Source organism: Neobacillus pocheonensis, assembly GCF_050477905.1.
Classification (GTDB): Bacteria; Bacillota; Bacilli; order Bacillales; family Cytobacillaceae; genus Neobacillus; species Neobacillus pocheonensis_A.
On the sequence record NZ_JBCNAD010000001.1, the window covers coordinates 1 to 57258 of the forward strand.

The following is a 57258-nucleotide window of genomic DNA, read 5'->3' on the forward strand; positions in this document are numbered from 1 at the left end:
GAGCCAGGATCAAACTCTCCAAGAAAGTTGATTAGCTCATTTTGTTACGTTGGCTTCATTTCATATAGAAACGAATATTATTGTTTGTTGACGTTTTTGTTTGTTTAGTTTTCAAAGAACAATTTTACGAGACAACTTTTATATCATATCATCTCTCGCATGTGGTTGTCAACAACTTTTTTTTACTACTTATAAGCTCTCGGTGACAACTTTTACATTTTATCAACTCTCGTCGAACGTGTCAACAACTAATTAATGTTTTTTTAAAAGATTAATATTCTTGCAGACAACTTTTATATCCTAACACCATTTGCTTCAATTGTCTAATGAAAAATTTTACATTTTTTGCGAAAGGTGCCCTGTCCAAACTTTTTGATATGAATATATTGATTTTGTATCGATTAACGAAAGGATGTGAAAAGATGGGAAGTCGCTCAAAGAAAGGCAGCAGCGGCAGTAGTGGCAGCAGCGGTAGTCACAGCAGTCACGGTAGTCACGGTAGTCACGGCAACTGCAGCTGCGATAAAGATTGTTTATGTAGTCTGCTTAGTGAATTCATTCATGAGGATGTAACAATCCTTACAAGATCTGGTGATACCATTACTGGTGAATTAGAAAAGGTCACAAAGGATTGTTGCGTTAAAATCCTTGTTCCAGGAACTACAAGTCCTCCTACATCTGCAACATTAGTTGTCATCCGTTGTAAAGACATCGAACGTTTCTCAGTCCCGTTTTTATTTGGATAACTAAGCACCCACAGGATGAAGGAAGTGACGCCAAATCACTTCCTTTATCTTTCCATGAATTTTTCTAAATCGGGAGTACTGGTGATGAATTGGCTATTTCTTCTCAAAACAAACTCTGACGCGTCAGAGTTATGATGGCTGGGTTCGCTGTATCTTTGGTACGCATAATATTCCTTTGATAAAGAATACAACTTCATCCCGCTCTCATAACACTGTCTCTGAAAACCGCTATCCTCTCCCAGGTTTAGATGAGGAAAGGCAACTTTTTTTAAAATTTCTTTTCGAAAAACTAAAGATGCTCCACTTAAAAAGTACGAGCTTTTATATGGGCTTTGACCGTTTTTTAGAATTTGCCTATTCTCATGATTTGGATTATATAATCGTAATTCCTTGTTTGGATGAAAGTAAATATAAAATGTGCTTTTTCCAACCACATCTGCCTTCGTTTGAATGAGTCCTTGAAAAGCTTCATCCAGGAAATCAGTCCCGTAATAATCATCATCATCCATTTTTGCAATATAATCATAGCTGGCTAATGCAGCGCTTTTATTTAAGCATTCTCCCAGGCTCATCCCTTCAGGATACTGCAGCAAACGATAGCGTATTTTTAACTTTTCTAATAGTTCCTTTATTTCTTCCTCCTTCATTTCAGAGGAATTAAGAATGAGAAGCAGTTCTTTTTCCTCTAGAGTTTGTTTTTGAAAATTGTGAATGATATTTTTCACAAAATTCCTTCTGTTTGTACAGGCCAGCACAGAAATCATCAATTTCCACCCCTTATTTCAAACCGCTGCTCTTCTATATAAACCTAAACCAACAGGTATTCTTTTCATATTATGTAGGAAAGTGAAAAATCGAGAGGTGAATTATGAAAAAGAAAGTGTTAATTACAGGAGTAGCAGGATTTCTGGGATCCCACCTTGCAAGGGATTTAATTGAACATGGACATGATGTGGTAGGCATTGATAATTTATCCTCCGGAAAAATAACAAACATAACAAACCTCCCCGAGGACCGCTTCATTTTTAAAGAGGTTGATATCTGTTCAAGGAATCTATTAATAGATCCCGATTTGCGGAAGGTTCAGGAAATCTATCATTTAGCGTCGGCAGCATCTCCAAAATATTATCAAGCTGCTCCATTTGAAACGATTGATGTGAATACGATAGGTACAAAAAATATGCTAGATTTAGCAAGAAGAAATCAAGCCAAATTGGTGTTTACCAGTACAAGCGAAGCCTACGGCGATCCGGAGGTCCATCCACAGCCTGAAAGCTACAGGGGAAATGTTAACACGTGGGGACCGCGGGCATGTTACGATGAAGCCAAGCGGTTGGGTGAAGTGATTTGCTACGAGTATTTCCACCGCTATCAGGCAAAAGTAAAAGTAGCACGTTTATTTAATACTTATTCGCCAGGCTTAGCGAATGACGACGGCAGAGTCATTTCCAATTTCGTTACACAGGCCCTAACAGGCAGGGACATTACGGTTTACGGGGACGGCACCCAAACGCGATCGTTTTGCTATGTGACGGATACTATTAACGGATTAAAGCTGTTGATGGAGAAGGACGAAGCGAACGGTGAAATTGTAAATATCGGAAATCCTGTGGAATTCACCATTTTAGAAGTCGCCAATCTGATTAAGTTATTGACGAACTCAAACAGCCCCATCACCTTTCATCCGCTCCCTAAAGATGACCCGAAGGTACGGAGACCTGTTATCGATAAGGCAAACCAGCTTTTAGGCTGGCATCCATCCGTTAGCTTAGAAGAAGGACTGAGGGAAACCATTCAGCAATATAGGGTAAATTTATCGATCCCATAAAAAATAACCCGTTGAGGGTTATTTTTTATTATAGTAATCCCTGCATTTATAGATAAACTCAAACCACTTTTTGGCGACGTTTTCCGGTGATTGCCGCTGGCTTGCTTTTATCGCATCGGAAACGTAGGTTTGGTAGCGAATCGGGTCAGATAACATATGTTCAAGCGCGTCGGCAAATTTTTGCAATGATTCCTTCGTCCAGTCAAACGGATACTCTGTTTCTGGAGGGTGTGAATACGTAACGTCAAGTAAAATTTGACTTGAAGCAATTTCAGGTAATACCTGCATATTGGCTGCAATGATTGGGACACCGCAAGACATCGCCTCAACCACACTTGTCGCGCCTGTTTCCCATTTACTGCCGCACACCATGACGTGCCACCTGCGAATAATTTCAGGCATCTTGTCGTGAGCGATCCCAGTTATGATTTTTAAATTCGGCAGATCCTCTTTCAGCCATTCATGGGTAAATGCCGGTTTCAGTGCATGAACCATTTCAAACTGAATATGAGGAAATTTTTTGGCCAAAAAAGGAATCACTTCTACTCCCTTTTTCTCCCTTGCTTTATCAAACCCATTGTCATAACCGATCCAACCAACAGTGATTTCCTTGTTTTTCTGGCCTGGAGAAAAAAGGTGCGTATCGACAATGGTTGGAATAAGTGAGATTAACTCTTCGTTATATCCCATATCTTCCATGGTTATTTGTTTATGAAATTCAGAGATTGCGATGATCGGAACCTGCTTTGTTAATGGCTTTCCCGTATCCACAATGGGCCCAAGACTCCATTTCCTGCCTTTTTCCTTTTGGTAAGCATTGTCATAATTATTGTGGTAATGATTCCACCACCCCGGATCATCCCGTCTGATAATCCTTATTTGCGAATCTCTGTGCCATGAAGTTTGTCCTTTATATGGTGCAAAGGCAATTTGCAAATCATCCGGACATAATTCGGACAGCCATTTTGCGACATTATTCACTTCAACAATCGGACCATATTTTTCTTCCGCTTGAAAGTGAGTGGTGATGATTTTAAACTTAAACATCTTTTCCTCCCTGTCTCAATCCATAATCTTGATACCCATCAGGATGATTGTTATGCCATTTCCATGCTGTCGAAATAATATCCTCTAACGAGTAGACTGGCTTCCAATTCAGTTCCTCTTCTATTTTTTTCGCTGATGCTACTAAATAGGGCGGGTCGCCCGGCCGCCGGTCGCAAAAGGCAATGGCTGCTTTTTTACCTGTAACCGTTTCGCACTTCCGAATAATTTCCATGACCGAATATCCTTTTTTACTGCCCAAATTGTATATATTTTTACACCCATTGCTATTCAGCAATGCTTTAAGGGAAACTATATGGGCGTTGGCAACATCAAGGACATGAATATAATCCCTTACGCAAGTCCCGTCCGGTGTTTGAAAGTCATGGCCAAACACCTTTATGCTGTCTGTTTTCCCCATCAAATGGCGAAGGATATTGGGGATGAGATGGGTTTCAGGGTCATGGTCCTCGCCAATCTCCCCTGATAAATCTGCTCCGCCTACATTAAAGTAGCGGAGGATAATATACGATAAACCGGACTTGTTGGAACAATCCTCGATCATTTTTTCAAACATTAGCTTCGATTGCCCGTACGGATTTACAGGATTTAATGGTGAATTTTCGCTTAAATAACGCGAATGGGGTATTCCGTATGTTGCACAGGTTGACGAAAATATGAGTTTATCCACTCTATGCTTCATCATCATTTTTAATAGAACAGCAGAGTTGCTGACATTGTTTTGATAGTATTCCAAGGGTTTCTCTACTGATTCAGCTACTAAACAACTTGCTGCCAAATGCATGACCGCTTTGATTGGAAAACTAGTAAACACTTTATCTAAAACTGTTTCATTTCCAATATCACCCTCAAAAAAAGGCAGATCAGGAGCGACTGACCCCTGTCGGCCGGTAAAAAGGTTATCTACGACTACGACCTCAAACCCTTGCTCAATCAGTTCCTTTACAACATGACTTCCTATATATCCTGCTCCGCCCGTGACAAGTATCATCTCGTTATTTACCACCTTTTAACTTAATTCACATTCCAAATCATGAAAAGGTCCTTATTGATTTCTAATCCTCTCAAGGATAAGCCTTGCAGCCATCTCAGCGCCCTACTGTTGTTCATGATAAGGACCGCATCAATTTCATGATGTTTTAACAGGCTTAAAATTTGTTTTTCTTTATTCTGACTACCTATTTGGATAAATTTCTTCACTTGGATGGCAGATTGGGGGATGACATGCTCGGCATAAAACCTGGCTCCTTTCATGGAAGCAATGAGCAGGAATTTTGGCTCTCTACCCACGCGCGATTGCACCAGCTCCCGGATTTTTTTGGACGCAATCGTCAGCAGTTCCTGCCGATTCAAGTTTAAGTTATTATTGGTTAAAGAATTAGCTGTCACTCGATACTCATATAAAACCTTTTCCACCTTTTCAAATGGCATGATGTCGAATAAACGCAGCCATAAATCATAATCATACGAAATCTTATAAGTCGGGTTGTAACCGCCAGCCTTTTGAAAGGCATCTTTTAAAAAAACGACCGTTCCATGACAAATGTAGCAGGTATAAAACCGTCTTTGATACATGATTTCCTTGCTAATTGGTTCATTATAGCCCGCTTCTAAATCACACATATAATTCGTTACGAGACCATCTTTGCCTGGAATGCATTTAATCATGGACGAAATGCCAATTAAATCGTTTCTGTCTTCAAGATGCCCTAACAGCTCTTCTATTTTGGCCGGCCGGCTGATATCGTCGGCATCCTGTATTGAAATCCACTTCCCGCTTGCCCTTTCTATGCCAATATTTAAGGAGGCCGCTGCACCGTTATTTTGAGGTGAATGGATGACGATAACCCGGTCATCTTGAATCGAATCTAATATTTCCTTTGTATGATCAGTCGAGCCGTCGTTGACAATGATGTATTCAAAATCTTTATAGGTTTGATTCAGAATGCTCTCTATGCAATCTTTAAGATAGTCCTGCCCGTTATAGACAGCTGTAACAATCGATATTAGCATCTTTTATGATCTCCTTTTCATAAACTGAGGAGAAAATCCATTGCGTTTGATAATTGTTGATAATTCCCGTTTTTTTGCAGTTCCTCTTTTTGAAACTGAGCTGCCTTCCATTTATGTTCATCCATATTGGATGCCTGAACAAGGCCATGAGTCCCTTTTCCGGCAATCACTTGCTCTAATACCGCTTCGAGCAGCCTTATCATCACTTCAAAGAACTCTTGATACGGTTCTGGATTATCATCGAGCACTTGGTGATATTCCTTTATTAGGTCATTGCTGAAGGACCAATCCTTTCCGAGCCAAAAAATAAAGATACTGGCAGCAATCTCAAAATCATTATATTTTTTAAAAAATGTCAAGAAGTTCGGAATGCCTTCTTGATTGTTTATGACCAGATTTCTCGGATGCTCTTGGTGATAAACAAATCCGCTTGGGCTGTTAATGAGCTTAACTCCATGTTTGTAAAGACGGTAGCCGAACTCCCAATCCTCTGTTCCATATCCTAAAAATCCTTCATAGAAGCCGCCAACCTCATCAACAATCGTCTTTTTCATTGATAAAGGGGAAAATGTACAAACCCACGGGAAATGAAAACCGGTTAAATCATTACCATAAATATGAATAAGCTCCGGAAAAATCGCTTTCTTAAAGGACACATGTTTATAGGATTGCTTTTCAAAATCATCCTTTTCGAAAAGTCCCACTTTTTCCATGGTTAAGACAGGGAGCCGTTTCCAAGCATTTTGTGCATGCGCCGATAATTTCCCTAGATTTGGCCGAACCTTAGAAACAAAATCCAGTTTTTGCTGATGATTAAACCCCTTTTCAAAAACGGTATAAGAGGCGTAGTGGGAGAAACAGGTTGCAACAGTGGGTGTTTGTTCATTCAGGTGATGCTGATACCGCATCTCGATAAAGTGAGGTTCCACTAACAATTCGGCATCCAGAAAAATAATGATCTCTCCTGAAGCATGCTGAAGGCCGATATTTTTAGCTTTTGACCGGCCATGGTTGGACCGAAGGCGAATATATTGAAAGTGATAGGGGGGTTGGTAGTTTGCTAACTGACAAGAATCATCTGTCGAGGCATCGTCTACAAAAATAACTTCCATTTTTGCCGGGTCGAAAGTTTGGAATTCAAGCGAATATAGGGTATAAAGGCATTGCGGAAATCGATTATAAGAGTTCATGATGATGGTGACTTGAATAGTCATCCTATCACCTCATTCCTTTTTATAAATTCAAGATGAAATCCATCGCCATTGTAAGATGAGGATACATGTTTTGCTCTTCTAAGCTTTTCTTTTGCACAAATGCACGCTCCAGTATTTCCTGTTCCAATCCAGATATCTGAACAAGATTTGTGACCTTTCTTCTCGAAACGGTTTCTTCGAGGATGACCTCGAAAAAGCGAAGAAATGTCTCTTTAAGTTCTTGGAATTGATCAGGGTACTGCGCGCAAAGAGCCCGATATTCGCTCTCAGTGTCATTAATAAAGTATAAATCTTTGCCAAGTCTCCAGAGAAAGTAACATCCAATATCAAAGTCCCTGTACAGTTTGAAAAAAGTTAAATAATTATGATCAGATTCCCATGTGTCGCTTCCAATATTTCTCGGATGTTCCTGGTGAAAAATGCTTCCGTGTTCATTATCGATTATTTTCACACCATGCTTGTAAAGACGGTAGCCGAATTCCCAGTCCTCAACCCCGTAGCCGTCAAACCCTTCATAAAATAGCCCGATTTGATTAATGACGCTCCTTTTTACAGATAATTGGTGGGTGATGACAAACATCCACGGCATATGAAAATTATGGAACTCTCTCCCATAAACTTCAATAACTTCAGGGATATATGGTGTAGGAAACGCTAGTGCTTGATAGGATAGGTTTTCAATATCCTTTTTTTGAAAAAAACCAATCTTTTCTTGGTCTGCCCTACCTTCTAGCGATTTTTTTACAATCCTTTGTGCATGCTCGGGAAGCCTTTTAATCCCCTTTTTTGCGATTCTTCTAAAATGGGATTTTTGGATGTTTGGATAATGTGTATCGAATACGGTGTAGACCCCGTAATGATTCAGGCAAGTGGAAACAGCTAAAAGCTGATCAGTTTGATGATAGTTGTACTGTGCTTCAATGAAATTTGGGTCTACAAGAAATTCGGAATCTAGAAAAATGATAATATCCCCTTCTGACGATTCAATGCCGATGTTTTTTGCCTTCGATCTCCCCACGTTTTTTTCGGGGCGAATATATTTAAATCGAAATGGAGGTTGATAGTTTTGCAGTTCAGGAGTTTCATCAGTCGAGAAATCATCAACGAGAATCACTTCCATTTTGGAGTGGTCAAACGTTTGACATTCCAAAGCATACAATGAATATAAACATTGCGGATATTTATTAAAGGCTATAAGGATGACGCTAACTTCAATGCTCAATTTATCACCTCCGACAGTTAATGTTTTTTCCACCTGTCTTTATTCTCATCAAAGATTTCTTCAAAAATTTCTTGAATTCGATATTGAAGATCCCACCCGGGATAGTGGCTTTTAAACTTATCAAGGTCACTTATATACCAAATGTGGTCACCAATACGGTTTTGATCGGAATAGGAATACTGAAATCTTTGCCCGGTTATTTCTTGGGATAATTCGATCGCTTCCAAAATGGAAATGTTTGATTGGCGTCCACCCCCGAGATTATACACTTCGCCGCCTCTTCTTGGATTTTGAAAGATACAGTCAAAGGCCTGGATTACATCCGTCGAGTGAATGACATCGCGGACTTGTTTTCCTTTGTAGCCTAAGATGGTATACGGGATATTTTGCACATTGCATTTTACTAAAAAATTGACAAACCCGTGCAAGGGCACGCCTGATTGTTTGGATCCGCTTAAAACGCCGCAGCGAAGACAAAAGGTTTTGAAGTTAAAATATTTCCCGTACTCTTGTACCAAGATATCAGCTGCCAATTTAGAGGACCCAAACAAGGAATGCAGGCACTGATCAATGTTAAACTCTTCGCTGATCCCCTTGTAATTCGCATGATTCTGCTCGAGTTCATATCGATTTTGCCGTTCAATGAACGGAAGCTGGTTTGGCCGGTCGCCGTAAACTTTATTTGTCGATGTAAAAATAAAAACAGCTTCCGGACAATGGTCTCTCATGGCCTCAAGCAAATTCAAAGTGCCATTGGCATTTACGCTGAAATCCAAATATGGATCCTTTGCTGCCCAGTCGTGTGAAGGCTGGGCAGCTGTATGAATAATTAGGGATATATTCTCTTTAAGCCCGGAAAAGAGATGCTGGATTTTATCTTTGTCCCGGATATCAAAATCAAAATGCTTATATTTTTTATATGTTTTAACAAGACGTTCCCTATTCCAAATGGTGGACCCCTCTTCACCAAAAAAAGTCCGCCTCATATTATTATCAATACCGATAACATTGAAGCCCTGCATCAAATAATATTCTGCTGCTTCTGACCCTATCAGCCCTGAGGAACCGGTAATTAACACAACAGACATGAACGTATCCTCCAATATTCATATTGAAAAGGTCATCTTCTAAACTTATCTTCTAAACTAATCTTCTAAACGTATCTTCTGAACTAATTTTTTCCTAATATATGCTTGTTTTACTGGCATGAGTGTTAAAAGTGCCCGATACCGCCATATTTAAAACCTAACTTCTTCATTTCATCCGGATCTAGCATGTTCCGGCCGTCAAAAATAAGCGGCGCCTTCATCAGCGGCTTTAGGCTCTTCCAATCAAGTTGCTTATATTGCTCCCAGTCGGTGCAAATAATGACCGCATCCGCTCCGGCGATTGTTTCTTCCACCGTTCGGCATTGACTTGCATCCAGTTTTACAACCGGATCATGAGCCTTAATCACAGCTTTTTCCTTTGCCAGTTTTTCAATCAATTTCAGACTAGGAGACTCACGTGTATCGTCCGTGTCAGCTTTAAAGGATAGTCCCAGCACGGCTATCGTCTTATTTTTCAACTCGCCGTCCAAGTAGCGCTTGATTTTTTCAATAAAAAATAGCGGTTGTTCATCGTTTACTTTGACTACATTTTCAAGAATGGTCAAGGGATGTCCGTTTTCCTTGGCAGTCTGAATTAAGGCATTCACGTCCTTCGGAAAACAGGAACCTCCATACCCCATGCCCGCTCGGAGGAACTGGGGACCAATCCGATGGTCGAGACCAATTCCCTTTGATACATCATTCACATTAATTTCTAATTGGTCACAAACCCTAGCTAACTCGTTAATAAAGGAAATTTTCATGGCAAGGAAGGAATTCGCGGCATACTTGATCATTTCGGAGACTTTTGCTTTTGTTTCAATGATGGGGCAGCGGAAATTTTGATACAGTTCTTTCATGACCGATTTAGCTGTTTCACTCTCGGTGCCGATGATAATTCGATCTGGATGAAGTGCATCCTGAAGAGCAGAACCTTCGCGCAGGAATTCCGGATTGGAAACCACATCGAATGGAATTTGGCCTGCCTGCTTTGACGCAATCCACCCCGTCACCAATTCCGCAGTCCCGACTGGAACCGTACTTTTTGTGACGATGACTTTATAAGTATTCATGTATTGGCCGATCGATTCGGCAACATTTCTAACAAAGGTAAGGTCTGCCTTTCCATCCGTGCCTTTTGGTGTCCCGACACAAATGAAAATAACATCATTTTCTTGAATGGCTTTTTCTGTATTCTTTGTAAAAATTATATTTTGTGCTTGGATATGCTTTGTCAGCAGCACTTCAACACCCGGTTCATAGAAATATAGTTTCCCATTTTGTAATGCTTGTATTTTGCTGTCATCCAGATCAAGGCCGGTAACCCTGTGGCCCATCTCGCAAAAAATAACTCCTGTAGTCGTCCCGACATAGCCTGTTCCGACGATTAAAATGTTCACTTCTCTTTCCCCCCTTTCGGACCACAAATGAAACTGATTAATTGAACATACTCTGAACTTTTGGCGATATTAAAGCACCTGCCGTCAATTTCCAATCCATAGCTTGTATAATCTTTCGCCATCGTTTTAATGGCATCGGTCAATTGAATCTCCCCGGCGACACCCGGTTTTACATTCAAAACCTTTGTAATCGGCAGGGTTCGGGTACCATACCCTGCTGCAGGAATTATTGCCTTTCTTATCATGACAGCCCTTCCCTCCTTAAGACTAGTATTACTTTATTCCTGAACCTATTTGAAGGAAGGTTGTCCACTTTAGAAAGGGCGATAAAATGGGTACTTGTACAAGGAAAGGCATAAGTGCTTTTCATGAGGGATCTTGAACGGCGAGTGAACGGACGGTTTGCCAAAAGAGATTTCTTGAGGTAAGATGGTTAATTCATCGATGCCACAAAATCATGGAGTAAGTAGGCTAAAAGTCTTGAATACACAACAAGCCTTATACACAGATTTTCCAGTGGTTATCAACAGTCTTTCTATTCCTATCCACACACAATATGGGTATATCCACAATTTTCGGACGATTATACACAAATAATGTGAATAACTAATATGTTCCTAAACAGTTGATCACTACTATCCACAATTACGATAGACTTATCCACTTTTTCCAGAGGTTTATCCACAAAACACGTCAGAGTATCCACATTCCTACTAGTAATTATCCACAATGCGAACAAAAAAGACCTAGAGAGATATCTAGGTCTTTAGTCTGTCAGAATTATCTGTCAGAAAGATTATCATTATTTAAATCGTATTGCTCGATAATTTCCTTGAGCTCACCAGTATCACCTTTGGCATTGATGATTTCAAAGATTTGATTCAAGCCTTCGCTTATTTTATCTTCATCCTTTTTCATCTTATCGATCCTCCTCTTTTATTTTTAGGATGACCAAAAGAATACGAAACTATGACAAATGGTGTCGAAAACATTCTAATACCCTCATGACAAAGTTCGGCTTTTTTCACGTCTAGCTTTTGCTATCTTTAAAGAAAAAATAATAGGGGGCAAGCCGATGGACTTTGAAATATTGTTAGATGCCATTTTAGGAGAACGACAAATTTTCCATATAATTGAATGCCCTATTTGCGGTTTTGAAGAAATCTATTATGAACATCACGTAACGAAAAGACTAATTGGACGAGCCTGTTCTTGCTGTAATTTTGTTCAGCGGTTTGAAAAATAGTTTTTCAAAAAAAGAAGCCTAGTTTCGACTAGGCTTCTCGCTTACTACTATAATCAAACTTGTTAACGGTTACATTCTCGCCCCTAGCTCTACAGCCTTGCTATTATGGTAGCTTGATTTCACCCGTAGCTTCATCCTTAATTCCTCATCAAGGCAATCCTGCTGCAAGATTTCGTTGTGGCGGTGCTGAAGTAAATGATAAAAATATTTGCCTCGAATAAACATTTTCAACACATGAAAACCTCCCCAATTGTGATTTACATAAATCGCAGGAGTACGTCGTGTTCGGTAACTGGCGAGCATCGTCAATAGACATTAGCCCCTTTAGTTTTGCGTCACCACTTTTCAATGGCTTTGCCGTTTCGTACGATTTATGTGTTTATCAAAACTATAGCCAACAAATTTAAAAATTTAAAGAGTCTTAGGACTCAGGTAATTGGGCATTTTTCTATTTTTCACAGGGACGATTGTCTCTAATTCATAGATAATCCCAATGGAATGTTTTAAGTCAGTTGATAGTGTCCATGATGATAACAGAAGTTAATTTTAAAAAAAGGAAGTTATTCATGTTAAAATTATGGCCCATTACTTTATGTCTTTTCTTGGTTGTTATTAGTTTAACTGGCTGCATGGAAAAATTCCATTTTGCCCAAGAAGAAGGAAAAATCTCGGCTAATAAGTCTTCATCACACCCTGGCAAGAAACATTCTGAAACGGGTGATAGTATTGTGGTTGTTATCCATCCAGAAAGTATTCCTGTCCTCGTCAACAAACAAAATAAATTACCAGAGAATTATACGCCAGTGGATTTGGTGGATGCGAATATCCCTTTTATATTTGAAAAAAAATCCGAGAAGCGGAAAATGCGTGCGGTGGCTGCCACCGCGATTGAAAAATTATTCGCAGGTGCTAAAAAGCAAGGTGTAGAGCTTTTAGGTGTATCGGCTTACAGGTCACACGCCGCCCAAACGGCTTTGTTTAATAATTATGTGAAGCAGGATGGCTATAAAAAAGCAATCACCTATAGTGCTGTACCTGGAACGAGTGAACATGAAACAGGCCTTGCCATCGACGTGACCGGCGAAAATGGGACATGTGCGGCAGAAGCGTGCTTCGAAGGAACAAGAGAGGCGAAATGGTTGGATAAGCATGCAGCTGAATACGGCTTTATCATTCGGTATCCGAAAGGAAAAGACGACATAACCGGCTACACCTATGAACCATGGCACCTCCGCTATGTCGGTAAAACTATTGCTAAAAAAATCTCGGAACGTGACATCACCCTCGAAGAATACTACAACTCCGTTCTAGTCAATAATTAAGGCTCTTTTCGTAAACTTTGTTGCTTTTGGAGCTTAATAAGGTTCATTTATTAAGTTTCAAGGCAATTTTCGCAAAGGTTCTTACGAAAAGATGCCACGAACCTTTTAGTTATACGAGTTGATAAATTTATACGAAAAACATCAATCTATGCGAAAATAGCCATAATTAATCAAGTCTTGTAATAAGGGTCTCCATTTTGGAGACCCTTTTTGGTTATTTTCCTTTAATCTCTAATAGCTTTAAACGAAGATCGTTTTCCATCGTGGCTAATTCTTGTTCGGCAGCACGGCGTTTGTGACGGCCCTCTTCTTGGATTAGCAGTGTCTCTTCCAATGTGGTGATGAGGGATTCCTGCGTTTTCTTAAGGGTTTCGATATCTACTAATCCGCGCTCGTTTTCTTTCGCCGTTTCAATTGTATTTGTTTTTAGCATTTCTGCATTTTTCAAGAGAAGCTCATTGGTTGTTTTGGAAACCTGCTTCTGTGCCTCCACCGCATGACGCTGGCGAATTAACGTTAACGCAATCGCTACTTGGTTTTTCCAAAGCGGAATCGCCGTCATAATCGATGATTGAATTTTTTCCACTAACGCTTGGTTTGTGTTTTGAATCAAGCGGATTTGCGGAGCACTTTGGATGGTAATTTCACGACTTAATTTTAAATCGTGAAGCCGTTTATCCAGACGGTCAGCAAACTGAATCATATCGTTGACCTCTTGGAATTTCATCTGATCATTGGAGGCCTGGGCTTTTTGTTTCAACTCCGGAATAATTTTTTCATTCATTTCTTCAAGCTTGATTTCCCCCGCCGCAATATAGACATTCAGGGCATGGAAATATTCTTTATTGGTTTCATATAATTGCTCTAGCAATTTGATATCCGATAATAGTACGTTTTTACTGCGATCGAGTTTCACACTAATTCGGTCAATTTGCGCGCCCGTTTTTTGATATCTGGAGAGCACCTCTTGGATGGATCCGGAGATTTTTCCAAACATACGCGCAAACAAGGATGGCTTCCCATCCTTTAATTCATCCGGATTCACTTCGTTCAGTCGCTTCATTAAATCATTGATAATGTCACCGATTTCGCCAACATCTTGTTTCTGAACATGCTCGAGCATCGTATGCGAGAAGTTGAGCAATTTTCCTTGTGCCTGGGTGCCATATTGAATCATCGCCTGATGATTGGCCGGATCAATTTGTTCAGCGATTTGATACGCCTTTGCCCGGTGTTCCTCAGGTATTACATCAATCAATTTGACTGGCCTTGGCTCGCTTGTTTGTGGGACAGGGCTTTTAGCAGGCTGCAAGCCATCTCCAAATGGATCAGCGAGGATTTCATCTAAAAAGTTGCCAGATTTATTGGGTTGGATTGGGTTGTTTTCGGTCATTTTAGCCACCTATTCTCTTCAGGAAATTTAGAATCCTTTTGTTTTTTGATTGTATGTTTTGCGACATCAATTTCAAAATTTAACGTATCGATATCATCGGATATTACATGGTATAAATCCTCTTCCAAAATCTGCGTCATCTCATTTAAAGTCCGACGTGTTTCAATCAAGGATTGGTCCAGTTCCATGTTTTTTTTCGGCTGAGTCGATAAGAAGTTATATTTTTCTGTTAGTTCCACAACAGAATCTAGGTGTGAAAAATAAAATGGCTCCGCCTGATAGAATCGCTTCGGTTCCTTGATCGTCATCTTGTGTATTTTTTTAGTGATTCGAAGGATATCAATCCTCTGTTTGACAGAAGAGATATCGCGGATGGTGAACAGGTTTTTATTCAGACGATGAATTTTCCGCTTGGCTTCCGACAGGTTCTTCCTAATGTATCGGTATTCCTTCCTTGAGAGCTGATGCTTTTTTAAGAAACTCTTGTTCATAAACAGTCCTAATATTATGTGGGTTAAAATACCGCCTGCAATGCCATAGCCTAATGAAGGCAGGAAATTTTGTTCAAATGCCAAAAAGCTGACTAGCCCTGTTAAAACGGTGACGGGGACAGCCACAAATGAACGAACGATTAAAGAAAGGATAGGGTTCATAATAATCGACTCCTGACTAATATTCCTTTATATTCATACGAACATAATCATGTAAATGTTTCACATTCATTAAAAACTCCGCTTAATAAATGGATTTCCATTTACTACTTCCACAATACACGAAAAATCTCCTGCCTTCCATGGACCTCAAACGGAAAGAAATCTAGGACTTGAGACGTATTTTTGAACAAGTTTTCCCTTGTTTGTTCCGTTAAAATATTTACTATTTATTGAAAAATAGGCCGTTACCCAAGAGGTATCGCAAAAGATACATAGGCTAATAGGATACTGAGGTGAAAGGAGAAAAAAATGTATCATCCTTATAGAATGCCCATAGAAAATTATCATGGAAGCTATCATCATGGAAATCATCATATTAATCAACATCACCACCAAGGACACCATACAAATTCACATTTTGGTCTTGGACCAGTTGGTGCGGGGCTGCTAGGTCTAGGCCTAGGATAGCTCAGGACTGCTTGGAGGAGTTGGAACAGGTGGATTGGGTGGATATGGCGGATACGCTCCAGTGCCAGGCGCCGGCTATTACGGCTATGCACCAGGAGTCGGTGGAGTCGGTGGAGTCCCTGGAATCAGCGGTGGATATCCTGGTGTTGGAAATGTTGGTCTCCCTGGATATGCTCCAAATGTTGTTGGATATGGTTCATGGTCGCCCCACGAATATGGCCTTCCGAGATACTAAGTGAAATGATTAACATATTAATGGAGACATTAATGGGCATTATGGTGACAGGCACCGCTCGTGGGCACCGCTCGTGGACACTTGAGTTATTTTGTCCACTCCACGCGGACAAAAAAGAAGAGCAAGACCGATTCTATTCGGTTTTGCTCTTTTTTGATACTTTATTTTTCATAGAGTTCAATGGGCAGGCCATCTGGGTCTTTGAAGAAAGTGAATTTCTTATTAGTAACAGGATCTATTCGGATAGCCTCTACATTTATTTGGTGTCCTTCAAAGTAGACAACCGCTTCTTCCATATCGTCCACTTCAAAGGCGATATGACGTAAACCTGCGGCTTCAGGATAACCAGGACGTGCCGGCGGGTTTGGGAATGAAAACAATTCAATTTGGTATTGGCCATTTACTTCTAAATCCAATTTAAAAGAGTCTCTTTCCTCTCGATAGATCTCGCTAATGGGCTTCAGCCCTAATATCCGAACATAAAAATCCTTTGACCTCTCATAATTCGAACAAATAACAGCAATATGATGGATTTTATTAAGCTTCATGGTTTACCACATCTCCCCATAAATTTTCAATTAATAAACAGCCCTCTTGTCTACCTGCTAAAACAAGAGGGCGCATCAAACCTAAATTATATTTTTACTTTTCCTGATGCTTGTCAGCTGGTCTTTGTTCGTTTTTTCCGAAGTGATAAAAAATAGCTTCGACGATTCGTTTGGAGGCAAAACCATCACCATAAGGATTGGATGCCTTCGCCATTTGGCCATGAGCGGACGTGTTGGATAATAGCTCATCTGCTAATCCCCCGGTCAGCTGCCAGTTCATTTCTTCAGGATATGGCGAATATTTGTTATGCGTTCTGAGGCCTGCCTCTACATGACCAATTGGAATTTGATGTAAAACGCTGCAAGACTCGCCACAAACGTTGTCGTGGTGTCACCATGAACTAAAACGATATCGGGTTCTCCAAGTTGTTATGTACATTTATTATACAATTCACGATCAATATTTAAAAATTCCCAGCTAGATATAGTCCAACTATCATGATATCAAATTTAATTAGATGGTCAAAGCGATTACAAAAATGAAACTGCATTATTTTAGTTATCCTCTAAAGCTCATTGAATTTTAATCAAAGAACAATGGGATTTTTTTACTATAGATGATAAAATAGTTGGTAACTTCCATAACTGACTAAAAAACCTTCCTTAAAGCTTCCTTCACTCGATTCCACTGGATATGTTAATGAAAAGACTTAAACAAATAATGCCTTCAAGACTCTACTTATAGCGTTCTAAACACACCACCAACACCAAGAAGCATACCGGCAATAAGCTATACATACCACCACCGACGATTGTCCACCCTGGGTGGACAGATTCATCAAAATGTCCACAAACGGTGCCTGTCACCATTACTGTCACCATTAAATTTATGGGGGTTTTAGCAAATGAATTCTACACAAAAGAGAAGTAGAAAGTGGTTAAAGGTAACAGGAATTATTCTTTTGTTGGTCTTTGTTGCTATCGGTGCTTATAGTTACACGGTTTATAAGTCTTTAAAAACTGCAGTTGTAACGATGCATCAGCCGGTTGAACGGATACAGCCGGAAAAAAGGGAACAACCAGTAGCATTAGAAAAGAAGGATCCCTTCTCCGTCTTAATGCTGGGCGTTGATGAACGAAAGGGAGATAAGGGTCGCTCCGACACCATCATTGTGCTGGCCGTGAATCCGAATAATAATTCCGTTAAAATGCTGAGCATTCCTCGAGACACCCGGACTGAAATCATCGGGAAAGGCAAAGAAGATAAAATAAATCATGCTTATGCGTTCGGTGGTGTACCGATGTCCATGGATACAATTGAAAATTTCCTCGATATCCCAATCGACTATTATATGAAGATTAATATGGAAGGGTTTAAGGACCTTGTTGATTCAGTAGGGGGCGTAAAAGTCCAAAATGACTTTGAGTTTGACCAGTTTGGTTTTCATTTCGGAACAGGGGAAATTACGCTAGACGGAGAACAAGCCCTGATTTTTTCTAGAATGAGACACGATGATCCTCGTGGAGACTTCGGGCGTCAATCCAGACAGCGTGAAATTATTAAAGCAGTGATTAAAGAGGGTGCAAGCGTATCAAGTTTAACGAATTTCCCCTCCATCTTTGATGCACTGGGGAAAAATATAAAAACAAATCTTACATTTGACCAAATGGTCGATATCCAGAAAAACTATCGTGACGCCGGAAAAGACATTGAACAAATGGAAATAAAAGAAACTGGCACAATGATCAATAAAATCTACTATGGCTTGGTATCACCAGGAGAAAAACAAAGAATCCAAACCGAGTTAAAAAAACAGTTGGAATTAGAAACACCATAAAATCATTGAAAAGGATGACGAAACTGCATTTTTCCGTCATCCCTTATTTGGTTATCCTAGGCGCCCAAAATTTTCTCAACATCTTTTTTATAAGGCATAGCAGGTGCTGTACCAATTTTGGTTACGGAAAGACCGGCAACTGCATTGGCGAAAGTCATGGCCTCCCGAACAGAATGCCCGGTGCTGAGCGCGTGAGCAAGTCCACCATTAAAGGCATCACCGGCCCCTGTCGTATCAACTGCCTCTACTTTAAATCCTGGAACCAGTTCACCCTTTTCACCCCCTGTATAAAGGAACGCCCCTTTTGAGGCAAGGGTGATGATAACCGTTTCAACGCCCATGCTATGTATCTTGATCGCAGCCTCCAAGGCCGATTCTTCATCTTTAACTTCGATCCCGCTTAAGTCAAATGCTTCCGTTTCGTTTGGAGTAATATACGATACATCTGATAGAATCTCTCTTGGAAACTCCTGATATGGAGCGGGATTTAAAATAACAGGCACACCATATTTCTTTGCTAGTTTCACTGTTGTAACAACTGCTTCAATGCTTGTTTCAAGTTGAACCAATACGATTTCTGCTGTTTTGAACTTGTCCTCTGCTTTGATTACTTCATCTTCTGTAATAGTCCCGCAGGCACCTAGGGCAACAACAATGCTGTTTTCACTTTTTGCATCCACAGCAATCAGTGCAGCACCAGTAGATTGGGTTGGATCTACCTTAATATATTGTGTATTAACATTTTCTTCTTTAAAGTGTTTCAATGCAGCTTGGCCAAAAAGATCATCACCCACTTTGGTGATAAACGTAACCGCTGAGCCACACCTCGCAGCAGCTGTTGCCTGATTTCCACCTTTTCCTCCAGGTCCCATCTGAAACGGCCCTCCAAGAACCGTTTCCCCCGGCTTTGGAAGATGCGGTGCTCGGCTCATCAAATCCACAACATAACTACCCACTACAACAACCTTAGACATATTCTCTCACCTCAAATAATGACCTACATTCCTATGCTTTAACTTTAACACTAGCAGATTTGACCATTAGAAAGAAATAATTGAATATAAAATTTCATTGATGTTAGTAAATATTCGCTTCAAAATAAAAAGTAGCTTAGAAAAAAAGACACTGTCAGAAAGGAGAATTAAAATGATTTGGCTTTATTTCTTTTTGTCTTATTTAATTGGCTGCATCATGTTCGGATTTTTACTCACAAAAGCTTTCTATCATAAGGATATTCGCCTGCAAGGGAGTGGGAACGTCGGGGCGCGGAATGCCGGGCGCCTTTACGGCAAAAAGGCTTTTGTTATCACTTTTCTTGGCGATGCTTTTAAGGGTGGGCTAGTTATTTTCGTTGGACGTTACCTCGACCTTACAGAACCATTTCAATTAATCGGCTTGGCCCTTGCGATAATTGGTCATTTAAAGCCCATTACCCTTAAGTTTAAAGGAGGCAAGGGAATTTCAACATTCATTGGTGGGATAATAGTCTTCGAACCGCTCCTAGCACCCATGATCGTCCTAGCCTTTCTCATCACCTATCCTTTTACCAAAAGCTTCACCTTTTCAGGATTAGGAGCGTTTCTTCTCATTCCAGTGTTTTTATTTATTAATCATGATAATCTGACAATTGGCGCACTGGCAGCCGTTATTCTTGCCTTAATACTTCTAGCACACTCTGAAAATATCAAAGAAAGATTGAGAAAATAATTCCCAATTACACTTCCCCATTCAACTCAACCGCTTCATAAATACTTTTATCCGTGATGCATTCGCTTGCCTGGAGGTCGGAAATCGTCCGGGCAAGGCGGATGATTTTGATTTGTGTTCGATTGCTGAATCCCCTCTTAAAAGATAACTGTTGGAGGTTTCGCTGTTGCTCCCACGTCAAGGGGCTTGTCCTTACAAGCACCTCATAAGAAACCCTGCCATTGCAAACCTGTTCCCCATAGCGGTCATATTGCCGCTTTCTAGCTTCATCCACTCTTTTTCGGACAATCGTGGAGGGCTCCCTTACCTGCTCCATCATTGCTTCACTAAAATCAACCGGTCTTAATGATAGATTAATATCAAACCGATCCCGAATCGGACCTGAAAGTTTATTTTTATAAGCAAGAACCTGCTTCGGTGTGCAGGTGCAGTAATGGATATTCGAGCCTTCATATCCACAAGGGCATGGGTTCATGGCAGCCAAAAATATAAATTCAGCGGGATAGGTAATCGTCGCATGGGTGCGGTTAATCGTAATCGACCCATTTTCCAATGGCTGCCTTAACATATCCAATGTTTTTTTCGAAAACTCGCCGATTTCGTCGAGGAATAATACACCGCGATTGGCCAATGATATTTCACCTGGTTTAGGATATTGACCGCCGCCAATAATGGAGACACCTGAAGCGGAATGATGAGGATTTCGAAAAGGAGGCACAATGGTCCGAGGATAAGCATTCCGGCTTAGTTGATATAAGCTGATCACTTCGAGTAGGGCTTCCTTACTTAATTCAGGCAAAATCGTCGGAAAACTCCCTGCCAACAGACTTTTCCCACAACCCGGCGGACCCGTCATTAAAACATGATGTTCACCTGCGGCAGCAATCTCAAACGCATGTTTCGCGCTGCCATGACCAATAATCTGTTGAAAGTCAAATAAATCCGTGCCCTTGAAACTAACCTCTTCTTTATTTTTATATAGAGGAGGAATCCATTCGCCAGACAGGTGCCCAATCACATCCTGCAGGCATGAAACATAAACGATATCTACCACTTGTAAATCTAGCGCCGGAAGAGCCTTATCATAGGGCAAATATAGTCTTTTAATTCCAAGCCTTTTAGCTGCAAGCGCGGCAGGCAGCATTCCTTCAACTGGCTGTATCGAACCATCCAATGACAATGCTCCAAGAAAACCAGTTTCAACAGGAATGACCATGTCTAATTCATGTAAGCTCATTAATAGACTAATTGCCATCGGCACATCAAACATCGGCCCAAATTTCTTTTGGTCAGCGGGCGATAGATTGATGGTTATTTTTTGACCAGACAAGGTGTAACCTAAAGAACGAAGGGCCGCAATGATGCGTTCCTTTGATTCCTTCACCGCCGCATCTGGCAGCCCGACGATTTTAAACGAATCAGTCCCAACATAGGTGCCAACCTCGACATTCATCCGGTATCCTTCCATTCCCTTAAGGCCAATGCTCGTCACGCGCGCCCACATTACAACATCACCTTTTCGCCCATATAGAGCTTTCCATTTTCCCAGAAAAATTTATCATTCCATCGTGATTTCATATATTGCTTATAATGCTGCGGCTGGGGGTGAGGAAAATAGGCAAGAAGTGGTTGCGGATCAATGAGCGGAACATCGTTAAGGTTGAGATAGGCACGATAGCTGCTCCACGGATAATCCTCCGGACGGCTAACCATTCCGGCACTCACAGGATTCATGTGAATATACTTACTGACATCGAGCTCATATTCTGGGGAATTAAGCAATTCAGCGCCAAAACGCTTTTCAAACACATGCCCTGAATACTTGTATTTTTTATTGAAAAATTTCGCGTATTTCGTATTGAGGTTTTTCATGATAGTACTAAGAGGAGATTCCAGTGTTTCAAGCTGGAGATGGATATGATTGGTCATTAAGCAAAAGGAGTGGAGAATGAATGGGTAATAAAGCCTTGTTTCTTCTAGTAAATCGAGGTATTTTTCATAATCTTCATCGTCATAAAAAAGCGAACTTTTCCTATTTCCTCTGCTAGTCACATGATATTTCGCACCTGCAAACCACATTCGAGCCCTGCGTACCACAGTCCATCACACCTTTTCTATTTTATACTACTATTCATTATACTCGGTTCCCCCCACTCGATTAGCAATATCCGGAATATTTAACAAAATGTTCAAAGCTGAAAACGCCCAAGCAGTCGAATGTATAAAAAGTCCTGCATGCTAATATTTATTTAATATAACATCTTACACCTAGGGGGTATGTCTCTGAAAACGGTAAGAATTATTCAATGGCTGATCGGGATTCTCCTTCTTGTATACGGCATTTATCTGATTTTCGGAACGCAGGAGTTTTTTGGGACCATTTTAGTTATCGGCGCTTTTTTAATTTTCCCAAGTGTTAAAAAAAGAGCGCATTCCAATGATTTCTACGAAAATAATGATAATAATGATTACTCTAATGATAATGACAATGATGGCGGGGACAGTGACGGCGGTGGAGATTCAGGCAGAGATTAATATGAAAAATGTCCCCGAATTTGGGGACATTTTTATTTGGCTTTCGTAAAAAAGTACAGAAACCACACCGCATGATTTTGCTCATCGGCCGCCGCTCTTCGAAACGTCTCTTTAACAAATGAATCAGTCGCACCATCCGCAATTTCCATATAAAAATCAACGGTATGCTGTTCATCCTGCAGGGCAAATTCCACTCCGGCTACATAAGTATCAGGACATTCCTCTGTTATTTTTGGCTGAGGCTGCCTGCCCGTTAGACGGCTATAAAGCTGAACAAATTGCTGATAATGCTTCACCTCATCCTCACGAATTTCAAGGATTTGTTTCCGTTGCTTTTCACTAGAGGCCAACTTGGCTAACTTAGCATAGCAATTGATCGCACTATACTCACCATTTATTGCTTTTTCAAGATTACTTATCAACTTATTGGGTTGCCTGTTTAAAGCATCGTAGTAATTGGTGTAAGGATACATAATACAGCCCCTTTTCATTCTCATTGTATATCTTACGGGCATTTAACCTTTGGGTGCTTTTTAGAGATTAACAAATTTCGTCTCCCCTCCTCTAAATTCCAACAAGATTTCCCTTATTCCCCGGGAAACTTTCAATATTCGACCCGTTCTCCCTCCATTTGCCAATTTATAAAAAAGAATGTCGATTTTCCCTTCACATAATAAAAAACATGTGAATTCGGCTGGCAGCAGTCCTAATGCTGCTCAAGGGATTGAAACCTATTATAATTCCGTTGATGGTGTCATGCCTGAGGAAAGCAAACAACTTACCACTTACCTTCAGAACGAAGTCATCAAAGCAACTGGCGCGGTCACAAGAGGAGTAAAGGATGAAAGCTTCCGGGTGATACGAGACAACGCGGCACCTGCGGTCTTAGTGGAAATCGTCTTCATCACCAATACCGGAGAAAGGGCCAACCTCACTAGCGACATCTACCAAAACAAGCTCTGCAATGGTCTGCTGAACGGATTATTGAAGTTTTTCAAACAGTAAAAATAAAAAAGCATTGACATTACGGGCGCAAAATCCGTATAGTCAATGCTTTTTTTGGTGAAACAGTTACTAATAAGAAATGGTAACATATACTTTAATAATGCCATTTTGTTGATATTAGTAATGCTAGAGGAGGTTTTCATCATAAAAAAATCGTTATTGGTTTTACTTACTAGCTTTTTAATCCTGCTTGGTGGGTGCTCTATGTTGAATGATGCTAAAAATACGCTCACATATATCAATGAAGCAACGGAATATTTAGACAAAGCGACTGCTTTTGCTAATGATGCCCCGTCCCTTGCTCAGCAAGCTGTAGGAAATCAGCAGGCAGCCAAACAACTTGAAACGCTGCTGAAGCAAATGAAGCAAGAAATTCAGTCCTTTAATCAACTGCAAGCACCGGATATGGCCGTTGACTTGCACCAGCAAATTGTGGATCAAAACAACAAACTAATCGATGGAATTAACCTATACTTAAATAATTTCAAGAACGGCCTACTCGACCCATCCGTGCTTTCTAACACTGAACTCTTTCAAACTGTTCAAGACATCACAAGCATCATTAATCAAATTAAACAGCTTGGTCAGTAAGCTAATTTAAAAAAGGCCCTCATCACACCTAAATGTGATGGGGCCTTATACTTTACCCAACCTTATTTGGAACACAGCACCACCTTGCTCGCTGCTCAACGCCTTAATCGTTCCACCGTGTCCTTCAATGATGGCTTTGGTGATGGCGAGACCAATTCCTGATCCTCCTTCTTCACCGCTATAGAATCGTTGGAATACCTTGTCCTCCTCCCCAGATGCAAGTGCCAGCCCGGGTCCATCGTCCGTAACTTCTATCATAACAGCCTGTTGTTGACCGATACTGCTTTTCACGATAACTACCGATTTCGCATACCGGATGGCATTCCCCAGCAGATTGATGAGGGCACGCTTCATTTTTTCCCGGTCGACCATAACAGGTTTGGAGATAGACCCCTCGACGATAATATCAATTTCCCGCTGCTCGGCCAACGCCGCGACACTTTCCACAGCCTCCCAAATGATAACCTCCAGTGATTCGTTCTTGAACACAAAGCTTTCCTCCACACTCTCAAGCTTTGCCAAATAGGTAATACCTTCCACAATCCGCTTCAAACGCTGGCTTTCGGCAATAATGACATTTAAGCTTTTGTTGACATCATCACCGGTGACGATTCCATCCAAAATGCCCTCTGCATTTCCCTGGATTGCCATTAACGGTGTTTTTAATTCATGCGAAGCATTTTGAAAAAATACTTTTTGGTCTTCATCATACTTCTTCAGCCTCTGCGACAAAGCATTGAAGCTTTCGGCCAACTCACCAATTTCATCCTTCGACGCAAGGTGAATCTCCTTATTCACCCCTTTCAACGAATAGTTTTTCATATACTCGCTAAGAGTTCGAATTGGCTTGGTAATCCCCCTTTTGAAAAATAAACCTAAAACCACGGCGATTAAGGCCGACAAAACTAAACTAAACAGCTGTGACCTTCGCATCAGCCGGTTCAATTCCTGCACCTGTTCAAGTCTTGCCACTAAGGTAACATACCCACGTGTCTTTCCATTTTTCGATTGGATTGTTACCGTTTCAGAAACAAAATTCCGACTTGTCCCTTGTCTAAATTCTTCTAATGCATCATTCTTTAAATCGGTATAAATAATCTTCTGACGTGCTGACCAAATGATCATTTTTGATGACAATAACCGCTCGGTCACAGCCAGCGCCTTTCGATTCGACAGTTTATCCTCAATCGCCGCACTTGAGAGCGCCGACTTGCCAAGCAATTGGCTCATTACCTTGGCTTCCTTCGCCAGCTGCTGTTCAGTTTCGTGTATCAAATAGCGCTGCGAGATAAAGCGAAACGATAAGCTAGTAATAATAAAAATGCTGATAATCAATAAAAAATATGTGAATAAGAGCTTTGAGCCTATTTTCATATTACTCATCCAATCTGTACCCATATCCCCAAATCGTCGACAACGTCACCATTGATTGGTGCTGTTCTAATTTTTTTCGGACCCGCTTCACCAAATCGTCGATAAGCCGCCCGTCTCCGGCGAATTCATAGCCCCAAATAAACTCGAGCAGTTCCTCTCGTGTGAACGGCTTCCCCCTATTTCGCGACAAAAAGCTGAACAAATCGTACTCCTTTGTCGTCATTTTGATTTCCTGTCCGTCTTTTTCTATGTATCGCCGCTCTATATCAATCTTTACATCTCGTATGTTCAAGATTTGCGTGCCAATGGCGGTCATTTTCTCAAGCCTCTTAAAGATATTTTTGATTCGAACCATCAATTCACGTGGACTGAAGGGTTTGGTCAGGTAATCATCCCCGCCAAGCTCCAAGCCTAAAATCCGGTCAAATTCCCCGTCACGTGCAGAGACAAAAATAATCGGAATATCGTTCACCCGGCGAATTTCTTTGCAAAGCTCAAGTCCGTCGAGATGAGGCATCATAATATCAATAATCATCAAATCCGGACTAAGTCGAAGCATCTCTTGAAAAACTTGTCTGCCATCTGAAAAAAGTGTCACCTTGTAGCCTTCATTTTCGATATATTTCTGCAAAATATCGCGAATATTCTTCTCATCATCCACGACAAAAATATGCTTCATCTCCGGTTCACCTCGCCTTCATTATATAATAAAGAAGAGATAGCATTGAAACACTATCTCTTCGTAATGGTTATTTTAAAATCCCAATCATCTTATCCAGTTCAGCTAGTTTTTCTTTCATTTTTCCATTTATGTTTTGTTGAGTAGCAATCAGTTTTGAGAACTGCACACTGCCTTCACCTTTTTTCAACGCTTCCTTAAGTGCCTTTCGTTCATCTTTTCCTTCTTCTAAAAGAGTCTTCATACCACCGTTTAGCGCCTTCAATTGCTTTTTCACTTCTCTTGCCTGCTTCATATCTTCTTTATTACCGCTTTGTTTCGCGCCAATCACTAAGTCGAGAAGCTGGTCCTTTTTTTCAACGGCTTGTTTCTTTAAGTCAAGGCGCTCCTCACGCAGTTGATTGACTTGGTGAATTTGTTCCTTAAATTGGCTTAGAACCTGAAGCCGTTTTCCAACATGATCCGCTTTTGCTTCTACTTTTGCCGGTTGATTTTCAGCGGCAGAAACACTCTGGATACGATAAACTCCGCCTAACAGCATAAGTGCGCCAATCCCGACAATCAATCCTTGTTTTAATTTCATTTCCATCGCTCCTTTCCTTTACAGTATAGACAAGGAGTGTGGCAGAACTTCGGAACAAATGTGTGAAAAGTGTGTGAAAATGGGCAGTGCATTAAAAAAGCCTTGCCTCATGTTTCATTTAGGCAAGGCTAAATAAATTATTTATCAGTTAAAGCACTATACGCATTGGCTTCGCCAGAGCCGAATAGCTCATCGTGGCCAACTTTACCGTAATCAAGTGCTGTCTTTTCAATCAGTGCCTTGACTTGTGCTGGAGTATAGTCTGGGTGAGCTGCCTTAATGACACCTGCAATTCCAGCTACTTTTGGTGAAGCCATGGAAGTGCCGTGAAGGTAGGCGTATCCTTTATTGTCCACCATTGTAAAATACTTAGGTAAGTATCTAGGCCAAGTTGACAGCGCACGATAAGTAAAATCACGGTCACCTAAAATCCGTGTAGCATCATATTTTGGACCGTTGTCTCCACCAGGAGCAGCAACATCTATAAAGCTATTACCATAGTTCGAATAGAATGCTAGCTTATTCGTTGACCACATATTGGAAGATGCAACCGTAATCACTCCTGGGACAGCGCCTGGCACATCCACTGTTACGCCTTTGAAAACAACACTATCACCACCATAGTTGACATTCAAATAGTCAGTAAGTGACTTTTTATCAGCATAATTCAAAGAATCATTCCCCGCTGATGCGACAACAGTAACGTTTTTATTTACAGCATATCGGACAGCCCGCTTCCAAAGAAGCAAATCAGCAATATCACTATAACGCGTGCCGTCAACATAATACTTCAAATTATCGAAACCGCCAATAGACATATTGATAACATCGACTCCATCATTGGCAGCTTGAACGATTGCCGCAACGATTGGTGAAGTAGGAGCGCTTCCAGAAGCATCAAAAATACGGTAAGCACGAATTCCTAAGTTCGGACCTACACCTTTAATTGAACCATTTCCGGCGATAGATCCAGCAACATGAGTGCCGTGACCGTTTGTATCCGTTACATCAGTAGTAATTCCTTGTTCTCCCGGGACGTCCCCATAATATCCCCCCTTTGGAACGAAGTTTTTACCACCGATAAAGTTTGCGGCTAAATCAGGATGTCCGGCATCAATACCAGAGTCGATTACTCCAACAACTGCCTTATGAGCTACTTTACCGTCAGTTGTTTTAGTCCCACCTGACTCTAATGCGAACGATTTCCCTTCACTCGTTAAATGACGGATATCCCATTGCGAACTCCAGTATGTACCGTCAGCATCTTTTTTAATATCGACTGACTGTCCATCTGCCCCTTCAGGATTACCATCCTCTAATTTGTAATCCCTTTCAGTATTAGCCGCGACAATAGTTCCGCTCGACTTCAACTGACTAAGGAAATTAGGATTTGAAGATCGAACTTCCACTCCGCCAACCTCAGGCATAGCCCTTACTACCTCTCCGCCAGCACTCTTAATTTCAGCAAGATAGTTTTTAGGTAAAGACTGACTATAAGCAATCAAATAATTTTTACTTACAGTCTGTGTACTCGCAGATGTGTGAACACTAGTTGAAAAGCCTAATAAAGACATTGCTAAAACACTGCTGGCGACAATCGCCATTCCCCTTTTTTTCTTCTTCAAAAGCAAAACCTCCTCTATATTTGTCCCAACATTGTTAATTTTAAGTTGATAGATTCCACTTTGAAAACAAATTCTTCTCGATAAAAAACGACATGGCTTGCAGAACTTGCCTAAGTATGTCTTTATATAAAATTTCTAAGAAACTAACAAAATTTCATTTCTAGTCATAATTCCTTCTTTTTCACCAAAAAGACCTCTCTGCCATGGCATTCTCCATAGACTGAGAGGTCCTTTCTATTATTATTTCATTTTTGTACCAGCGCTATATTTCACCTTTAGCACTAATATTGTTAACGCCAAAATTAACGTAATAAAGTTAGCTATGATAATGGGGATATCATTGATAAATAGTCCATATATCAGCCATAACAACACACCCGCGGTGAACATGCCGTACATGATAAATGAAATACCTTCTGTGTTCTTCTCCCTAATCGTTTTGATCGCCTGCGGAAGAAATGAAAGTGTTGTTAAAATTGCCGCCAAATAACCGAATAAGGATATAATATCCTCCATTGTCCTGCCTCCTATTTCCTTATGTAAAAATAAATATGAAACAACTCATGTCTGACACCGAGGCACCTCTTCCATTATACTATTATACAACACTGCATATCTTAAATGATGGTAATATAATGGCATTTTTTTGAAAGGGGAATTTCCCATGGAACAAAACGGCATTTTTCATTCCGTATGCCCGCTTGACTGCCCAGATCAGTGCGGATTGCTTTTACATAAAGAAGACGGAAAAATCGTTAAGGTCGAAGGTGACCCAGGGCATCCGGTGACGAAGGGTCATATCTGCAACAAGGTACGAAATATGGCGGAACGGATTTATGATGATAAGCGACTGAAATATCCTATGAAACGTGTTGGCCCAAAAGGTGAAGGAACGTTCACTCGCATCAGTTGGGAAGAAGCCATCCAGACCATCACCTCCCGCTGGTCGCACCTGATTGAAACGGCCGGCCCGGAAAGTATTCTTCCCTACAGCTTTTACGGGAACATGGGCAGACTCAGCGCCGAAGGAATGGATCGCCGCTTCTTCCATCGCCTCGGCGCTTCCAGACTGGATCAAACCATCTGCTCCGTCGCCGGCTCCGTTGGCTATAAATATACGATGGGCGGCAGCCTTGGAATCGACCCGGAGGATACCATTCACTCCAAGCTGATTATTTTTTGGGGTATCAATGCCGCCAGCACCAACATGCATCAGGTTGCCCTCGCACAGAAGGCACGCAAGCAAAATGGCGCCAAAATCATCGTGATCGATGTTCATAAAAATCAAACTGGCAAACTTGCAGACTGGTTTATTCCGATTCTACCAGGAACCGACAGTGCCCTCGCACTCGGACTCATGCAAATCTTGTTTGCCGAAAACATGGTCGACGATGACTTTCTCAAAAACTATACGGTTGGACACGAAGAACTGCAGGAGCATGTCGCTCAATACGACCCGGTCACTGTTGCTGAAATCACTGGAGTCCCTGTTGAGGACATTTATAAGCTGGCACGGATGTATGGGGAAACGGCACCTTCGTTTATTCGGATCGGGAACGGTCCGCAGCATCACGACAATGGCGGAATGTTCGTTCGAACTGTCGCTTGTCTGCCAGCTCTTACCGGCCAGTGGCTTGTCAAAGGCGGCGGTGCAATTAAAGGAAATTCTGCCTATCTAGCACCGAATACTGAATACCTGCAGCGACCTGATCTTTTGAAAAATAGAAACACCCGCGTGGTGAACATGAACCTCCTTGGAGAAGCGCTTTTAACCTTAGAGCCACCGATAAAATCACTCTATGTGTACGGCTCAAACCCGGTAGTTGTGGCACCTTCTAGTCATAAAGTGAGAAAAGGTCTTGCCCGTGAAGATTTATTTACCGTCGTTCACGATTTATTTTTAACAGATACAGCCAAATATGCGGACATTGTATTACCGGCAACGTCATCGTTCGAAAATACGGATTTTTATACATCCTACTGGCATCATTATGCGCAGCTGCAAAAGCCAGTCATCGAACCAGTTGGTGAAGCAAAATCGAATGTCGATGTTTTCCGCCTGCTCGCTAAGTCCATGGGATTCGGCAGCGAACCAGCCTTTACTGAGACAGAAGCGGAGATGATTCAAGGTGCGCTGGATAACCCGCGGAATCCATATTTGAAAGAGATAAACTATGAAGTGCTAGCCGACCAGCATTATCAGAAAGCCGCGGTGAAACCATTGTTTCTAGGTACACTTCCGACTCCAAGCGGAAAAATAGAATTATATTCTGAGAGGATGAAGGCGGATGGTTACCTGCCGCTACCAACCTATCTCCCGCTAGTGAATGATGGGAATCATCCTTATCAATTTGTTCCAGGGCCAAATCATAATTTCTTAAACTCTACTTTTTCTAACAATAGTCGGCACATCGAGCTGGAAAAAGAACCACGTTTGCATATGAACCATAAGGATGCCCTAGATGAAGGTATTGTTGACGGCGAAACAGTCCGCGTGTGGAACGACCGTGGGGAATGCGAGCTGAAGGTATTAGTTGGAGATAACGTCCTTCCCGGAGTGGTTGTCAGCCAAGGACTTTGGGCAGACGCGAATGGCACTAAACAACTAGTAAACACACTAACCCCTGACCGGATTGCCGATATGGGAGGCGGCGCCACCTTCTTTTCTGGCCGTGTCAGCGTTGAAAAAATTTAATTTTTGCAAACAAAAGCTCCCAGGCTATGTCACTCCGGGAGCTTTTGTTAGTGGTACTAACTTTATCAAATACACGTTAGCTTGCCTTATAGCCCTTTCCCATCATTTCGTGGACGTTATGGACGGTTACGTAGGCATTTTCGTCGATTTCTTTAATGGTATTTTTTAGTTGGACGATTTCTTGCTTATTGATGACGATGTAGAGTACTTCCTTGTTCTGTCCGGTGTAACCGCCGCGCCCGTCCAAAACGGTCAGACCACGCGACATTTTATGGGTAATCCCCGCCAACACTTCCTCTGGTGTGTTGGAGATAATCAATACCGCGACTCTCTCATCGAGCCCTTCCACAATAAAATCAATTGCCTTCGCTCCAACATACACAATCAAAAGCGTGTACATCGCCTTTTCTAGCCCAATGATAAAAATCGACCCGGCGACGACAATAATATCAATAATGAGAATAGATTTCCCAATGCTCCACCCGAAAAATTGCGTCGTCAGCCTTGCTAAAATAGTTGTCCCGCCCGACGTCCCGCCAGCGCGAAAAATAAAACCGATCCCGGCCCCCACTAATAATCCGGCGAAAAGTGAAGCCAAAAGGGTATCATTGGTTAATCGCCTTCCAATATCCTCTGTTAAAAACAGAAACCCAGAACAGGCAGCTATCGAGATTAAGGTATAAACAAAGGCTTTTTTCTCAAAAAATTTATATCCAACTACAATCAGCACGGCGTTCAGAACAAAGTTCACGACTCCTGGTGACCAATCAAACAAATAGTGGGCAATGATGGTAATCCCTAGAAGACCACCTTCCGAGAGGTGATTAGGAATTGTAAAAAAGTTAACCCCAACCGCAAAGATTAACGCCCCCACCATGATGAAAAGTATATCCTTAATCAGTTTCCTCATAAAAATGCCATCCTTCTATAATAATGCTAATGCTTAAACGTAACCGCTAACAAACCTATCTTCTTATAATGATACAACAAAAAAGGATGCCCTAGTACTATAGAACACAAAAAGAGTAGAGACGTTGAACTCTACCCTTTTTAAGCGTTGCAGCTTGATAATTACCCTTGATTAAATAAATAAATTTAGCGATAAAAAAAGAGAAGAGCATCATCACTCCTCTCCTAATACCTTAATATTTCTGCCCCTTGTGCCATCTCCAAGCATCGCCAATGATTTGTTCTAGGCTTCTTTCTGCTTTCCAGCCTAATTCATCAAAGATTTTCGCTGAAGATGCTACGAGTCTTGCCGGGTCGCCATCACGGCGGTCGGCCATTTCTACGTTGGCTTTTATTCCTGTTACTTTCTCACAGGTCTCAATGACTTCCTTAACAGAATAACCAAGTCCGTTTCCTAGATTGTATGTTTCAGCGGACTTAGTCCCAGAAAGAAGCGCCTCAAGTGCAATGATATGGGCAGCTGCTAAATCGGTGACATGGATGTAATCGCGGATACACGTACCGTCCGGTGTATCATAATCATCCCCAAACACGGACACCTTTTCCCGTTGACCTAATAATTGCTGCAGTACAATCGGAATTAAGTGAGTTTCTGGATCGTGACTTTCACCAATCACGGCAGATTCATGTGCTCCCGCGGCATTAAAGTACCGAAGCACCACATATTGGAGACCATAGGCTTTTGAAAAATCAGCTAAAACCTGCTCGACCATTAGTTTAGAATGACCATATGGATTAATCGGTGCAGTGACTGTCGATTCATCAATGATCTCCACATTTGGAATGCCATAAGTCGCAGCCGTAGAGGAGAAAATAAAGTTTTTCACATTGAATTTCACCATAACCTTGAGCAAGGTCAAAGTGGATGCCACATTATTTTGATAATATTTCAAAGGATCAATAACAGACTCTCCTACCAGACTGTTGGCTGCAAAGTGCATAACTGCCTTGATCGGATAGCTTCTAAAGATCATTTGCAAATCTTCTTCATTGCCAAGATCTCCCTTAACAAAAATAGCCCGGCTATCAACAGCCTCACGATGGCCCGTAGACAGGTTATCCAGCACAACGACCTCTTCTTTTTCGACTAATTCCTTCACAAGATGGCTACCAATATAACCAGCACCGCCGACAACGAGAATCATAGTTCATTTCCCCTTATATTAAATTCATATACCCTTAGTATTATAGCACTTTAGTGCAAGGGCCGCTTGTCTTGGGCATTTGCTAATAATTCCCTTTCAAAAAATCCCAAGGTGCCAGACACCAATTTAATTTGAATTTTCTCACTTTCCCTATTAAAATCAACTCTAAGAGTGTTTTTTATTTTGAGGAGGCCCCTAATGAAACTGAGTCATGAAGAAATTGAGATATTAAAAATTATTGAGGAAGACCATAAACTTTCTGTTGAAACCATTGCATCCATGGTCCTTAGCAGCGAGGAAAAGGTAAAAGGTATTATTGAAAAATTAGAGCAAGAAAAAATCATCATCAGCTATCCAACTTTAATCGATTGGAGCAAAGTCGAGGGCCAGGAAAATATCATTGCGATGATCGATGTAAAAGTAACCCCGAAGCGTGGGGTCGGATTTGATGAGGTAGCGGAGAGAATCTATCGTTTTCCAGAAGTGACATCCCTCTATCTCATGAGCGGCGCCTACGATTTATCGATTACCGTTGAAGGAAAAACAATGACCCAAATCGCCACCTTCGTTTCGGAAAAATTATCTACGATTGAAAACGTTATTTCGACCACCACTCATTTCATGTTGAAAAAATACAAGCATGACGGGGTTATTTTTGGCGGCAGCGATGACAGGGATAAACGAATGGTGGTAACACCATGAAACAGGATTATGCCCATTATCTTTCCAACACAGCGAAAGAGCTCCAACCGTCCGGCATAAGGAAATTTTTCGATTTGGCCGCAAGCATGAAAGACGTGATTTCACTTGGCGTTGGGGAACCCGACTTTATTACGCCCTGGAATATTCGCGAAGCTGCCATTTTATCATTAGAGCAAGGTGAAACAGCCTATACGGCGAACCCGGGCTTATTGGAATTAAGACAAGAAATCACAAACTATCTCGGAACCAGATTTGAAGTCGAATACGACCCAAAAAATCAAATCATTGTAACAATCGGAGCCAGCCAGGCCATCGACCTTGCTTTTCGCGCGATCTTAAACCAAGGCGATGAGGTCCTGATTGTGGAACCAGCCTTTGTTTCTTATGCACCTTTGGTGGCAATAGCAGGTGGTACACCTGTCGCCCTGCCAACTTCGCCTGCGAACGGGTTTAAATTAACATCAGAGCAGCTCGAGAATGCAATTACAGAAAAAACAAAAGCGATTTTGCTTTGCTTTCCGAACAATCCAACAGGCACTTCTTTAAACAAGGAAGAACTGACGGAAATCGCAAGAATCGTGGAGAAGCACGATTTAATTGTCATCTCGGATGAAATCTATGCGGAACTTACATACGATGAAGTTTTTACTAGCTTTGCCGCGATTGAAGGCATGTATAATCGAACGATTTTAATCAATGGTTTTTCCAAAGGCTTTGCCATGACAGGCTGGCGCTTAGGTTTTCTTGCCGCTCCAGCCCCCTTTGTGGAAGTCATGCTAAAAATATTCCAATATACGACAATGTGCGCGCCAACGATGTTGCAGCATGGTGCGATTGAAGCCCTTCGCAACAGTTATCACGAAGTGGAAACGATGAAACGGAGCTACCGTAGAAGACGGAATTTTGTAGTACAAACGCTGAATAAAATCGGATTGGATTGTCATATTCCCGGGGGTGCCTTTTATGTATTTCCATCGATTAAAGCGACCGGCCTGACCTCCGAACAGTTCGCCGAAGAGTTGCTGATGCAGGAAAGGGTCGCGGTCGTTCCTGGTCATGTTTTTGGCGAAAGCGGCGAAGGCTATATTCGTTGTTCGTATGCTACCTCGATGGCCCAGCTTCAAGAAGCGCTGAAAAGAATGCAGCGGTTTTTGGAGTCGAAGGGTGTATTTGCGGAAAATCCCGAGGAGATACTCAAATAAATGTTAAATGCCCAATTCCGAGTGTGGAATTGGGCTTTTTCTTTTTTGATTAAAGGGATAATTTCGAAATGTTGAAGTTCAAATGAAGCATTCTGGTGGGGGTTACTTATAGCTGAAGGTGAAATTTAAGTTTTGCTAATTCTCTTTCATTTCTGGCTGATTTTTCCCAGATATGCTCCTGTTCTGCCCTGATATCAGTAAGGATATTAAGAATTTCAGTAAATTTCGCCTCATTTTTGGCATCCATAGCAGCCAATGTAGATTTTATACTTTGATTTTCCTTTTGCATGGTTTGAATGTCGTTCTTCATATCAAGCTGTTCTTTCTTCATTTCATGAAAGTCGACTTGCATCTCCTGCAATTTCTGATTCATGTTTCCTACCATCGAAATTAAGCTTGATAGCATTTCTTCCATTCTCTCTAGTTTCTTTTCCATTTCTATCACCTCTTTTCTATCAAATATTATACACCAATTTTTTAGACTATCGACAACATCCGATAATTTTCCTTTTTGATTCAATTAAAGTCTTGAAATTAAATGAAAGGGCATATTAAAAAATAATTATTGAAAATCCAACAGAAAACGAATAATATATTAAAGTATTTTAAAATTGTTCGTGTTTTCGGAGGAACCTTATGTTTAAACTAACAGAGAATCATACAAATGCAAAAACAGAAATACTTGCGGGGATTACGACCTTCTTCACCATGGTCTATATTGTAGTAGTAAACCCCATCATTCTTGCTGATGCCGGCGTTCCCTTCCAACAAGTTTTCACTGCCACCATCATAGCTGCCGTTGTCGGAACTCTATGGATGGGACTTTTTGCAAATTATCCAATTGCCATTGCACCTGGAATGGGTCTTAACGCTTACTTTGCCTATTCTGTAGTCGGCGGCCATCAAGGCATAACTTACCAAACAGCCTTCGCCGCTGTTTTTATTGCCGGTCTAATTTTTGTCATCTTATCTTTAACACCGTTACGAGAAAAATTAATCGATGCCATCCCGGATAACCTCAAACATGGAATTACCGCCGGAATCGGATTATTCATTGCTTTTATCGGTCTACGCCTTACAAAAATTATCACTGCGCATCCGACCAACCTTGTAGGTCTTGGTGACCTTCATGCTCCATCAGCTGTGTTGACCCTGATTGGTCTCGCCGTGACCCTCGTGTTAATGGTGCTGCGAGTCAACGGAGCTTTATTTTTTGGAATGATCGTAACCGGAATTATCGCCTTCTTTACCAATCAACTTTCCTTTAAGAATGGATTTATGGCATTGCCTTCGCTTCCAGACGGGCTTATGATTGGGAATCCTATCACCGCGTTTGGAGATGTCGTTCAACATAGCCTTTACGCCGTGGTATTCTCATTCATCCTGGTAACGATATTTGATACAACCGGTACCATGATTGGCGTCGCCAACCAAGCAGGCTTAATGAAAAATGGCAAATTTCCGCGGGCGCGCCAGGCATTACTGTCGGATTCCATTGCTACGGCGATTGGCGCTATGTTTGGGACGAGCCCAACCACCGCTTTTATTGAATCGTCATCAGGTGTCGCTGCCGGTGGCCGGACAGGCTTAACCTCGGTTACTGTAGCTGGATTATTTATCTTGTCCGCTTTCTTTGGCCCACTTGTCAGCGCTGTTTCAGGAATTTCAGCTATTACAGCCCCGGCCCTCATCATTGTGGGAAGTCTGATGATGGGAAGTATTGCGAAAATCCGCTGGAACGAGCTCGACGAAGCGTTCCCAGCATTCTTAACGATTCTCGCTATGCCGCTCACATCAAGTATTGCAACAGGAATCGCACTCGGATTCATTAGCTATCCGCTATTAAAATTAGTCAAAGGCAAATGGCGCGAAGTACACCCACTGCTTTACGTATTTGCGGTGCTGTTCTTTTATCAACTGGCGTTTTTGCAACACTAAGAGAGATAAAAAGAGTCCAATTCGCTTATGAATTGGACTTTTGTTATACCTTTGTAAAAAACTTTCGTACTCATAATGGACAAGCACCCTCACGAATACTGTCGTCCCACATACCATATATATGTACCACTATTTCTAAAAAAGTGAGGAGATTAAATGAAACTTTATTTAGATCCAGGTCACGGCGGCACTGACCCAGGTGCACAGGGAAATGGTCTAAACGAAAAAGATATAACTCTAGATATTGCACTCAAAATACGCACTATCTTACTAAATAATTTTGAAAATATAGACGTAATGATGAGCCGGACAGGCGATATTACGAAGAGCTTAAGCCAGCGGACGAATGAAGCAAATGCCTGGAAAGCTGATTATTATTTGTCTATCCATATTAATGCCGACAGTGGCACTGCCTCAGGATATGAGGATTATATTCACAGCAGCTTATCAGACACTTCGGCAACAGCAAAATTTCGTGATATCATTCATGCCGAAGTCATTAAACTGAATCAACTGAAGGACCGCGGCAAGAAAAAGGCTAATTTCCACGTCCTTCGCGAATCTGCCATGCCGGCCATGCTATCCGAAAACGGCTTCATTGACAATCCCCAAGATGCAGCCCTCATGAAGCAGACATCCTGGCGTCAAAATGTCGCCCAAGGTCATGCCAACGGGATTGCCAAAGCGTTTAACCTAAAACCGAAATCCACTGCACCTGCACCATCCGGAACGATTTACAAAGTCATTGCCGGTTCTTTCAAGTTAAGAGAAAACGCGGACAAGCGCGTTGCCTCCTTGCATTCGGTCGGGATTGAATCATTTGTTGTTACCACTACGATATCAGGTGAAACACGATATCGAGTGCAGGCTGGCGCTTTTTCAAGCCGAACGAATGCGGAAGCCCGTCTGCAGGAAGTTAAAAACGCCGGTATTACAGATGCCTTCATTGAAGCCGAAACCCCTAGCACAAGCCCAACACCTGAAGCACCAACAGGCTATTCAATCCAAGGTCCGACTTATCTGTCACCAGAACACATGAATCTTTTTGTAAAAACGGTAAACCCGAATGCAATTGAGATTGGCAACTATTATCTAACCTTCGGCGAATACTATGGAATCAGAGGAGACCTCGCCTTCGCCCAGGCCTTGCACGAAACCGACTACTTTCGCTTTACCGGTGTCGTCCAGCCTGAACAAAACAACTATGCCGGAATTGGAGCAACAGGAGCGAGCAATCCAGGCGCAAGCTTTAAAACACCGGAAGAAGGAGTACTAGCCCATCTACAGCACCTATTCGCCTACGCTTCAACCGAACCATTGCCAAATCAGTATCCATTAGTCGATCCCCGCTTCAATCTTGTAACAAGAGGTTCTGCACCGACATGGACTTCTTTAAACGGTAAATGGGCAGTGCCGGGCACCACTTATGGACAATCCATTTTGGACCTTTATAAACGAATGATTAACTTTGCTAAACTTAATCTAGACACGGTCCTTAATGACATAAATAATTAGCCAGAAAAGGCCGGATTCACTATAAATTGAATCCGGCCTTTTTAAAAAATTATTTTACCCAAACACCACTGCAAATCTCAGCAAATCCCCTACTCCATTTCCCATAAAGTCTATAAGTATTCTACTATTAAACTCTCTTGAATTTATTCCCAATATTAAGCCAGTTTTTTATCAATTCGTTGACCGATGAAGGGTTTCGCAGATAAATGGAGGTCTTCCGCAGATAAATGGTGCAGTTTCGCAGATAAATCCTAATTTTTCGCAGATAAAATAGATATTTTCGCAGACAACGAGGAACGGTTCATAAATAGGAAGCAGCAAATTCATAAATTCATATCAAAATCAAACGAAATGGCAAAATTCGGCCTCAAAAATCAATTTTGAGCTCTAAAATGGACTGATTCACACGAAAATGGCCACCAAAAGTGAATTTCCAACATTCGATATGCCAGCCTATACCCGCTATGGTAGAGGTACCCGGGAATACATGGAAAAGCGCGCTTTCTGAAAGGATTTACCCTTGGAAAGCTTCGAACAATTAGTCGAGCAATACGAACCGATGATTCACAAAATTTTCAACTCACTCCATCTATACAAAAACAAAGATGAATTTTACCAGCAGGCGCTTATCGCCCTTTGGGAGGCGAGCCGGCGCTATAATCCCGAAAAAGGCACTTTTACAAACTACGCCTACTCGTATATTCGCGGCCACCTTTTGATGGAATTAAAGAAAATCCATCGGCACAGCGAAAGGAATCTATATCCTAAGGAAGAATTCTGGACTGCCGTTGAAGATCAAAATCCTGTATGCCCATTAGAGCTGGAAACTCTATTCACTTATTGCTCCACCCTGACACCTAACCAACGAAAATGGGTCCTCTATTCCGTCTTATATGGCTTTTCGACTAAGGAGATTGCCGAAATGGAAAAAGTATCAGTCTCCGCTATCAAACTATGGCGCGCAGGCGCAAAAGAAAAGATCAAGGATTTGGTTCTTTCCTAGATTACAAGTTTACATTCCGACCGGTATTGGAAGGTTGTCGAAAACATTTATTTCTATTTGACATGCTTCTCCAATTTTCCTAGCATCAGTTTGCTATTTTAAGTAATAGATAGCCATCAACTTGACCATACTGATGAAGGAATTCTTTCAGGTAGGAGTGGTTTTCATGGAAGAGCGGGAGAACTTTTTCATAGGCTTAATTTGGGGAACGGCTTTAAGCATCCCGTTATGGCTGGCCTTTTTCGGATGGATAAAAATATTCTTCCATTATTTATAGATTCGTTTCTCCGATGAATCAGTTGGTTTTACCGATAAAAAATGCTAAAATTTTCGGAGATAATGGAAAAAGGAGGATCGACTTGAAGTCCTTCACTGCGAATCTTTTAAATGGTACTTTTAAAAAAACGACCGAAGCATTTCATCTGTCAAACTACGAACAGTTATTTGATAGAATGAAGCTCATTTCCTATATGTTAATCTTCACCTATCCATGTTTTTTTATCGTCGACTTTTTTCTTTTAAAAAACCTCGACAAACCTATGTTTAAATTTGTACTTGGAGCTGTGCACATTTTCGGGCTCCTGATTTCATTAATTTTTCTCATGATGTACCGTAACAAAAAGTCACCTAAGAGTTTCATAGTGAATAGCTATATCCTCCTCTATTTATGGATTGGGGCCGTTTCCTCAATCAATAGCCAGCTATTCACCGGCAACATTTATGCTTATATCATTATTTTGCTTGGGGTCGCGTCCATCTTCCCGATTCGGCCAAGAACTTTATTTTTTCACTATTTATCTGTCCATGTTTTTTTCCTAATCGGCTTGTACCAAATAGAGCCCCACCACTATTCGTACCTTTCGATGCTCATCAACTCAACCGGGACTGCCGTGATTTCGTTCACGATTGCACTAGCCTTCTATTCGTTTCGCAAAAATGATTTTATAAACAAGCAAAAGCTCAGCCGGAATGAGGAGAGTTTTCGGCAATTATTTCATTTAAATCCTAACCCGTTAATTTTGAAAAAACTCATCAGCGATGAGATCGTCCTCATGAATAAGCAAGCCATCGAATACTATCACCTTAATGGGATCGATTTGGATGCTGGTTTCCTATTTAGCCATTCGGAGGAAAGTCAGGCAATCATTAAAAGGCTGTTAGTGGAAAAGAGTATAAAAAATCACCTGACTGAGCAACAAATAACTGAGGACCTAAGGAAATGGTCACTGCTAAATTTCGAATTAGTGGATTACCTCGATGAAACCTGCGTTCTGATCCATACAACCGATATTACCGATATGAAAAAGAAGGAAGCAGAGCTGATGAAACTTGCTTCGATTGATATGCTGACAGGTGTGATGAATCGCCGAAGCGGGTTGGAGCTTCTTCGCGGTAAGCTCGCTGAAGGCAAAGACGAATTTATCATTTGCTATATTGATATTAACAATTTGAAGATCGTCAATGACCGTTACGGTCATTCTACAGGAGACCACCTTATTCAAACCTGCTGTAAAATGATTCAACGACATCTTGATTCCCAAGATATCCTCTTCCGGCTTGGCGGGGACGAATTCATTGTTATTTTTTCAAAAAAGAGGGTAGAGGACGTCAGGCTGACTTGGGACAACATTCAGAGGGCCTTCCAGGATAGTATCGATTCAAGCCATAAGCCATACCAAATCTCAGCAAGCTACGGCCTTTTCCCATACATGCCAGGAACTCAGGTAACACTCGAGGAAATAATAGAATTGGCGGACAAGGAAATGTATAAAAACAAAGCGCTCTATAAAGCAGAATGTCCTAGCCTAGTAAACGTTTAATGGCGTTATGATGAAGGGATGGATAGAAGTAGGATTGTTAAAGATTAAAGGCGGCTTTAGTTAGCCGCCTTTGCCTTGTTAGTAACTGGAGAAGCAACCGTGACACCGGTGGTTTCTTCGAAGTTAAATAAACTTGTTGGGATGTCCGTGAAGCGTTCCAATTCGTTGTAAGCTGGGATACCGTGGTAGGACATATCGAGTCCCTCTTCCTCTTCCCGTTCTGTTGCCCGGAAACCGACCGTTTTTTCACAAACCTTGGCCATAAAAGTTCCGCCTAAGAGACCCCAAACAATTACCACAACAGCACCTAAGAGCTGCACCAGTAAAAGAGAAAAGTGACCTGTTGTCAACAACCCTGCTGACCGATCAAACAACCCAACCGCAATCGTTCCAAACACGCCGCTGAATCCATGAACAGCTACTGCCCCGACAGGATCATCTACCTTTAAATAATCAACGAACAGCGTAGAGTAGATGACCAATGACCCGCTAATCGCTCCAATGACAACCGCGCTCCATTCTGAAACAAAAGCACACCCAGCCGTTATCGCAACTAAACCTGCTAACACGCCATTAATCGTCATACTCGGATCAGCTTTGCCAAACTTCTTCATAGTTAAAAATAACGCCGTTGCTCCCCCACTTGCTCCCGCTAACATCGTGTTAATCGCAATGGGAGCAAGAGCTGAACTGGAAGCATCTAATGTGCTGCCAGCATTAAAAGCAAACCAGCCGAACCACAGAATAAACGCGCCAGCTGATGCTAATGGAATGTTACTTGGGGCGAAGACGTTGACGCTGCCGTCAGAGTTGAACCTTCCCTTCCTTGGTCCTAATAGTTTTGCCATGGCGAAAGCCGCAAAGCCACCGACTGCATGAATCGCGGCCGAACCCGCAAAATCCTTCATCCCTAACTTTGCTAACCAGCCATCACTATTCCAAATCCAATGACCAGATAACGGGTAGACAACAATACAAATAAGGGCTGCTGTAACGACATAGGCTTTAAAATTCATTCGCTCTGCCAATGCGCCCGAAACAATCGAAATACAAGCAACCGCAAATCCCATTTGAAAAAGCACAAATGCCATACTTGGCAACTCGATCGAAAGGGCAATTTTCTCAGGACTTCCTATTAAGCTAGTTCCAATAAACCCAAAGGCATCCCTGCCAAACATCACGCCAAAGCCAATCAACCAAAACGCTAAAGCGCCAATGGTTAAGTCGACAAAAATCTTCATCGTCACATTGACGGCATTTTTCGTGCGGACAAACCCAGCCTCGAGTAAACTAAAACCGCCTTCCATAAACAACACCATCGCAGCGGCTAGGACAACCCAAATGGTATTTATATACATAAGTTCCATTACAATCCACCCTCTCGATTCGCTAAATCATCGATGTCATAGTCGATGGTTCCCGTCCGAATGTTATACGCCTCTAAAATCGGATAAACGTATATTTTACCGTCTCCATCTTCACCCGTCTGGGCTGCCTGCATAACAGTCCGGATTGTGGACTCCACTAAATAATCCGAAAGAACGATCTCCAGCTTTACTTTGGGATGCAGCGTCACCTGATAATTTTTCCCACGGTACACACCTTGCGTATCCTTTTGCTTCCCGCGGCCAACCACTTGAGATACGGTGAAACCGGTAATTCCGATCTTTTTTAAACCTTTAATGGTATCCGTGAGCCTCTCTGGTCTAATAATTGCCTCTATTTTTTTCATGGAAACACCCCCATGTTACATTTCCTAACATCAATATGTTAAAATATATACCACATCCTACTCTGGAGTCAATGGAATTTTTCCACCAATTTATTAATTCCGAATATTCATTAAATTTTAAATAAAAAAAGAACCCCCAATGGGATTCAATTGTAAAAAACAACCTTACCCCATACATGAATGTAGGGGCTTGCGGTTGTTTATTTTGGTCATGGACAGGTGAAAAAAACAGGTATGATAATAGGAGACGAAAGCCTCCTATTTCATTTTCATTCCATCCAATGGTCTATGGTTCAGTACGTTGAAAATAGGTTTCTGAATATCTATATAGCAATTCATTGATAAAGGATCGGGAGTCTTCTGGAATATTGAAATGGACACCATACTGATAGAGTCCTTGAGAGACCTCCTCCCTCCAAATAATGTTGCCAGGGAGATGAATTTTGTCCTTCAGTATCTCCTTTAGGGAAAAGGAAATTTCTTGATTATCCTCTAAGTACAAATTAGATAAAAACCTTAATCCCCCAGGGCCGATATTTTCAATAAATACTACAGTATTCTCCTCTTCTAGTTCTGTTTCTTTGACATCAAAGAACGCCATTTCTGAATCGAACGGGTATTTTACCCTAATGTGATAATCCATTTGATTAGGATGGACCAATTCCTCTTTAGAGGAGTTTGCTTTTAACAATTTTAATACCAAGTTCATTCCCTCCTTACCTAACATTCTGGAAAACTCATAATTTTTACTTTCAGTATATTAATAACGGCAAGTTTTGGGTGTTCGTTGAGTCTTTTGGCCTAACTTTTTCAACAAAAATGGGCTCACCCATGAATGGTGAGCCTTGTGTCTTTATGTCAGATCCTTTTCTAAGACCTTCTTCAACTTTTTTAACGTTTGCGAATGAATCTGCGAGATCCTCGATTTATGAAGACCTAAGATTCTACCTACTTCGCTCATACTCAAATTCTCGTAATAGATGAGGGAAAGGATAAGTTTTTCCTTCTCTGGCAATTGATCAATTAAGGAAGCCAATCGGTGGCTTCGCTCTTTGATTTCTACCATCTCCGATTGCTCTACAAGCGAATCGTCGGAAATTAAATCGATTTTTAATTGATTCTCTTCCCCTTGTTCAATCGGTTCGTTTAACGATTCTTGTTTTTCAAAGGAAGCATGAGTGATAATTTCCTTGCATTCTTTTTCGCTTATCCGCAAATAATCACTTACTTCTCTCAAGGTAGGCTTCCTAAACAGCTTTTGCTCTAAAAATTCAAACGCACGCTTGACTTCTTTTTCTTTCTTTCGCAACGTGCGAGGAAGAGGATCGTTGCGGCGGAGACCATCATAGATTTCACCACGTATTCTTTGGGTGGCATACGTTTCAAATCTTACATTCTCTCGTTTATCATACTTTCGGAAAGCATCTAATAACCCCACCATCCCAAAAGACATGAGCTCGTCCTCTTCCACATGATGAGGCAAACTTCTTTTCGTATTCTTCACTATTTTATGAACTAATGGCAAGTACTGATGAAACAACTCTTCTTCCAGCTGCTGGCTCATATCCGTTCCGCCTCCTTTCTCCCGAAAAAGCTATGATTTTCCAAACCGGGAAATCTTCTGAATAAACCCTTTGATTCCCGTAAATTGAGCACTCTTATGATTCACATTCAAATAAATATTAACGATATCTCGTATCCATTTTGCGGCTTGCGATTTAGGATATTTCAGGGAGAAAGGGGCCTGCTCCATAACCGACTGAAACACGATGGAATCATTTGGGATAAAACCGAGAATCTCAATTTCCTTTTTTAAAAATTGCTTGGTAACCGTCCTGACACGATTCGCTATCGCGATTCCTTCTTTTGAATTTTCTACACGATTCACAACCAATTTGAAATGAAGATTCGGTACTTGATGATGTAAAATTTTTATCACAGAGTAGGCATCTGTGATGGCGGTTGGTTCAGGGGTAGTGACAAGAATGATTTCATCTGCGGCCAAGTGGCAGCGCTGCGATTCCTTGGAAAGACCTGCACCGGTATCAATCAAAACAACATCGGCATACCCATGCAATTTTTCAAGCTCTTTAAATAAATAGTTTGTATCATCATCACTCAAATGGAGTATTTCACTAAAGCCGTTCCCCCCTGAAAGCAGCTCTAATCCATTCGGGCCTTTTTCTATCACGTCCCAGATGCTTTTTTTCTGGTTGACCATATCGATTAGATTGAATTTGACCGTCATCCCTAATAAAACATCAAGATTGGCCATGCCGATATCCAAATCAATTAAGACCACTTTTTGTCCGGATTCAATCAGGCCTAATGCAAAGTTTAAAGCAAAATTGGATTTTCCGACTCCACCTTTTCCACTGGTAATCGATACAACTTTTGTCGTTTTTTCGTTGTTGTTATCCAGCAAGCGCTGATACAACTCTCTCAGTTTTTGCGCCTGATCCTGAATCATCTTCATCTACTCCCAATATCTTTTTAGCCATGTATTCCGGTTCTGCAAGCATAATGTCCTCGGGAACTCCTTGTCCCAAACTCAGAAACGATAAAGGGTATGGATAGTGATACACGAGATTGAGTGCAGCCCCGTAACAGGTGCTTTCATCCCATTTGGTGAGTATCACCCGGTCAATCTGGACCGATTTCATTCTTTCAACGATTTGCTTCATATCCTTCCACCTGGACGTCATACTAAGAACCAGGTGATTTTCCTGTTTCAAGGCTAGAGAGAGAAAACTATCAATTTCCTCAATATATTGCTCTTCAAGGTAATTCCTTCCCGCACTATCCATGAAAATGATTTGGCAGTTTTTTAAGTTACTTAGCGATCGTGGAAGCTGATCAGGGCTCTCCACCACTTCAATAGGTATATTTAAAATATTTGCATAGGTCTTCAACTGTTCAATGGCGGCGATCCGAAACGTATCAGCGGTTAAAAACCCCACTTTTTTCCGCTGAAATAACACATGCCTTGAAGCCAGCTTAGCAATGGTAGTCGTCTTGCCAACTCCTGTGGGACCAATGAGTGTAATCATCGCCGCATCGGTCTCAACTCCCTCCACTGCATTGCCGTCCTGGAACAACTTGATTAACGTGTCCAAAACAATGGCTTCCACTTCCTGTTCAGTCCTTTCTTCTAAAGAAGAATACACAGCCAAGATCTTCTTCATCATAAAGTGAATGACTTCTCCATCCACCTCTTGGTCCTCTAACCGTGTCACCCATTTCTTCAATACTGAAGGGATAGGATCCTGGGACGGTTGTTGATGGTTGATGAAAGATCCTAAAAGCTGCTCCATCTTATTTAAGCGTTGCAGGACCTCAGAATCCTGATCTTCCTTCTTGCCTTCCATTGGCGGAGCATCTGGCTCTGCAGCCCTTTGTTCATCCATTTCAGAAGCCGCAATGACCTCAAGCTGTTTCCTGGTAAACAGTCCAAAAATACCGCCCGTTTTTATTTCTTTCGTGTTCAGGATAACGGCATTATCCCCTAAATCCTGCCGAATTCGCTGCACGGCTTGTGGCAAGGAATCAACGATATATCTTTTAATTTTCATGCAGTAGCCACCCCAACTTGTTGAAAATGAACGACCCCGATATTTTGAACTTCTACATCTGATTCCAATTCATTAAAGGAGATTACCGGAATATCTCCATTGATTCGTTCTACAATTTGTTTCAAGTACATGCGAATGGCTGGAGAAGTCAGAATGACCGGCTGTATCCCCAACCTCACAACCTGCTGAATCGTTTCATTTAAAGAAAGAACCAATTGCTGAATGGTTTGTGGATCTAAGGTCAGGTACATCCCTTGTTCTGTTTCTTGAAGGTTCTCGCTAATGATTTTTTCCACATTTGCATTTACTGTAATGACTTGAATCATTTTATTGACGGTCAATTGCTTCGTAATTTGCCGCGATAAACTTTGTCTGGCATACTCGGTCAAATAATCCGGATTTTTCGTAAATACAGCCCAATCAGCAAGGGTTTCGAGGATAACGGGCAAATTCCGGATCGAAATTTTCTCTTTAAGCAACTTCTGTAAAACCTTTTGAATCTGACCCATCGATAACAATTGCGGGACCAGTTCTTCGACGATGGAGGGAGAAACCTCCTTCGCTTTTTCAATTAGCTGCTTTGTTTCCTCCCTGCCTAGAATCTCGTGGGCATATCGTTTGATTGTCTCCGCCAGATGGGTGGTGATAACGGAGGAGGCATCGACGACGGTATAGCCAAAAATTTCAGCCTTGCGTTTCATCTCCTCGCTAATCCACAACGCCGGCAGTCCAAAGGTTGGTTCGACCGTTTCGATTCCAACAATGCCATGGTCGTCCTCTTCAGGTGCAAGCATTAGAAAATGATTGAGAAAAATTTCCCCGCTTGCAATCTCATTACCTTTTAATTTGATGACATACATATTAGGCTCTAAATTAACATTATCGCGTATTCTGATAATCGGAATCACGAGCCCCAATTCTAAGGCAATTTGTTTTCTGATAGCAATGACGCGGTCTAAGATGTCACCGCCCTGAGATGCATCTGCCAAAGGAATCAGCCCCAAGCCAAACTCAAATTCCAGTGAATCAACTTGCAGCAGATTCAGCACATTTTCCGGACTGTGATCCTCCTCAACCGGCCGTTCCAGTTCCTCTTCCAATTCCTCGGCTTCCTTTTCTTTTGCTTTTTGCATACGATAGGCTCCAAAAACCAATAAACCAGCGATGCTCCACGTCAACAGAATGCCAATCGGGGTGACCAAACCGAATAAAGCAATACATCCCGCTACAACATAGATCAACTTCGGATAAGCAAAGAGTTGGCGTGTCAGGTCGTCCCCTAGACTCCCATCAGATGCTGCCCTTGTGACAATAATGCCGGTTGCAGTCGAAATTAGCAGTGCGGGGATTTGACTAACAAGACCATCACCAACGGAAAGCAGTGTGAACGTGCTAGCCGCCTGGGCTAAATCCATCCCCATCATCGTCATCCCAATGACGAAGCCGCCGATGACATTGATGAACAAGATAATAATCCCGGCGATCGCATCCCCTTTCACGAATTTACTGGCACCGTCCATTGCCCCGTAAAAATCTGCTTCCTGACTGATTTTCTCCCTTCTTGTTCGGGCATCCTTTTCACTGATGAGGCCGGCGTTCAAATCGGCATCAATACTCATTTGCTTGCCTGGCATCGCATCTAATGTAAAGCGCGCTGCCACTTCTGCTACTCGTTCCGAACCCTTGGTAATAACTAAAAACTGAATAATGATCAGAATTAAAAAGATGATAAAACCAATGACGGGATTCCCGCCGATGACAAATTCCCCAAAGGTGGCGACCACATGGCCAGCATTCCCATGAGACAGGATGGAACGGGTCGTTGATACGTTCAACGCCAGCCGGAACAGTGTCGTTAACAGCAATAAAGACGGAAAAATCGAGAAATCCAAAGGTTCCTTCGTATTCATACCGACCAATAAAATCGTGATGGACAACGAGATATTAATGATCAGCAAAATATCTAATAGGATTGTAGGCAATGGAATGACCATCATGACCACGATGAGTAAAACAGCAAGTAAAACGGAAATTTCCTTAAACTTCATTTTTCCACCATATTTCCTAAAGACTTAAAACTTTCCTTTTAACCGGTAGACATAGGCAAGGATTTCTGCGACCGCCTTGAATAATTCCTCCGGTATTTCCTGCCCGATTTCGACATTGGCATATAAAGCCCGGGCCAATGGCTTGTTTTCTGTAATAATGACCCCATTTTCTTTAGCAGTTTCTTTAATCTTTTGCGCCATATAGTCAACCCCCTTAGCGAGGACAACAGGTGCTTTTGAATCGTTGGCATCATAAGCGATGGCAATCGCATAATGGGTTGGGTTGGTGATGATGACATCCGCCTTCGGTACGTCGGCCATCATCCTATTTAGTGACATGGCCCGCTGCATCTCCTTGATTTTCCCTTTAATTAACGGATCGCCTTCACTCTTTTTGTGCTCGTCTTTTATTTCCTGGAGCGACATTCTCATTTTCTTTTCATTGTCATACTTTTGATAGATAAAATCGGCCACTCCGATGACGACATACATGACAGAAGTCGACAGACCCAGTTTAACTATGACAGAAAAGAGATACTCGACGATTTGTTCTATCCTCATTTGTGAAAAATGAAGAAAAGTCCCTATTTCTTTTTTTAATAAAACATAAGAAATCGCCGCTATAAGAGTCATCTTCAAGATGTTTTTCAGCAAATCGACAATCGATCGCATCGATAAAATTCGTTTGGCTCCGTCGACTGGGTTTAATTTATTTAAATTAAATTTCAGGTTTTCTGTTGTAAATAAAAAGCCCACCTGAAGGTAATTCGAACACAATCCGACAACAAACGAGACTACTAGAATAGGTAAGACTATTTTTAATGCGATATAGGATAAATCTATGAATAGCTTCTCAGTACTTGAAGCTGTGAGATCAACAAATAGATAATTTGAAAAAATGGCTCTAAATAATTCAAGGAGCGATGAACCAAGGTATTTGCCATAATAGAGAAGGAATAGGAAAAAAGAGAGCAGCAGCAAGGAAGCCGACACCTCGGCACTTTTGGCAACCTGGCCTTTTTTTCGAGCTTCCTTCCGTTTTTGCGGCGTTGCTTTCTCTGTTTTTTCCTCAGCGAAAAATTGTAAATCCAATTGAAGAAAAAATTGGCTTTTTACCCTCATAAAGGCGCTCCCATGATCCGAATCATATTACTGATTGATTCGAACATCTGTGAAAATAACGTATGAAGTAATAGAAAAAAACCGGGCAGCGCTAAAAATAAAACAAAATAATAGATACCTATTTTAAGAGAAAAACCAACCACCATCAGATTAATTTGTGGTGAGGTTTTCCCAATAATGCCAAGCACTAAATCGACCAAAAAAAGCGTAAACACAAGCGGAGCTGCCAGTAAAAAGGCACACACAAATGAGCTTTTAAAGGTTTCTAACAAAATGGTCGAGATTCTTCCGTCCATTAAGGCCGGCACAAGCGCGTCCACATGAATCCATTGATAGCTTTCCAGCACGCCTTGGATAAGCAAATGATGACCATCCATCGAAAAGAGAAACAAAGTCGCTAATGCATTTTTAAATCTTCCCGTTAAATTGGCATTGGTTCCGGATTGGGGATCAAAAACAGCCCCCATCGAAAAGCCGCTTTGGATATCGATTAAGGCACCAGCTAATTGAAGTGCATAGAAAACGATTGATGCAATAAACCCTAAACCAAGACCGACAATGGCTTCCTTTACCATTAATAGAGGATAGCCAGCGGTGAAGGCATCGGTCTCATTATCACCAATCGAAATGGCAGCAAGCACCGCCAGAAAAAAAGAGAGTCCTATTTTAAAAGGTGCTGGGATTGTCCTGGTCATCAAAACAGGAACGGTAATAAAAAAACAAGAAATCCGAACGAAAATAAGCAAAAATAACGGCAATTCATTTAACCATTCCATCATGTTGCACTACCCGGTAAAATGAGACAGATTGCCAAAGATGTTTTGCGTAAAGTTTACTAATTGTCTTAACATCCACGGTCCAAAAATCAATAATCCGATAAACACCGCGATCATTTTAGGAACGAATACGAGCGTCTGCTCTTGGATTTGCGTAACTGCTTGGAAAATACTGATAATTAAACCGACTGCCAAAGCAATCAATAAAATTGGTGCAGCAACCAGACCAGTTATATAAACGCTTTGCTTCGATATTTCCATCACCATTTCAGGTGTCATGATTTGTACCTCTCTTATTTAAAAGCTGGTGAGCAGGGACTTGATAATTAAGTGCCAGCCATCTACTAAAATAAACAATAAAATTTTAAACGGTAACGAAATGAGCACAGGCGGCAGCATCATCATTCCCATCGCCATCAAAATGCTCGAGACAATCATATCAATAATTAAAAACGGCAAAAAAATCATAAATCCCATTTGAAAAGCAGTTTTTAGCTCACTGATTGAATAGGCTGGAACTAAAACGTGCAGTGGGATATCGTCGATTTGTTTTGGTTTCTTCTCTTTCGCATAGTCTAAAAATAAATTTAAATCTTTTTCCCGTGTATGCTTCGCCATAAATTCCTTGATTGGCTGACTAGCGGTTTTAAAGGCTTGCTCCTGTGAGATTTTTCCCTCCATAAAAGGCTGGTACGCCTGTTTATGGATATCAGAAAAAACAGGTCCCATAATAAACAAGGTAAGGAACAGCGACAACCCGATAATGACTTGGTTGGGTGGCATTTGCTGCGTGCCCAACGAAGTACGGACAAACGATAAAACAATCACAATTCTCGTAAACGAAGTCATCAGCAAAAGAATTGCCGGTGCAACGGAAAGAACCGTTAACAAAAGCATGATCTTAATCGATGTGGCCACACCTTCTGGCCCGGAGTTTTCCGTTACCCCAGGAATGGAAACATTAAAGGCCGCATAACTAACGTCATGAAAAATAAAAAAAAGAAAAGGTAGAATGATGAATACTTTTTTTACCAACTGTATCTCCGCCATTTTGTCTTAGTCTTTTAGCTTATTGATTGGAATACTTGATTGGTTTACACGCTGGATTTGCGAAAGAAAGGTTTGCTCCCAGTTCTCTGCCGGTTTCTTTTTAAAGGAAAAGAGTTTTGGCATTGGTTTTCTCTCTGTTTCCATCGCGAGGGATTGCAGGATGGAATCCTGTTCTTGCCCGGGTTCAACCGTACGAAGCAGACGGACGTCATTGCCGATTCCTAAAATATACAAAGTGCTGCCTACCATTAACAACTGAAGGGAACGATTGCCCCCTAAGGGATGGCCGCCGACTGAATAAAAAGGTCCTTGCGATTGAAGATTCTTGGACCGAGACTTAAGAAATCGCAAAAACAAGAGCAGCAGTATGATAATGGCGGCAAACGAAAAAATAAATTTGATGATCTGTGGTGCAAGAGAAAGATTTTCTTCAGATGTTTGCTTTGCCACGACTGCATCCGATTTTTGATCCTTTTTATAGGCATCGTAAACGGTGCCGTTTCCCTGGCCAAACACGATATGCTGACTTTGAAATGTGTTAACAAAGAAAACGATAACCAGGGCTAGAGTGATTTTTTTCCATAATTGAATGATTTTCAAAAACTCCACCTCTAATCGTGCATCGTTTCTTCCCGCTCCTGCTTGGAAACGATGTCTGTAATGCGAATGGCAAATTTCTCATCCACCACAACAACCTCTGCTTCTGCGACAGTCGAACCGTTGATGACCACATCTACATGTTCCCCTGCCAGCTTATCGACGGGAATGATCACGCCGGGTTTTATTTTCAAAATGTCCCTGACCTTCATACTCGTTTTTCCTAACTCGACAATGAGCTGCAGATTCACGTCTTCAATCGAGTTGATTTCCTTTCCTGAACCAGATGATTTGGCACCATCTGATAACGGGGCAAATTGTACAGTTTGGATTCTTTTAGTTTGCTTGCCATTCATGTCAAGTTCGCACTCTTTCTTATTTAATAAAGTCCACTGCTTGTATTTTGATGAAAGTAACGGACCACCGCCATCTCATCCAGCAAATTTTGTTCTTCCCGGTTAACCTTCTCGGTATATTCTTCAAAGGATTTTTCCCGCCACGTGCTCCACATCTTTTCTTCCTGGTTTTTGGTCAATAGCTGTGTTTTTTTTAGGTTAAATTCCCTTGTTATATCGAAGACCTTTGTCTTAGCCTTTTCAATTTGCTTGTTGAGAAATAAAAGATATTGCTCCCGCTCCTTCATGTCTGTAATTGTGATGGAGCCCTGCAGAAACCTTTGATAGTCCTTTTCGTAGCCGTCTTTTTTTCGAATCAAATCCAGCAATTGGTTTTCTGCTGATTCTTTTATTCGTTTAACAACATTCATTTCATTTAAAGCCGATTCCTTTTCTTTTTCCTTCATCGTCAATATTTTTTCAAAGCGGAATTGAAAACTCATGGTACCATCTCCCCAAATTGTTGAATCATGGTCTGTATGGAATCATCTAAATGGGATGCCTCATTAACCCCTTGCTTTAAGAAACTGTCAATCCAGCCTTTATACTTCAGCGATAAATCGATTTCTTCATTCGTTCCCTGTTTATAGGCACCAATCTTGATTAAATCCTCTGCTTCCTTATAAATCGCCATGTACTGCTTCATCACCTCTGCTGCATACTGATGCTCCTTCAAGGCAATATCCTTCATCACTCGGCTGACGCTGTTTAATATGTTAATAGAAGGAAAGTGTCCCTGCTGCGCCAGTTTCCGGTCTAAGACGATGTGCCCGTCAAGGATTCCTCTGGCCGTATCCGCAATCGGCTCATTCATATCATCACCGTCAACCAGGACCGTGTAAAAAGCTGTAATTTCTCCCTTCGGCCCTGTGCCTGCACGCTCTAACAGCTTGGGCAGCATGGCAAACACGGAAGGGGTATACCCTTTTGTGGTCGGCGGCTCGCCAATGGCCAGTCCGATTTCACGTTGCGCCATCGCGTAACGCGTTACAGAATCAATCATCAGATTCACACTTAAACCTTGATCACGAAAAAATTCAGCAATCGTAGTCGCAATAATTGCACCCTTGATTCTCACTAAAGCTGGCTGGTCGCTTGTAGCCACGACGACGACTGACCTTTCCAGCCCTTCCTTCCCCAGGTCTCTTTCGATAAAATCAAGAACCTCTCGTCCTCGTTCACCGATGAGACCAATGACATTGACATCGGCACTGGTGTTCCGCGCAATCATTCCCAGTAATGTACTTTTCCCTACACCACTACCAGCAAAAATGCCGACCCTTTGGCCTTTGCCAATCGTCAGCAGCCCATCAATCGAACGAACACCCACATTGAGCGGTTGGTGAATTCTCGGGCGTTTTAACGGGTTGGGTGGATTATTGTTCGTAATCACTTCAACTAACCCAGAAGGAAGCGGACTCTCATCCATCGGTTTGCCTAAACCATCCAAAACCTTCCCCAGTAATTCCATACCGACTTTGACGGTTAACGGTTTTCCGGTTGAAACCACCTCACAGCCAGGTCCGATCGATAAAATCTCTCCTAAGGGCATTAACAACACCCGGTTTCCTTTAAAGCCGACCACCTCTGCTTCTAATGGTGGTTCATTGGCAGATGGATAAATGTGGCACACATCCCCGAGCTTCACATCTGGTCCCTGTGACTCAATTGTTAAACCAATCACCTGCGTGACTTTCCCATTGAATTTGATTGGATTAATGGTCTCCAAAGTATGCAGGTATTTATCAAGTACTAGTGTCTTCTTCATAAGAATCATCCTGTAACGTTTTTAGCAGCGCTTGTTTGATTTCTTTCAGCTGCACATCAATCCGGGCATCAATGCTGCCATAAGAAGTCCGAATCACGCAGCCGCCTTTTTCAATCGAATGCTCCGGCAAAATCTTCACTTCAATTTGTCCCTCCAGCGCTTCCAACAGTTGATTTCGCTGATTTTGAACAAAGATGAAGTCGTCTGGGCTAACACAAATCGAAATCATCGAGCGTTCATTGGAATAGTACAGGCTTTGTTTAATCATATGGATCAGCACATCCGGATTCGTTTCTAATTCCTTCTGAATAATTTTTGCCGCCATTTGAATCGAGAGGTCGATGACAAATGGTTCAGCTTCCTTGATAATTTCCTTCTTTTCTTTATAGGCTTTTTCTAAAATCTCTCCTGCTAATTGAATTTTCGAGGTATAGTCGTCCTCAGCCTGACGCATTCCGGTGTCGTACCCATCCTGAAAGCCCTGCTGCTTGATTTCATCCAGCCTGGCCATAACCTTTTCTTGTTCCGAATGCTTCCACATTTCCAGCTCGGCAGCCGCTTTTTCTTTTTCTCTTTGAATTTGCTCGTTCGCTTGCTTCAGCAATTCCGAAGCCTGCTGCTCCGCGTTTTGCAGCATTTCCTCCGCGGTTAGCCCCTGCTCGATCGAACGGCTCGAATCAACATCTATTCTCTTTTTAAAAATAAGCATTTTGGCTTCGATGATGGGAGGAATGGTGGTGGATTTGAAGATTTTAGACGACAACGGCTTCTCCACTCCTTCTTTCAATCATGATTGCCCCTTCTTCTTCCAGCTTGCGGACAATTCTGACGATGCGGCCTTGTGCTTCTTCCGCTTCCTTCAGCCTTACCGGTTTATCATACTTTCCTTGTTCCTCAAGCATCTCGGCCCTTCTTTTCGAGATGTTTCGATAAACGGCCTCTTTTAGGTCCTCACTGGCAATTTTCAAGGCCAAATACAGATCCTCACTATCGACGTCACGGAGGATTCTTTGAATGGAATGGTTATCCAATAAAGCAATATCTTCAAAGATAAACATCTTTCCTTTAATTTCCTCTGCCAGATTTGGGCTCTCTGCCGATAACGATTCTAAAATATGTTTTTCTGTCCCGCGATCAACGCCGGTTAAAATATTGACAATATTATCGATACCATTGTTAACCGTATAATCCTGCGAAGAGGTTGTCGCCAGCTTTTCCTGGAGCACTTCTTCTACCTGCCGGACCACTTCCGGGGAGACGGTATCCATTAAGGCAATTTTTTTGGCAATCTCTGTCTGCTTTTCCGCTGGGAAGGAAGATAGGATGGCCGAAGCTTTCGTTGAATCTAAATAGGATAAAACAAGGGCAATTGTCTGCGAATTTTCATATTGCAGCAGATTCAAAATCTGCACCGGTTCTGCCCGATGGGCAAAATAAAAAGGTTTCTTTAGATTTTTTTCGGAAGAGCGGTGCAGCATTTCCTTTGCTTTCTCTTCACCAAAGGAGAGGGCTAATAAATCCTTGGCGAAATGTTCTCCCCCTTTGGAGACTACATTTCGTTCCGACGCCATTTTGTAAAATTCATTCAAGACATCTTCCTTCACCTTAGGGTCAATCCATTGAAGATTGGCAATTTCCTTCGTTAATAATTCCACTTCCTCTTCCCTAAGATGCTTATAAATCGTAGAAGAGCCTTCTTTTCCGAGCGAGACTAATAGAATCGCCACCTTTTGAAGTCCTGTTAGCCTGCGCATCTTATCCCTCCTTTTCTTCTTTTAACCAGTAGCGCAAAAGCTCCACGAATTCCTCTGTATTTTTACCTGCCAATTGGTTAATTTCTTTTTGGACCGTTTCCTTTTCCGCTATGTCTACTTCAAACTCATTGAGTTTTTTGGCCTCCAAAAACTCGGAAATCGGTTCAAGGTCTTGATCTTTTCTTCGACTGATTAATCGTACTGCGACAATCCCAGCGATGATTAGTGCTAAGGCAGCTGCTCCGATTAAAATATAATTCAGATACGATTCTTTTTCGGGATCTTTGGCTGGTGCAGCCTCCAAATTGGTTTTTTCGGAAAATTCTCTCGGGAAGACGGTAATTCGGTTGCTGATATCCGCATCGGTTTTCGTATTATCCGAATCAATGGCCGTACGGACGACATTGGCAATAATATTGCGGATGTTATCCTGGGTTTCTGGTGTCAGTGAGTTCCGATTTTTCGGATTTGGCGGTTCGACACCAACATTGATGGTTAAATCTTCGATGGTATAAGGACTTTGAATAATCTCTTTCGTAATCCGATTCACTTCATAATTGATTCTTTCTTCTGTTTCCTTGTAGTCATTGTTTCCGGAGGAATCGCTTGAGGCATAGGCTGGAACATCTCCCTCAGCTGTTCCTGCAGTTCCTCCTGCTGCCGGTGTTCCCTTTCCGGTGTATACTTTACTAATCTTTTCAACACTTACCGCGATGCCTTCATTTTTATCCTTGTCCGCAGGCTCCACTAAGCTTTGCTCTGTTTTCACCTTATCAAAATTCAGCTTCGCAAAGGTTTGGACGTACACCTTGTCCTGTCCAAGCATCGTCCCCAGCATCTGTTGAATGCTGCGCTGAATGTCGGCCTCTACCTTTTGCTTAATCGTTCGTTGTTTATCGTAGGAACCAACATCGTCCGTTTCACCTGCGTCCGCCAATGTCAATAACTGCCCTGATTGGTCGGTTATCACAATGTTTTCTTTTGGCAGATTCGGGATACTTCTGGAAGCTAAAAAGTAGAGTGCTTTAATTTGCCCCTGTTCAAGCTCCGTCCCGGGCTCCAAGTCCACAATAATGG

General features: G+C 41.7%; 62 protein-coding genes, 1 pseudogene and 1 riboswitch (1 of these 64 only partly in view). Of the genes and pseudogenes, 18 read left to right on the forward strand and 45 right to left on the reverse strand.

Annotated features, from left to right (window positions below):
* Positions 1-422 precede the first annotated feature (422 nt).
* Positions 423-746, forward strand: coding sequence for a hypothetical protein (locus ABES02_RS00005; RefSeq protein WP_430129070.1), 324 nt, complete (start codon positions 423-425; stop codon positions 744-746).
* Positions 747-790: 44 nt separating this feature from the next.
* Here the strand turns inward: ABES02_RS00005 and ABES02_RS00010 are convergent, their stop codons facing one another.
* A complete protein-coding gene (locus ABES02_RS00010) occupies positions 791-1510 on the reverse strand; it encodes a glycosyltransferase family 2 protein (RefSeq protein ID WP_430129073.1) in 720 nt (239 codons plus the stop codon).
* A 104-nt stretch (positions 1511-1614) separates the two neighbouring features.
* Here ABES02_RS00010 and ABES02_RS00015 point away from each other — a divergent pair, with 104 nt between their 5' ends.
* The gene (locus ABES02_RS00015; RefSeq protein ID WP_430129076.1) at positions 1615-2574 is read left to right on the forward strand and encodes a GDP-mannose 4,6-dehydratase; all 960 of its coding nucleotides are present in this window, start codon (positions 1615-1617) and stop codon (positions 2572-2574) included.
* Positions 2575-2592: 18 nt separating this feature from the next.
* Here ABES02_RS00015 and ABES02_RS00020 read toward each other — a convergent pair whose 3' ends face one another.
* The 9 genes from ABES02_RS00020 to ABES02_RS00060 form a co-directional block, all read right to left on the reverse strand.
* Positions 2593-3621 (reverse strand): glycosyltransferase family 4 protein, encoded by a 1029-nt coding sequence (locus tag ABES02_RS00020; protein ID WP_430129079.1) that lies wholly within the window; start codon positions 3619-3621, stop codon positions 2593-2595.
* Complete coding sequence (galE, locus tag ABES02_RS00025) at positions 3614-4630, reverse strand: UDP-glucose 4-epimerase GalE (protein ID WP_430129082.1); 1017 nt, start codon at positions 4628-4630, stop codon at positions 3614-3616. Before galE (ABES02_RS00025) ends, ABES02_RS00020 begins: the two co-directional genes overlap by 8 nt.
* Before the next feature lie 23 nt (positions 4631-4653).
* Positions 4654-5652, reverse strand: a complete 999-nt coding sequence (locus ABES02_RS00030; RefSeq protein WP_430129085.1) for a glycosyltransferase — start codon at positions 5650-5652, stop codon at positions 4654-4656.
* 17 nt (positions 5653-5669) lie between these two features.
* Complete coding sequence (locus ABES02_RS00035; protein ID WP_430129087.1) at positions 5670-6866, reverse strand: glycosyltransferase family 2 protein; 1197 nt, start codon at positions 6864-6866, stop codon at positions 5670-5672.
* 19 nt (positions 6867-6885) lie between these two features.
* Positions 6886-8088 carry a glycosyltransferase family 2 protein gene (locus ABES02_RS00040; protein WP_430129090.1) on the reverse strand — a complete coding sequence of 401 codons (1203 nt, stop codon included), beginning with the start codon at positions 8086-8088 and terminating at the stop codon, positions 6886-6888.
* Between the two features lie 17 nt (positions 8089-8105).
* A complete protein-coding gene (locus ABES02_RS00045; RefSeq protein WP_430129092.1) occupies positions 8106-9176 on the reverse strand; it encodes an NAD-dependent epimerase/dehydratase family protein in 1071 nt (356 codons plus the stop codon).
* Between the two features lie 125 nt (positions 9177-9301).
* Positions 9302-10576, reverse strand: a complete 1275-nt coding sequence (locus ABES02_RS00050; protein ID WP_430129095.1) for a UDP-glucose dehydrogenase family protein — start codon at positions 10574-10576, stop codon at positions 9302-9304.
* Positions 10573-10821, reverse strand: a complete 249-nt coding sequence (locus tag ABES02_RS00055) for a hypothetical protein (protein WP_430129718.1) — start codon at positions 10819-10821, stop codon at positions 10573-10575. Before ABES02_RS00055 ends, ABES02_RS00050 begins: the two co-directional genes overlap by 4 nt.
* Positions 10822-11356: 535 nt before the next feature.
* The gene (locus ABES02_RS00060; protein WP_430129098.1) at positions 11357-11494 is read right to left on the reverse strand and encodes a hypothetical protein; all 138 of its coding nucleotides are present in this window, start codon (positions 11492-11494) and stop codon (positions 11357-11359) included.
* Positions 11495-11651: 157 nt separating this feature from the next.
* On the opposite strand from ABES02_RS00060, the gene ABES02_RS00065 reads away from it, so the two are divergent.
* Positions 11652-11822 carry an acyltransferase gene (locus tag ABES02_RS00065; RefSeq protein ID WP_430129101.1) on the forward strand — a complete coding sequence of 57 codons (171 nt, stop codon included), beginning with the start codon at positions 11652-11654 and terminating at the stop codon, positions 11820-11822.
* 69 nt (positions 11823-11891) lie between these two features.
* Here the strand turns inward: ABES02_RS00065 and ABES02_RS00070 are convergent, their stop codons facing one another.
* On the reverse strand, positions 11892-12056 hold the full coding sequence (locus ABES02_RS00070) for a hypothetical protein (protein ID WP_430129104.1): 165 nt from the start codon (positions 12054-12056) through the stop codon (positions 11892-11894).
* A gap of 50 nt (positions 12057-12106) precedes the next feature.
* Positions 12107-12191, reverse strand: a riboswitch (cyclic di-GMP riboswitch).
* Positions 12192-12388: 197 nt separating this feature from the next.
* Between ABES02_RS00070 and ABES02_RS00075 the strand changes: the two genes are divergently transcribed.
* Entirely contained in the window at positions 12389-13144 is a 756-nt protein-coding gene (locus ABES02_RS00075; RefSeq protein WP_430129107.1) for a M15 family metallopeptidase, read from the forward strand.
* Positions 13145-13358: 214 nt separating this feature from the next.
* On the opposite strand, the gene ABES02_RS00080 is transcribed toward ABES02_RS00075, so the two are convergent.
* Both ABES02_RS00080 and ABES02_RS00085 read right to left on the reverse strand, forming a co-directional pair.
* Complete coding sequence (locus tag ABES02_RS00080) at positions 13359-14537, reverse strand: toxic anion resistance protein (protein ID WP_430129111.1); 1179 nt, start codon at positions 14535-14537, stop codon at positions 13359-13361.
* A complete protein-coding gene (locus tag ABES02_RS00085) occupies positions 14534-15190 on the reverse strand; it encodes a 5-bromo-4-chloroindolyl phosphate hydrolysis family protein (RefSeq protein ID WP_430129114.1) in 657 nt (218 codons plus the stop codon). The genes ABES02_RS00080 and ABES02_RS00085 overlap by 4 nt, the downstream gene beginning before the upstream one ends.
* 309 nt (positions 15191-15499) lie before the next feature.
* Here ABES02_RS00085 and ABES02_RS00090 point away from each other — a divergent pair, with 309 nt between their 5' ends.
* The gene (locus ABES02_RS00090) at positions 15500-15658 is read left to right on the forward strand and encodes a hypothetical protein (protein ID WP_430129117.1); all 159 of its coding nucleotides are present in this window, start codon (positions 15500-15502) and stop codon (positions 15656-15658) included.
* Positions 15659-15692: 34 nt separating this feature from the next.
* Positions 15693-15893 carry a hypothetical protein gene (locus ABES02_RS00095; RefSeq protein WP_430129120.1) on the forward strand — a complete coding sequence of 67 codons (201 nt, stop codon included), beginning with the start codon at positions 15693-15695 and terminating at the stop codon, positions 15891-15893.
* Positions 15894-16054: 161 nt separating this feature from the next.
* Here ABES02_RS00095 and gloA2 read toward each other — a convergent pair whose 3' ends face one another.
* Together gloA2 and ABES02_RS00105 are read right to left on the reverse strand one after the other, a co-directional pair.
* The gene (gloA2, locus tag ABES02_RS00100; protein ID WP_430129123.1) at positions 16055-16441 is read right to left on the reverse strand and encodes an SMU1112c/YaeR family gloxylase I-like metalloprotein; all 387 of its coding nucleotides are present in this window, start codon (positions 16439-16441) and stop codon (positions 16055-16057) included.
* Positions 16442-16667: 226 nt separating this feature from the next.
* Positions 16668-16852: pseudogene (locus ABES02_RS00105) on the reverse strand (UDP-N-acetylglucosamine 2-epimerase); the annotation flags it as partial.
* Between the two features lie 494 nt (positions 16853-17346).
* Between ABES02_RS00105 and ABES02_RS00110 the strand changes: the two are divergent.
* On the forward strand, positions 17347-18279 hold the full coding sequence (locus ABES02_RS00110) for a LytR family transcriptional regulator (RefSeq protein WP_430129126.1): 933 nt from the start codon (positions 17347-17349) through the stop codon (positions 18277-18279).
* Between the two features lie 56 nt (positions 18280-18335).
* Here the strand turns inward: ABES02_RS00110 and rbsK are convergent, their stop codons facing one another.
* Complete coding sequence (rbsK, locus tag ABES02_RS00115; protein ID WP_430129129.1) at positions 18336-19253, reverse strand: ribokinase; 918 nt, start codon at positions 19251-19253, stop codon at positions 18336-18338.
* Positions 19254-19425: 172 nt separating this feature from the next.
* Here rbsK and ABES02_RS00120 point away from each other — a divergent pair, with 172 nt between their 5' ends.
* Positions 19426-19986 (forward strand): glycerol-3-phosphate acyltransferase, encoded by a 561-nt coding sequence (locus ABES02_RS00120; protein ID WP_430129132.1) that lies wholly within the window; start codon positions 19426-19428, stop codon positions 19984-19986.
* A 7-nt stretch (positions 19987-19993) separates the two neighbouring features.
* On the opposite strand, the gene ABES02_RS00125 is transcribed toward ABES02_RS00120, so the two are convergent.
* Both ABES02_RS00125 and ABES02_RS00130 read right to left on the reverse strand, forming a co-directional pair.
* Positions 19994-21490 carry a YifB family Mg chelatase-like AAA ATPase gene (locus ABES02_RS00125; RefSeq protein WP_430129135.1) on the reverse strand — a complete coding sequence of 499 codons (1497 nt, stop codon included), beginning with the start codon at positions 21488-21490 and terminating at the stop codon, positions 19994-19996.
* Complete coding sequence (locus ABES02_RS00130) at positions 21490-22083, reverse strand: transposase (RefSeq protein WP_430129138.1); 594 nt, start codon at positions 22081-22083, stop codon at positions 21490-21492. The genes ABES02_RS00125 and ABES02_RS00130 overlap by 1 nt, the downstream gene beginning before the upstream one ends.
* A 180-nt stretch (positions 22084-22263) precedes the next feature.
* On the opposite strand from ABES02_RS00130, the gene ABES02_RS00135 reads away from it, so the two are divergent.
* The gene (locus ABES02_RS00135) at positions 22264-22521 is read left to right on the forward strand and encodes a hypothetical protein (protein ID WP_430129141.1); all 258 of its coding nucleotides are present in this window, start codon (positions 22264-22266) and stop codon (positions 22519-22521) included.
* A gap of 32 nt (positions 22522-22553) precedes the next feature.
* On the opposite strand, the gene ABES02_RS00140 is transcribed toward ABES02_RS00135, so the two are convergent.
* Positions 22554-22994, reverse strand: coding sequence for a ferritin-like domain-containing protein (locus ABES02_RS00140; protein ID WP_430129144.1), 441 nt, complete (start codon positions 22992-22994; stop codon positions 22554-22556).
* A gap of 178 nt (positions 22995-23172) precedes the next feature.
* On the opposite strand from ABES02_RS00140, the gene ABES02_RS00145 reads away from it, so the two are divergent.
* Both ABES02_RS00145 and ABES02_RS00150 read left to right on the forward strand, forming a co-directional pair.
* Entirely contained in the window at positions 23173-23526 is a 354-nt protein-coding gene (locus ABES02_RS00145) for an N-acetylmuramoyl-L-alanine amidase (protein ID WP_430129146.1), read from the forward strand.
* A gap of 204 nt (positions 23527-23730) precedes the next feature.
* A complete protein-coding gene (locus ABES02_RS00150; RefSeq protein ID WP_430129149.1) occupies positions 23731-24117 on the forward strand; it encodes a DUF6376 family protein in 387 nt (128 codons plus the stop codon).
* A 45-nt stretch (positions 24118-24162) separates the two neighbouring features.
* On the opposite strand, the gene ABES02_RS00155 is transcribed toward ABES02_RS00150, so the two are convergent.
* The 5 genes from ABES02_RS00155 to ABES02_RS00175 form a co-directional block, all read right to left on the reverse strand.
* Positions 24163-25500: a sensor histidine kinase gene (locus ABES02_RS00155; RefSeq protein WP_430129151.1), complete on the reverse strand. Its 1338-nt coding sequence runs from the start codon at positions 25498-25500 to the stop codon at positions 24163-24165.
* Entirely contained in the window at positions 25493-26170 is a 678-nt protein-coding gene (locus tag ABES02_RS00160; protein WP_430129154.1) for a response regulator transcription factor, read from the reverse strand. Before ABES02_RS00160 ends, ABES02_RS00155 begins: the two co-directional genes overlap by 8 nt.
* Positions 26171-26240: 70 nt before the next feature.
* Positions 26241-26753, reverse strand: coding sequence for a hypothetical protein (locus ABES02_RS00165; RefSeq protein ID WP_430129157.1), 513 nt, complete (start codon positions 26751-26753; stop codon positions 26241-26243).
* Between the two features lie 137 nt (positions 26754-26890).
* Entirely contained in the window at positions 26891-28378 is a 1488-nt protein-coding gene (locus ABES02_RS00170) for a S8 family peptidase (RefSeq protein ID WP_430129160.1), read from the reverse strand.
* A gap of 240 nt (positions 28379-28618) precedes the next feature.
* Positions 28619-28894 (reverse strand): SemiSWEET transporter, encoded by a 276-nt coding sequence (locus tag ABES02_RS00175; RefSeq protein ID WP_430129163.1) that lies wholly within the window; start codon positions 28892-28894, stop codon positions 28619-28621.
* Between the two features lie 148 nt (positions 28895-29042).
* Between ABES02_RS00175 and ABES02_RS00180 the strand changes: the two genes are divergently transcribed.
* A complete protein-coding gene (locus ABES02_RS00180; protein ID WP_430129166.1) occupies positions 29043-31073 on the forward strand; it encodes a molybdopterin-containing oxidoreductase family protein in 2031 nt (676 codons plus the stop codon).
* 76 nt (positions 31074-31149) lie between these two features.
* Here ABES02_RS00180 and ABES02_RS00185 read toward each other — a convergent pair whose 3' ends face one another.
* Both ABES02_RS00185 and galE (ABES02_RS00190) read right to left on the reverse strand, forming a co-directional pair.
* Complete coding sequence (locus tag ABES02_RS00185; RefSeq protein ID WP_430129169.1) at positions 31150-31983, reverse strand: YitT family protein; 834 nt, start codon at positions 31981-31983, stop codon at positions 31150-31152.
* A gap of 232 nt (positions 31984-32215) precedes the next feature.
* On the reverse strand, positions 32216-33187 hold the full coding sequence (gene galE / locus ABES02_RS00190) for a UDP-glucose 4-epimerase GalE (protein ID WP_430129172.1): 972 nt from the start codon (positions 33185-33187) through the stop codon (positions 32216-32218).
* Between the two features lie 198 nt (positions 33188-33385).
* On the opposite strand from galE (ABES02_RS00190), the gene ABES02_RS00195 reads away from it, so the two are divergent.
* Both ABES02_RS00195 and ABES02_RS00200 read left to right on the forward strand, forming a co-directional pair.
* Positions 33386-33889: an Lrp/AsnC family transcriptional regulator gene (locus ABES02_RS00195; protein ID WP_430129175.1), complete on the forward strand. Its 504-nt coding sequence runs from the start codon at positions 33386-33388 to the stop codon at positions 33887-33889.
* Positions 33886-35091 carry an aminotransferase gene (locus tag ABES02_RS00200; RefSeq protein ID WP_430129178.1) on the forward strand — a complete coding sequence of 402 codons (1206 nt, stop codon included), beginning with the start codon at positions 33886-33888 and terminating at the stop codon, positions 35089-35091. The genes ABES02_RS00195 and ABES02_RS00200 overlap by 4 nt, the downstream gene beginning before the upstream one ends.
* Positions 35092-35197: 106 nt before the next feature.
* Here ABES02_RS00200 and ABES02_RS00205 read toward each other — a convergent pair whose 3' ends face one another.
* On the reverse strand, positions 35198-35527 hold the full coding sequence (locus ABES02_RS00205; RefSeq protein ID WP_430129180.1) for a hypothetical protein: 330 nt from the start codon (positions 35525-35527) through the stop codon (positions 35198-35200).
* A 200-nt stretch (positions 35528-35727) separates the two neighbouring features.
* Here ABES02_RS00205 and ABES02_RS00210 point away from each other — a divergent pair, with 200 nt between their 5' ends.
* The 4 genes from ABES02_RS00210 to ABES02_RS00225 all read left to right on the forward strand — a co-directional run bounded on the left by ABES02_RS00210 (position 35728) and on the right by ABES02_RS00225 (position 41367).
* The gene (locus ABES02_RS00210; protein WP_430129183.1) at positions 35728-37029 is read left to right on the forward strand and encodes an NCS2 family permease; all 1302 of its coding nucleotides are present in this window, start codon (positions 35728-35730) and stop codon (positions 37027-37029) included.
* A 156-nt stretch (positions 37030-37185) separates the two neighbouring features.
* A complete protein-coding gene (locus tag ABES02_RS00215) occupies positions 37186-38544 on the forward strand; it encodes an N-acetylmuramoyl-L-alanine amidase (RefSeq protein ID WP_430129185.1) in 1359 nt (452 codons plus the stop codon).
* Between the two features lie 520 nt (positions 38545-39064).
* Positions 39065-39547: a sigma-70 family RNA polymerase sigma factor gene (locus tag ABES02_RS00220; RefSeq protein ID WP_430129188.1), complete on the forward strand. Its 483-nt coding sequence runs from the start codon at positions 39065-39067 to the stop codon at positions 39545-39547.
* Positions 39548-40188: 641 nt separating this feature from the next.
* Complete coding sequence (locus ABES02_RS00225; protein ID WP_430129191.1) at positions 40189-41367, forward strand: diguanylate cyclase domain-containing protein; 1179 nt, start codon at positions 40189-40191, stop codon at positions 41365-41367.
* Positions 41368-41423: 56 nt separating this feature from the next.
* Here ABES02_RS00225 and ABES02_RS00230 read toward each other — a convergent pair whose 3' ends face one another.
* The 18 genes from ABES02_RS00230 to fliF form a co-directional block, all read right to left on the reverse strand.
* Positions 41424-42734: an ammonium transporter gene (locus ABES02_RS00230; protein ID WP_430129194.1), complete on the reverse strand. Its 1311-nt coding sequence runs from the start codon at positions 42732-42734 to the stop codon at positions 41424-41426.
* The gene (locus ABES02_RS00235; RefSeq protein ID WP_430129196.1) at positions 42734-43099 is read right to left on the reverse strand and encodes a P-II family nitrogen regulator; all 366 of its coding nucleotides are present in this window, start codon (positions 43097-43099) and stop codon (positions 42734-42736) included. Before ABES02_RS00235 ends, ABES02_RS00230 begins: the two co-directional genes overlap by 1 nt.
* Before the next feature lie 286 nt (positions 43100-43385).
* Positions 43386-43802: a hypothetical protein gene (locus ABES02_RS00240; protein ID WP_430129199.1), complete on the reverse strand. Its 417-nt coding sequence runs from the start codon at positions 43800-43802 to the stop codon at positions 43386-43388.
* 150 nt (positions 43803-43952) lie between these two features.
* Positions 43953-44663 (reverse strand): sigma-70 family RNA polymerase sigma factor, encoded by a 711-nt coding sequence (locus ABES02_RS00245; protein ID WP_430129202.1) that lies wholly within the window; start codon positions 44661-44663, stop codon positions 43953-43955.
* A gap of 30 nt (positions 44664-44693) precedes the next feature.
* Positions 44694-45569 carry a MinD/ParA family protein gene (locus tag ABES02_RS00250; RefSeq protein WP_430129205.1) on the reverse strand — a complete coding sequence of 292 codons (876 nt, stop codon included), beginning with the start codon at positions 45567-45569 and terminating at the stop codon, positions 44694-44696.
* The gene (flhF, locus tag ABES02_RS00255) at positions 45514-46671 is read right to left on the reverse strand and encodes a flagellar biosynthesis protein FlhF (protein ID WP_430129208.1); all 1158 of its coding nucleotides are present in this window, start codon (positions 46669-46671) and stop codon (positions 45514-45516) included. Before flhF ends, ABES02_RS00250 begins: the two co-directional genes overlap by 56 nt.
* A complete protein-coding gene (flhA, locus tag ABES02_RS00260; protein ID WP_430129211.1) occupies positions 46668-48719 on the reverse strand; it encodes a flagellar biosynthesis protein FlhA in 2052 nt (683 codons plus the stop codon). The genes flhF and flhA overlap by 4 nt, the downstream gene beginning before the upstream one ends.
* A 24-nt stretch (positions 48720-48743) precedes the next feature.
* Entirely contained in the window at positions 48744-49841 is a 1098-nt protein-coding gene (flhB, locus tag ABES02_RS00265; protein ID WP_430129214.1) for a flagellar biosynthesis protein FlhB, read from the reverse strand.
* Entirely contained in the window at positions 49838-50620 is a 783-nt protein-coding gene (fliR, locus tag ABES02_RS00270) for a flagellar biosynthetic protein FliR (protein ID WP_430129216.1), read from the reverse strand. Before fliR ends, flhB begins: the two co-directional genes overlap by 4 nt.
* Before the next feature lie 6 nt (positions 50621-50626).
* Positions 50627-50896, reverse strand: a complete 270-nt coding sequence (gene fliQ, locus ABES02_RS00275; RefSeq protein WP_430129219.1) for a flagellar biosynthesis protein FliQ — start codon at positions 50894-50896, stop codon at positions 50627-50629.
* Positions 50897-50914: 18 nt separating this feature from the next.
* Complete coding sequence (gene fliP, locus ABES02_RS00280) at positions 50915-51652, reverse strand: flagellar type III secretion system pore protein FliP (RefSeq protein WP_430129222.1); 738 nt, start codon at positions 51650-51652, stop codon at positions 50915-50917.
* Between the two features lie 21 nt (positions 51653-51673).
* Positions 51674-52267 carry a flagellar biosynthetic protein FliO gene (locus ABES02_RS00285; protein ID WP_430129225.1) on the reverse strand — a complete coding sequence of 198 codons (594 nt, stop codon included), beginning with the start codon at positions 52265-52267 and terminating at the stop codon, positions 51674-51676.
* An 11-nt stretch (positions 52268-52278) separates the two neighbouring features.
* Positions 52279-52620 carry a flagellar motor switch protein FliN gene (gene fliN, locus ABES02_RS00290; protein WP_430129228.1) on the reverse strand — a complete coding sequence of 114 codons (342 nt, stop codon included), beginning with the start codon at positions 52618-52620 and terminating at the stop codon, positions 52279-52281.
* 23 nt (positions 52621-52643) lie between these two features.
* Complete coding sequence (gene fliJ, locus ABES02_RS00295) at positions 52644-53102, reverse strand: flagellar export protein FliJ (RefSeq protein WP_430129231.1); 459 nt, start codon at positions 53100-53102, stop codon at positions 52644-52646.
* Positions 53099-54436, reverse strand: coding sequence for a flagellar protein export ATPase FliI (gene fliI, locus ABES02_RS00300; RefSeq protein ID WP_430129234.1), 1338 nt, complete (start codon positions 54434-54436; stop codon positions 53099-53101). Before fliI ends, fliJ begins: the two co-directional genes overlap by 4 nt.
* Positions 54405-55214 carry a FliH/SctL family protein gene (locus tag ABES02_RS00305; RefSeq protein ID WP_430129237.1) on the reverse strand — a complete coding sequence of 270 codons (810 nt, stop codon included), beginning with the start codon at positions 55212-55214 and terminating at the stop codon, positions 54405-54407. The genes fliI and ABES02_RS00305 overlap by 32 nt, the downstream gene beginning before the upstream one ends.
* Positions 55180-56181 carry a flagellar motor switch protein FliG gene (fliG, locus tag ABES02_RS00310; RefSeq protein WP_430129240.1) on the reverse strand — a complete coding sequence of 334 codons (1002 nt, stop codon included), beginning with the start codon at positions 56179-56181 and terminating at the stop codon, positions 55180-55182. The genes ABES02_RS00305 and fliG overlap by 35 nt, the downstream gene beginning before the upstream one ends.
* Before the next feature lies 1 nt (position 56182).
* A protein-coding gene (gene fliF, locus ABES02_RS00315) for a flagellar basal-body MS-ring/collar protein FliF (RefSeq protein ID WP_430129243.1) crosses the window boundary here: on the reverse strand, positions 56183-57258 show its 3' portion. 535 nt of this gene lie beyond the right edge of the window; only the last 1076 of its 1611 coding nucleotides appear in the window; its start codon lies beyond the right edge, outside the window; it ends in the stop codon at positions 56183-56185.

What these genes read in the sequence shown, in the direction of transcription:
- ABES02_RS00140 (WP_430129144.1), bottom strand. Translation starts at nt 22,994, where the DNA reads ATGTATCCTTACACCAATTACTACGATGCTTTAAACAGGCAACCCAAT.
- galE (WP_430129082.1), bottom strand. Translation starts at nt 4,630, where the DNA reads ATGATACTTGTCACGGGCGGAGCAGGATATATAGGAAGTCATGTTGTA.
- ABES02_RS00085 (WP_430129114.1), bottom strand. Translation starts at nt 15,190, where the DNA reads ATGAACCCTATCCTTTCTTTAATCGTTCGTTCATTTGTGGCTGTCCCC.
- ABES02_RS00135 (WP_430129141.1), top strand. Translation starts at nt 22,264, where the DNA reads ATGTCTCTGAAAACGGTAAGAATTATTCAATGGCTGATCGGGATTCTC.
- ABES02_RS00180 (WP_430129166.1), top strand. Translation starts at nt 29,043, where the DNA reads ATGGAACAAAACGGCATTTTTCATTCCGTATGCCCGCTTGACTGCCCA.
- ABES02_RS00205 (WP_430129180.1), bottom strand. Translation starts at nt 35,527, where the DNA reads ATGGAAAAGAAACTAGAGAGAATGGAAGAAATGCTATCAAGCTTAATT.
- ABES02_RS00125 (WP_430129135.1), bottom strand. Translation starts at nt 21,490, where the DNA reads ATGTGGGCGCGCGTGACGAGCATTGGCCTTAAGGGAATGGAAGGATAC.
- ABES02_RS00250 (WP_430129205.1), bottom strand. Translation starts at nt 45,569, where the DNA reads ATGATTCAGGATCAGGCGCAAAAACTGAGAGAGTTGTATCAGCGCTTG.
- ABES02_RS00090 (WP_430129117.1), top strand. Translation starts at nt 15,500, where the DNA reads ATGTATCATCCTTATAGAATGCCCATAGAAAATTATCATGGAAGCTAT.
- fliG (WP_430129240.1), bottom strand. Translation starts at nt 56,181, where the DNA reads ATGCGCAGGCTAACAGGACTTCAAAAGGTGGCGATTCTATTAGTCTCG.
- ABES02_RS00195 (WP_430129175.1), top strand. Translation starts at nt 33,386, where the DNA reads ATGAAACTGAGTCATGAAGAAATTGAGATATTAAAAATTATTGAGGAA.
- ABES02_RS00145 (WP_430129146.1), top strand. Translation starts at nt 23,173, where the DNA reads ATGTCGATTTTCCCTTCACATAATAAAAAACATGTGAATTCGGCTGGC.
- flhB (WP_430129214.1), bottom strand. Translation starts at nt 49,841, where the DNA reads ATGAGGGTAAAAAGCCAATTTTTTCTTCAATTGGATTTACAATTTTTC.
- ABES02_RS00235 (WP_430129196.1), bottom strand. Translation starts at nt 43,099, where the DNA reads ATGAAAAAAATAGAGGCAATTATTAGACCAGAGAGGCTCACGGATACC.
- ABES02_RS00110 (WP_430129126.1), top strand. Translation starts at nt 17,347, where the DNA reads ATGAATTCTACACAAAAGAGAAGTAGAAAGTGGTTAAAGGTAACAGGA.
- ABES02_RS00035 (WP_430129087.1), bottom strand. Translation starts at nt 6,866, where the DNA reads ATGACTATTCAAGTCACCATCATCATGAACTCTTATAATCGATTTCCG.
- ABES02_RS00055 (WP_430129718.1), bottom strand. Translation starts at nt 10,821, where the DNA reads ATGATAAGAAAGGCAATAATTCCTGCAGCAGGGTATGGTACCCGAACC.
- flhA (WP_430129211.1), bottom strand. Translation starts at nt 48,719, where the DNA reads ATGAAGTTTAAGGAAATTTCCGTTTTACTTGCTGTTTTACTCATCGTG.
- ABES02_RS00185 (WP_430129169.1), bottom strand. Translation starts at nt 31,983, where the DNA reads ATGAGGAAACTGATTAAGGATATACTTTTCATCATGGTGGGGGCGTTA.
- fliN (WP_430129228.1), bottom strand. Translation starts at nt 52,620, where the DNA reads ATGAATGGCAAGCAAACTAAAAGAATCCAAACTGTACAATTTGCCCCG.
- ABES02_RS00245 (WP_430129202.1), bottom strand. Translation starts at nt 44,663, where the DNA reads ATGAGCCAGCAGCTGGAAGAAGAGTTGTTTCATCAGTACTTGCCATTA.
- galE (WP_430129172.1), bottom strand. Translation starts at nt 33,187, where the DNA reads ATGATTCTCGTTGTCGGCGGTGCTGGTTATATTGGTAGCCATCTTGTG.
- fliR (WP_430129216.1), bottom strand. Translation starts at nt 50,620, where the DNA reads ATGATGGAATGGTTAAATGAATTGCCGTTATTTTTGCTTATTTTCGTT.
- ABES02_RS00080 (WP_430129111.1), bottom strand. Translation starts at nt 14,537, where the DNA reads ATGACCGAAAACAACCCAATCCAACCCAATAAATCTGGCAACTTTTTA.
- ABES02_RS00120 (WP_430129132.1), top strand. Translation starts at nt 19,426, where the DNA reads ATGATTTGGCTTTATTTCTTTTTGTCTTATTTAATTGGCTGCATCATG.
- ABES02_RS00200 (WP_430129178.1), top strand. Translation starts at nt 33,886, where the DNA reads ATGAAACAGGATTATGCCCATTATCTTTCCAACACAGCGAAAGAGCTC.
- fliQ (WP_430129219.1), bottom strand. Translation starts at nt 50,896, where the DNA reads ATGACACCTGAAATGGTGATGGAAATATCGAAGCAAAGCGTTTATATA.
- ABES02_RS00155 (WP_430129151.1), bottom strand. Translation starts at nt 25,500, where the DNA reads ATGAGTAATATGAAAATAGGCTCAAAGCTCTTATTCACATATTTTTTA.
- ABES02_RS00010 (WP_430129073.1), bottom strand. Translation starts at nt 1,510, where the DNA reads ATGATTTCTGTGCTGGCCTGTACAAACAGAAGGAATTTTGTGAAAAAT.
- ABES02_RS00015 (WP_430129076.1), top strand. Translation starts at nt 1,615, where the DNA reads ATGAAAAAGAAAGTGTTAATTACAGGAGTAGCAGGATTTCTGGGATCC.
- ABES02_RS00160 (WP_430129154.1), bottom strand. Translation starts at nt 26,170, where the DNA reads ATGAAGCATATTTTTGTCGTGGATGATGAGAAGAATATTCGCGATATT.
- ABES02_RS00150 (WP_430129149.1), top strand. Translation starts at nt 23,731, where the DNA reads ATGTTGAATGATGCTAAAAATACGCTCACATATATCAATGAAGCAACG.
- ABES02_RS00060 (WP_430129098.1), bottom strand. Translation starts at nt 11,494, where the DNA reads ATGAAAAAGGATGAAGATAAAATAAGCGAAGGCTTGAATCAAATCTTT.
- ABES02_RS00210 (WP_430129183.1), top strand. Translation starts at nt 35,728, where the DNA reads ATGTTTAAACTAACAGAGAATCATACAAATGCAAAAACAGAAATACTT.
- ABES02_RS00045 (WP_430129092.1), bottom strand. Translation starts at nt 9,176, where the DNA reads ATGTCTGTTGTGTTAATTACCGGTTCCTCAGGGCTGATAGGGTCAGAA.
- gloA2 (WP_430129123.1), bottom strand. Translation starts at nt 16,441, where the DNA reads ATGAAGCTTAATAAAATCCATCATATTGCTGTTATTTGTTCGAATTAT.
- flhF (WP_430129208.1), bottom strand. Translation starts at nt 46,671, where the DNA reads ATGAAAATTAAAAGATATATCGTTGATTCCTTGCCACAAGCCGTGCAG.
- ABES02_RS00005 (WP_430129070.1), top strand. Translation starts at nt 423, where the DNA reads ATGGGAAGTCGCTCAAAGAAAGGCAGCAGCGGCAGTAGTGGCAGCAGC.
- rbsK (WP_430129129.1), bottom strand. Translation starts at nt 19,253, where the DNA reads ATGTCTAAGGTTGTTGTAGTGGGTAGTTATGTTGTGGATTTGATGAGC.
- ABES02_RS00165 (WP_430129157.1), bottom strand. Translation starts at nt 26,753, where the DNA reads ATGAAATTAAAACAAGGATTGATTGTCGGGATTGGCGCACTTATGCTG.
- ABES02_RS00175 (WP_430129163.1), bottom strand. Translation starts at nt 28,894, where the DNA reads ATGGAGGATATTATATCCTTATTCGGTTATTTGGCGGCAATTTTAACA.
- ABES02_RS00065 (WP_430129101.1), top strand. Translation starts at nt 11,652, where the DNA reads ATGGACTTTGAAATATTGTTAGATGCCATTTTAGGAGAACGACAAATT.
- ABES02_RS00030 (WP_430129085.1), bottom strand. Translation starts at nt 5,652, where the DNA reads ATGCTAATATCGATTGTTACAGCTGTCTATAACGGGCAGGACTATCTT.
- ABES02_RS00230 (WP_430129194.1), bottom strand. Translation starts at nt 42,734, where the DNA reads ATGGAACTTATGTATATAAATACCATTTGGGTTGTCCTAGCCGCTGCG.
- fliJ (WP_430129231.1), bottom strand. Translation starts at nt 53,102, where the DNA reads ATGAGTTTTCAATTCCGCTTTGAAAAAATATTGACGATGAAGGAAAAA.
- ABES02_RS00075 (WP_430129107.1), top strand. Translation starts at nt 12,389, where the DNA reads ATGTTAAAATTATGGCCCATTACTTTATGTCTTTTCTTGGTTGTTATT.
- fliI (WP_430129234.1), bottom strand. Translation starts at nt 54,436, where the DNA reads ATGATTCTTATGAAGAAGACACTAGTACTTGATAAATACCTGCATACT.
- ABES02_RS00020 (WP_430129079.1), bottom strand. Translation starts at nt 3,621, where the DNA reads ATGTTTAAGTTTAAAATCATCACCACTCACTTTCAAGCGGAAGAAAAA.
- ABES02_RS00215 (WP_430129185.1), top strand. Translation starts at nt 37,186, where the DNA reads ATGAAACTTTATTTAGATCCAGGTCACGGCGGCACTGACCCAGGTGCA.